The sequence below is a fragment of the Acinetobacter sp. B-6 genome, assembly GCF_056930735.1.
In genome coordinates this window covers 1-57,671 of record NZ_JBXPBY010000011.1, presented here as the reverse complement: position 1 = coordinate 57,671, position 57,671 = coordinate 1, and the positions used below count along the sequence as shown (strand labels likewise).

Genomic DNA, 57,671 nt, shown 5'->3' with positions numbered 1-57,671 from the left:
ACCATGTTTTAAGTAATACAGTACAGACGATACTGATGAAAAAGAGCAATATAAAACTTAAAAAATACAGTCGACTATTCGGCGCATAATTAAAATCAATGTCTGCAAATAAAACATCGGGCGTATTGAGACAGAGTGCACCATAAGAATTACGTGTGATCACCACATCATCGTGTTGTTGAATAATTTCTTCACGAATGGGCAAACCTTCACTGCCATTATAAGGAATTTTATGGTCAAGTTTGCGAATGTTCTGTCCTGATCTAAGTTGCTCAAGTGCTTCTCTAACACGTGTTTCTGCATGTGTTTGTGCATCTTGCATACTCAAATCTGACCAACCAAATCGTTTGATGGTGACTTGGCGTTTTTCGTACTGTGTTGTTATTTTTGCTTCCGCCCAATATCTTGGAATGATCATATGATGTGTCCTTATTCTTTATTCAGTTTTATTTTGAACAGTTTAATCTCGGGTATCTTTTGGGATCTGAAAGAAAATTAAAGCAGTGATGATATTGATTGCACCTAAGCAGATCAGCGTATAGTGAAAAGCTTGAGTAATATGTGTCTCTGTAAAATAGACGGTAAAAGTATTCAATAATGTGCCTGCTAAGGCAATACCAATACTCATTGAAAGCATCATAATCATCGACAAGAAACTGTTACCACTACTGGCATCTTGTTGAGTTAAATCTTTCAGCGTCAACGTATTCATGGTCACAAACTGTAATGAATTGAGTACACCAAAAATAAAGAAGTGTAGAGTGCGCAGCCAAAGTGGCGTATCGACGGTATGCAAGGCAAAGCTGGCAATACATGCACCAATCAACAAGGTATTGACCAATAAAAATGGACGATAGCCTGTGCGTTGTAAAATAGGGCGGATGATGGGTTTGGAAAATAATGAGCCTAATACAATTGGCGTCATCATGATCCCTGTCATCAAAGGCTCCATTTTAAAAGCCACTTGTAACATGAGCGGTAAAATGAAAGGTACTGCGTTGCCACCAAAACGAGCAAAGAAATTTCCCAATACACCGATGGCATAAATTTTATTTTTAAATAAACGGCTACGAAATAGTGCATTCTGATGCGTATGGGCATGATAAGCGTAAATACATGCTGAAATGATGCCGATAGAAAGTAAGCCGATACTGAAGTTTCGAGAGATCTCTTTACTGGCAATATTTTCAATACCGAGAGCCATACCCACCATCGCGATGGCTAAAAGAACAAAACCGCTGAAATCGAAAGATTTCACTGAAGCTTCTTTGACATTGGGCATGGCTTTAAAGGTGACAAATGTCCCTAAGATTCCGATCGGTAAATTGATCAAAAAAATCCAATGCCACGAGGCATATTCAACCAGCCACCCTCCTAAAACAGGACCCATCAATGGTCCGAGTAGCCCTGCCAAACTCATCAGACTCATTGCTGAAAGAAATTGTTCACGAGGAATAATTTTTAACATAGCTAAACGACCTACTGGAACCAGTAGTGCACCACCTATGCCTTGAATGACTCGGAATGCGATCAGCAAATTGAAATTGTTGGATAGCGCACAACCCAAAGAGGCACTGGTAAAAATCACAATCGCGATAAAAAAAGTATTACGTACTCCAAAGCGATCAGCCAACCAGCCACTCAAAGGAATACAGGCGGCAACAGCCAATACATAGCTGATGACAATACCATGCATTTTTAATGGATTTTCTTGCAAACTTTCCGCCATTGCAGGCAAGGCAGTATTGATAATGGTGGTATCCAAGCCTTGCATGAAAAAGCCGATCGAAACTAAAAAAACCAATAAATAAAATTTAGGCTGTAATTTGCTGTGCGATGGCGTTGCAGTCATAGAACTGAAATAAGTCAATTTTGTGAATAGTTTAAAACAATGCTCAGCTTAAATCTGTATGAAATCGTTGTTGAACCAGCGAGATAAATGAGCTTTGGTACATGAGTCAAAAAATGAGGCATTGTACAGTTGATCTGAATGCACTGATTTCTGTGCAAAGTTAAAATTTGATCACTGATCAAGCTTACCCACATTTAAAATGCTTTTGCCAAAGATACTGTGTCAAAGGTCAAGAAACTGCAATAAAAGTGTAATGTGTTGGTCATGAAATTTACACCCCTAATTCTTATAGTGGTGAAAATTTAAACTACAACGGATTGGCGCATGAACTTAAAGATTTCTGCATTGTGTTTGGCAATGCTTTCTGTGGGACTGGTGGCATGTAATGATGACAATGATCAATCAACACCACCAGTGGTTGAGGAAGCAACACCTGAAAGTATTAGCCTAAGTCTATTAGGTCGTTATGAAACAGGTATTTTTGCTGAAAGTGCAGCAGAAATTCCTGCTTATGATGCAAGCACCAAACGAGTATTTGTGGTCAACGCCAAAAAAGGTTTGGTCGATGTACTTGATGTGTCTAAGCCAGATGCACCTGTGCATATTGGCGAGCTCTCTGCACGTGAAGCCCTGGCAGAGTCAGAAGTAAATTCTGTGGCGATCAAAAATGGTATTGTTGCGCTAGCCGTTCAAGCCAAGCAAAAAACTGACAAAGGCATGGTGGCGTTTTTTGATGCTAAGGATTTAAAACTCATCAGTAAAGTTGAAGTGGGTGCTTTACCAGATATGCTGACTTTTACCTCAGATGGTAAAACAGTTTTGGTTGCCAATGAGGCTGAGCCTAATGATGATTATAGTATTGATCCTGAAGGCTCAATCAGCATTATTGATATCACGAATATTCGTCAGCCAACCGCAACTGTTGCAGACTTCAAAGCATTTAATGATAAAAAAGCAGAGTTGATTAAATCAGGTGTACGAATTTTTGGTCCAAAAGCGACAGTCGCCCAAGACTTAGAACCTGAATACATTGCAGTTAGCCAAGATGGAAAAACTGCTTGGGCAAGCTTACAAGAAAATAATGCCATTGCAAAGATTGATATTGTCGCAAAAAAAGTGACTGATATTTTACCATTGGGCTATAAAGATCATGGTCTGGCAAATAATGCTTTGGATGTCAGTGATAAAGATAAGAATATTAATATTCAAGCTTGGCCTGGTTTGATGGGCATGTATCAACCTGATTCAATTGCCCACTATCAAGCCAATGGTACCAGTTACTTAGTGACCGCAAATGAAGGTGACTCACGTGAATGGTTAAATGACACAACTGCATATTATGCTGGAGACCAAAGTAAAGGTTTTGCTGAAGCAATTCGAATGAAGCATTTATTCAATGTCAAAGGTTTTAATAATAAAGGGGATTATCCTGCGCATTTGACTCATCTTGTTGCTGGGGTAAAAGGAGCCAAATTGGATGCTACAGTCTTTGCATATTGTGGAGCAACAGCAACTGGTCCAGGTTTATGCCGTGAGGACGACCAATTGGGGCGTTTAAATATTGCATGGAATATGGGGTATGAAACCAATACCGATGGTTCTCCAAAACTAGATGCCAACGGATTATTGACCTATAACAAACTGTATAGCTATGGCGCACGCTCATTTAGTATCTGGGACACACAAGGTAAATTGGTTTGGGACTCAGGCAGTGAGTTTGAACGTAAAGTTGCTGAGTTATTTCCAAATTACTTTAACAGTGATCATGAAGCGGCTGCTTTTGATGACCGTAGTGATAATAAAGGACCTGAACCCGAAGGTTTGGCTTTAGGGACGATTGGTAAGAAAACCTTTGCCTTTATTGGCTTAGAGCGTCAAAGTGGGATTATGGTTTATGATATTAGTAATCCTCAAAAACCTGCTTTTGTGCAGTATTTTAACAACCGTACTTTTAAACAAGATCAGGTTTATAAAGATGCAAATGGTCAGCCAATTTTAGACAAAGAAGGTAAACAGATTCTCATTGAGAAAAGTGACTTAGGACCTGAAGGACTGACGTTTGTTTCTGCGAAAGATTCACCGAACGCTAAACCAATGTTGATTGTGGGTAACGAGGTGAGCGGTAGTACAGCAATTTATCAGATTAATTTAAAGTAGAATTTTAAATTAATCTCTTCGTTTTAAAGAGTGCTTTGGCACTCTTTTTTATTACATTTTCAACGCCCACTGTCCCAAAACTTAATATGTATAAGGGAGAGTGGGAAGCATTATATCTATAAATTACTGATCTAAGCCTAACCATTGTCTTTGATGATAAGCACCATCCCAAAATAACCATTCTAACTCAGCACCTTTGGTATAGGCTTTATGCATTTTCTCAAGTGTTGCGGCATCACAATGTTCAGCAATACGGTCAATAGTTGCCAAAACATTTTTAACCGCTTCATTAAACTCTTCACCAGAATAGGTATCGATCCATGCTTGATAAGGATTATTGGCGACAGATTTGTTGACAATATCTTTACCCACTTCAGCATAAATCCAGAAACAAGGCAGTAATGATGCCAATACCACTGGATAGCTTTCTGACCACGCTGTCGCTGTTAAGAAAGAGGTATAGTGATGGCAAGCAAGCGTCAGTGGTGTGTTTTCAAAATCAGCTTTGCTGATGCCGAAGTTTTGCATAAATCCATCATGCAAACTGCGTTCAACCACAATGGCTTCTTTCGCGCCTTGCGTAAATTGAATGATATCGTCAGCATCAAAGGCTTTTGCACCACAAATAGCCAACGCACGTCCATACGCCACTAAATAATGGGCATCTTGGATCACATAATGACAAAAAACGTCTTTGCTTAATGTGCCAGTAGCAAGTTCTTGATTAAATGGTAAAGCTAATGTTTTGTTATATAAGGCAAGATTACGTTGCCAAAGCTGTTGAGAAAAACTCATGTTATTTTCCTATGCGATCATTCAAGCAATTAAAGTCATTTTGAACTGGCAAGACTATAACAACTCTAGGTTGGTTTAGGTATTTGAATGCAGAAAATTCAACTGAGTTTGCATAAAAATATGACAAAGAACTTTTGGAGAAACCTAAAAAAGTCGTCATAATGTGCGCATTAAAAACCCAATTTTTATTTCAGTGTTCTGATTAAAAAACTATTCTCCGTAGGTCGTATTCTCATGATGAAACATTTTGGTTTCTCAATTTTTTTTACGGTTGTGTGTTTGGCTATATCTGCATATTGGGGCTTTACCCATGGTCCCAATGCAGGTGTCCAAGCCATGCTGTCTGCACTGACGATTACAGCGATTTTGGCTGTGATGGAAGTGTCTTTGTCTTTTGACAATGCTGTGGTCAATGCCTCTGTATTACGCAATTGGGATCATTTTTGGAAAATGATCTTTTTAACGGTTGGGATCTTGATTGCCGTATTTGGTATGCGACTGGTTTTCCCTGTTGTGATCGTTGCAGTGACCGCAGATATGGGCATGATTGAAGTTGTAAAAATGGCTTTAAATGATCCAATCCAATATTCAGCAAAATTATTAGCGCATCATGCAGAAATTGCTGCTTTTGGTGGAGCATTCTTATTGTTGGTTTTCTTAAACTTCTTCTTGGATGAAGGTAAAGACACTCACTGGTTTAAGTGGGTTGAAAAGCGTTTAGCAAATTTAGCCAATGTGCCTGCGATGTCGGTTTTCCTCGCACTCATTGCTTTGTTGGTGATGGCAGCCAATGTTGAAGAGGCAAAACGTCTTGTAGTGACCATGGCAGGTATTTGGGGTATTGTCATTTATATTGGTGTACAAGTGCTGAGTCATTTATTGGGTGGTGAACCTGAAGTTGATGAAGAGGGCAATGCCGTAGGACACGATGCCAATGGTGCTCCAACAGGCGTCATCAAAGCAGGTATCGGTGGTTTTATTTATTTAGAAGTCCTTGATGCCTCCTTCAGTTTTGATGGTGTGATTGGTGCTTTTGCAATTACCTCTGATGTGGTCATCATCATGTTGGGCTTGGCCATCGGTGCAATGTTCGTTCGATCAATGACGATTTATCTTGTTGATAAAGGTACACTTGATGCTTATGTCTACCTTGAGCATGGCGCACATTATGCGATTGGTGCTTTAGCTTTTATTATGATTGCAAGCGGTACTGGACTCCATGTACCTGAAGTGGTGACAGGATTGATCGGTGTTGCCTTTATTGTCTGGGCTGTGATCGCATCAATCCAATATAACAAGCGAATTGAACAACAAGATTAATCCTTTTTTAATAAAAAAGATTACAATGGGAGAGCACTTTGAAAGTGCTCTTTTTTATGCGCAATGTTTCCACAAAGTTGCCACAATATGCGATGATGTGTTTGAAAATTAGCTCGCCAGTTTTGATAAGCCAGTAGATATGATGAATCCTTTAGAACGCCGCTCGACCTTTGCATTAAGTAGTATTTTTGCTTTACGCATGTTGGGGCTGTTCATGATTATCCCTGTGTTTTCGGTGGTGGGGCAGTCTTATCAATATGCGACACCAGCCTTGATTGGTTTGGCGGTGGGTGTCTACGGTTTAAGTCAGGCAATTCTGCAAATCCCTTTCAGTTTATGGGCAGACCGTTTTAGTCGAAAGCCATTGATTGTATTTGGTTTACTGCTATTTGCTTTAGGTGGTGCAATTGCAGCCATGTCTGAAAGCATTTATGGTGTGATTCTTGGACGGGCGATTGCAGGGGCTGGCGCTGTATCAGCGGTTGTTATGGCATTGCTTGCAGATGTGACTCGCGAAGAAAATCGCACCAAAGCCATGGCTGTGATGGGTATGAGTATCGGCTTATCTTTTGTAGTCGCATTTAGCCTCGGACCTTGGCTAACCAGTTTAGTCGGTATTTCAGGACTTTTTTGGGTCACGACTGTGATGGGGTTGTTGGCAATTTCAATGTTGTTTTTGGTGCCAAAAACTACTCGTCATCATAAGAACTTTAAACAAGGCTATCTCAATCAGCTCAAACAAGTGTTAAAAATGGGTGATCTGAATCGTTTGCATGTTTCAGTCTTCGCGTTGCATTTATTGCTCACAGCCATGTTTATTTATGTGCCTTCACAGTTGATTAACTTTGCAGGTATTCCTTTAGCCAAACATGGCATTGTGTATTTACCACTGTTGGTGATTAGCTTATTTTTTGCTTTTCCAAGCATTATTCTTGCTGAAAAATACCGCAAGATGCGCAGTATTTTTCTCACAGCGATTGCAGGCATTATTGCTGGTCTGGTTATTCTTATATTTGGTTATGAATCCAAATATATTTTATTGCTCGGTCTGGGCTTATTCTTTATTGCTTTTAATGTGATGGAAGCCTTATTACCTTCATGGTTGTCCAAAGCTGCACCGATTCAGTCCAAAGCAACAGCAATGGGTGTCAACGCAAGTGCTCAATTTTTAGGTGCTTTTTTTGGTGGTACACTCGGTGGGCAATTAATTTTGCTCAATAATACAACAATGGGTTGGAGTGTTTTAGCAGCTATTGCTATACTTTGGTTGCTCATTAGTTTTGGGCTGGCTCAACCACGATATTTGACATCAATCGTTTTGCGATTACCTGAGGATAAACAAACCGATAATTGGACTTCTCAGTTATTGTCAATTCGTGGTATTGAAGAGGTCGTGGTGATGTCTGACCAGCAAGTGGCGTATATAAAGGTTGATAAACAGCAGATTGATGATGCTGCGCGACAACATTTAACGCAGTTGTTTGGGAAAGAGGTAGCCATTTAAACATAACTCTTATAAAGTAAAACATAGAATCGAATAGGAAGATAACATCTAATGCGTGGTGTAAATAAAGTTATTTTAGTTGGTACTTTGGGTCGTGATCCTGAGACGAAAACATTCCCAAATGGGGGGTCTCTCACTCAATTTTCAATAGCGACCAGTGAATCTTGGACAGATAAAAATTCCGGAGAAAGAAAAGAACAAACGGAATGGCATCGTATTGTGTTGCATAACCGCTTAGGTGAAATTGCACAGCAATATTTACGTAAAGGCTCGAAAGTTTATATTGAGGGTTCTTTACGTACACGTCAGTGGACAGATCAAAATGGTCAAGAACGCTACACAACGGAAATCCGTGGTGAGCAAATGCAGATGTTGGATAACAACCGTCAGCAAGGTGAAGCAGGTGAAAACGGGGGCTATAACCAACCACGTTTCAATAACAATCAACAAGGTGGTTTTAATAACAACCAAGGTGGTGGTTATAATCAAGGCAACCAAGGTGGCTATGGTAATGCAGCTCCACAAGGTGGTTATGGCAATGGTGGAAACAATGTTAATCAGGGTTTCCAGTCGCCTAAACCACAACAAGCGCCTGCAACTGCTCCAGCAGATTTAGATGATGATCTGCCGTTCTAGATCAAATATCTCAATTATTTATTTGAAGTTGATTTAATTTAAATTTCTTTAAACTCAAATATTTAATGTATTAAATAGCCTCTTTTATTTTGTAAATAAGAGAGGCTATTTTTATTTCATGCAGAGCGTAAGCTATCGTTTTTTCACTTAGCTTCGGTTGAGCATGCGAGGGAGTCTAAAATTTGGTAATTTAATAAAGAAAATTGCATTACCAGATAAAATTAAAATTACCCCGATCACAGCATTGATATGCCATTGATACCCTTCCCAAAAGGTCGAAATCAGCAAAGCGACCAATGGAAATAACAAGGTACTATACGCCGCTTTAGCTGCACCAATCCGCCCAACTAAATAGAAATAAGCAGTAAAGCCAATCACTGAGCCAAAAATAGCCAAATATAGTAAAGCACTCACTGCACTGAATTGCATATTTGGGAAAAACTCATCTTGCTTGATCACCGCGATCAGTGCCATTAAGATTGAACCGTACAACATGCCATAAGCATTGGTGGTAAAAATATCCAACCCCTTTTTTTGATGGCGTGCACTGATCATATTTCCCAGAGAAAAGCCGTAGGTTCCCAATATACACAGACCTATTCCTATCAGCGTATATTGATTTAAGCTGTTTCCCACGACATCATGCCAAAACAAGGCAATAATACCTAATCCACCGAGCAAAGCCGCAGGATAAAAATATGTAGAAACCTGCTGTTTAAAGAAAATTTTGGCATTCAGTGTGTTAAAAATCACTGCCATTGAAAAAATGACAGCTTCCAAACCACTACTGATATATTGAACTGCATAATAAAAGCAAACAAAGTTAAAACCAAAAATACAGCAAGCTTGCAGCATACAAAATAAATGGTCGTTTAAAGCTAACTTTTGCTTTTTTCGGCACAACATAATCACTGCAAATAAGAACATTGCTGAAATAAAGAAGCGCCAGAACACCGCCACATTGACCGATATACCACTTTGTTGTTGCAGAGTAATTGCAATCCAAGTCGTTCCCCAAATCACCACGACCAATACATATAGGAGTGCATTCATATTCTTTCAACCAAACTAAACGATCAGCACTATTGTGCTTGATTTAAGCCACCTATTTCTTGCACCTGCTTGCGGTGGCTATCATGAGCTTGTGGTTTTTTTCTACTCACATTTTTATATCAATGATAAAATAAACTTAAAGTCTTACACTCAATATTCAAATTTGGTACTGCGTATAGAAGATGAAATATCAGATTTTCGATCAATTGCAACAGCACAAAGCTCAACTGCTGGATTCGGTCGAGTTGGGTTCTGGTATGCAATTAGCCATGTGGCAAAATAACCAAGATCGTGTAAGTGTATGCAGTAACCACCATACCCTGAGTATGTATGTTCAAGGTGGGTATCACAGTTATCAAAAGACGGCACAAGGTTGGCACAATGGTGGTGGACCTGACCATATGTGCTTAATGCCTCAAGATTTTGAGTCAACTTGGGATCTACGAGATCCGCTCACTTTTGCGCATCTTTACTATACCAAGCAACACTTACAACGTGTAGCAGAACAAGTGTGGGATCGTGAGCCGAGTCAAATTATATTAGATCCGCAAATTTTTGTTGCTGATCCACAGATTGCCATGATCTATCGTCATTTTTTATTAAATACGGCTTGGCAGGACAGTGAAAACCACTTGCAAATGAGTACAGCCACGACACTGTTGCTCAATCATCTGATTAAAAATTATAGTGCTGCTCAGTGGCAGGCGCCAGAGATCAAAGGGGGCTTGTCGCCTTATACACTCAAACACGTATTGGAATGGATTGATCAGCATATTCAGCAAAGCTTGACCCTATCTGATTTGGCTCAACAAGCTCAACTGAGCGAATATCATTTTGCACATATGTTTAAGCAATCCATGCAGATCCCACCACATCAATATGTGATGCAACGTCGTCTGGAATTGGCTCATCAAGCTTTACAACAAACCAAAGCGAGTATGATGGACATTTCAGAACAATACGGATTCAGCTCAAGTAGCCATTTTAGCAATCGTTTTAAAAAGCAATTTGGGTATTCTCCATCTCAAATGAGAAAAGCTGAAAAAAGTCGTTATTAATATGATCGAGGCTTTGAAATAGAAGCTTTGGGTAATTTACTTATTTTGTAGTTTTCAATCATCACGGGTTTTCTATTCTGAGGCGTTACGGATATTACAACAAGGTCGAATGATCAACCTTGTTGTATGGGATGACACTAAAACTAAAAGGCAGTATTTTGAAAGGGGCTTAGAAAATACGTGAGCTGTGCATATAGTGATTGCTCACTTGATTATAGCTTTGCATGATCTGTTGGCTATTATTACTGCGCAGTGCTGAATTAAATTGATGCATATAATCGAGTAGTTGTGATTTTGCTTTGGTTGCAAACTCAGCAGTGATGGCTTGATCTTCATAGAGTAAAACATAGTTTTTGGCAAAGCCATAAATGATAAACAATGCTGTTTTCTCAAAGTCTGATTCGCAATCAAGAATTTGATCTTCACAGTTTATTTTCAGTTGTTTAAAGGCATCTGTACCAAAAGGAAGGTTTTGGAATTGCTCCAAAATAGCTGAGAACGTCATTTTTTAAAGTCCACGCAAAAAGAAAATTTACAGATTAATTCTTGCGAGGTCAAGCCACTTTGCAAGAACAACATGAAAAGCCTTTTTAATTTATAAAACCGATTTATTTTATTAAAAACTACAGTTTTACCGATTTAAATATTTTTCGTATAGTGGCTTCACAGATAAGCAATCCCTGAAACAAATTGAAGGAAGATCACATGAGTTTAATCAATACTGAAATTAAAGCATTCAACGCAACAGCATATAAAAACGGTGAATTTATTGAAGTGTCTGAAAAAGATTTCTTTGGTAAATGGTCAGTTGTATTTTTCTATCCTGCGGATTTCACCTTTGTTTGTCCGACAGAGTTAGGTGATCTCGCCGATAATTATGCAGAATTCCAGAAAATGGGTGTCGAAATTTATTCAGTCTCTACAGATACTCACTTTACCCATAAAGCTTGGCATGACAATTCAGACGAAATCAAAAAGATTCAATATCCAATGATTGGTGATCCAACTTGGGCATTGGCAAAAAACTTTGAAGTGCTGATTGAAGCTGAAGGTCTTGCAGACCGTGGTACATTTGTCATTGATCCTGAAGGTAAGATTCAAATCGTAGAAATCAATGCCGGCGGTATTGGTCGTGATGCACAAGAGCTATTGCGTAAGGTCAAAGCTGCACAATATGTCCATACTCACCCAGGTGAAGTTTGCCCAGCAAAATGGAAAGAAGGTGATGCGACACTTGCGCCATCAATTGACCTGATTGGTAAAATCTAATTGTTCAATGATTTTGAGTCTCAAAAAACCAGAAGTGCTACTTCTGGTTTTTTATTTTTAAATTGGCTTTAGAGAACATAACCCTCTTGTTGAGGGGCATAAGCACGGATGCCTTCAACAAGATCCTCAATGAGTTTTTCCATCACTAAGCGTTGTCCTTTTCTGGATGCATAAACCAGTTGTACAGTCCCGATATTGGAACACCATTCAGGTAAAATATGAATCAAACGACCCGAAACAATATCTTGTTCTACGGTTAAATAAGGCAGATCGGCAATGCCTAAACCATCCAAAACTGCATAATAGGCACCCATCAAGTCATTGCTCTTGATACGCGGTTGCAGAGGAATATCGATTTCCTCTTGTTGCTCGTTATGATGTAAATGCCAATGATAATGCTGTTTGTCTGTACCTAAAACAATGCTTGGAAACTCACATAACTCGGTGACATGCTGAATTTCACGGTCGCCTAAAAGTTCAGGACTAATCACTAAACAATGCGTGGTTTTAATAATGTCACGAACAATGATACTAGAGTCTTCATTCATGGTGAAATTGGTACGAATCGCCAAATCAATATCATCATGCAAAACATCGATACGTCGACTGGTCAATGCTAATTCAACATTGACCTTGGGATATTTTTTTAAAAACTGATTTAAAATAGGACGAACTTGGTGTTCTAACATCACGGGAGGGCAACTAATTTTAATCAGTCCCTGCAATTCAACTTTTTGCTTTAACAGTACATTCTGTGCAGTATCAGCTTGATCAATAATCTTGGAGCATTCTTCAAAAAATTCTTGCCCTAAAGGTGTGACTTTAAAATGCCGTGTCGAACGTTGAATTAAAGTGACATTGAATTTTGCTTCCAAATCCAAAATACGTCGGCTAAGTTTTGACTTGGTAATGTTACTGGCTTCACTTGCAGCACTAAATCCGCCATGCTTTACAACCAAATAAAAATAATAGTAGTCGTCAAAAGAATGCACAGCTATATCTCTGAATTGGGTTGTTTAGATCATATCACTGATAGGAAAATACACTCAATCATATCCACTCAAAATAGAAATGTAAGCGCTTACATTTCTATTTGAGAGCAGATTGTCTTATTTTTGAGAAGTATTCTGATTGTAACTGTTGATCAGGTTACGGTAGTCAGGTATATGGTTGCCAAATAATGTACCTAAACCTTCGATGTCATTGCGCCAGTCACGATGTAATTCACAGGCAGCACCAAACCAAGTCATTAACTGTGCGCCTGCACTGCTCATACGATCCCAAGCTGAATCACGAGTGAGTGGATTGAAAGTGCCAGAAGCATCGGTAATCACAAACACATCAAAGTCTTCTTCAAGGGCTGAAAGGGCAGGAAAAGCCACACAAACTTCAGTCACAACCCCTGCAATAATCAATTGCTTTTTGCCAGTTGCTTTTACAGCTTTCACAAAGTCTTCATTGTCCCAAGCATTGATTTGACCAGGGCGAGCGATATAAGGTGCATCTGGAAAGAGTTGTTTTAACTCTGGTACAAGCGGACCATTTGGACCATCTTCAAAACTGGTGGTTAAAATGGTTGGAAGGTTAAAATATTTAGCTGCTGCTGCGAGTGCCAATACATTATTCTTAAATTTATCTGGATCAATATCACGTACTAAAGACAACAATCCTGTTTGATGATCGACTAATAATACGGCTGCATCTTCTTTATTTAAACGAACGTAAGGTTTGCCCATTTTTTATATCCTGAATTTAAAAAAGTTTAAATTGTGCTTAAAAACAAAACAAATTGCTTTGTATGGACTTTATCTTAGGGGGTTTATATTGAACAAATAAGTCTAAAAAGTGAGATAAATAATCCCATATATAAGATTATTATCAGGCAAGTAAGAGGGAGTATTGGGCTTTAATGTCCTATATTTGAGATACAGTGTATTGATGGGTTGCTGTATTCAGCACTTTAAAAAACATAAAATACAATCATATTAAAGCCTAGAGATAGGAGTATTGAGATGAAAAGAATTATCGGTGTATACCGCAATCAAAATATGCATTGGGTGGGTGATGGCTTCCCAGTGAAAAGCTTGTTTTCTTATGATCGTTTAGGTCAGGCAATCAGCCCGTTTTTACTTTTAGACTATGCCGCACCTTATACATTTGCACCGAGTCATGAACAGCATGGTGTGGGTTCGCATCCTCATCGTGGTTTTGAAACAGTAACTATTGCATATCAAGGTGAAGTGACGCATAAGGATTCACATGGCGGTGGTGGAACGATTAAAACTGGTGATGTGCAATGGATGACTGCGGGCGCTGGTTTAGTTCATGAAGAATTCCATTCACATGAGTTTACCGAAAAAGGCGGTCTGTTTGAAATGGTTCAGCTTTGGGTAAACTTACCTGCGGCAGATAAAATGACTCAACCGAAGTACCAAGCCATTTCTGCACAAGATATTCCTGTGATTCATTTTGATGATGATGCAGGGCATTTGCGTGTGATTGCTGGAAAATATGCTGAACAACAAGGCGCTGCTTCAACATTTAGCCCTGTGAATGTATGGGATGGTCAATTAAAAGCAGACCACACGCAAATTGTTCATGTTCCTGTTGACCACAATGCGTTGGTGGTTGTCCTTGAAGGTGAAATGCTACTCAACGGTACGCAAAAAGTACTCGACAGTTCGATCGTCATGTTTGATCAAGATGGCGATGTAGCAATTCAACTTGAAGCGGTGCAAGATGCTAAGTTTTTGGTATTGACTGGTAAACCGTTGAATGAACCTATTCAGGGTTATGGTCCATTTGTGATGAATACCAAGGAAGAGATCGTGCAAGCTTTTAACGATTTCAATCAAGGTAAATTCGGCGAAATTGCAGCAGAAGCTTAAACAAAGGCGGATTGTAAAATCCGCTTTTTTATACTCGAAATTGTATGAAGTTCGGGTCTGAAAAAGAAAAAAGAGCTTTGATCTCATCAATCAAAAGCTCTTTACGCTGTAGTTTTCTTGTATTCGAAATTGCTATTCTTATACGATGGTTTTAATGTATTTCATGCATCATAATAAATGAAAAATGTGAAGTAAAGCACATATTGGGTTGTTTGTCTAAATTCTGAGCATAATGATAAAAATTGATCAAGGCTTATTATGCAAACAACAGCAAAAATTTTCATCTTATAGGTAAATTTCAAAGTGAAAAAAAAGGATCTCTATTCCACACTATAGAGATCCTTTTTGTGCTGTAGTTTCTTTTATTGTCGATATAGTCATAATTATTTGTTTTTGTTATAAATGTGATTTGCTTATCATTTTTATGCTGTAAATTTTAAATAAGAAAATACGGTTTGTAAACGATTTTTTAATAAATAGTTAAATTATCTTTATGTTTTTAACAGAATTTTTCAATATATGAAAATAAAAATGAAATATAAATCATGTAGATCGCATACATTCGCAGTGTTTAGGATTCCGATGAATGGTAAGCTTAAAATGGGCATTTTTTTCTAAAAAAATTCCAACAAAAAAAGTTAAATGTGGAACTTTTTAATACCGTGATTTAATCCGCTATAGCTCATAATAAAAAAAATGGTTACGCACGGATAATAACTTTGGATATTGCAGTGATTGGTAGTGGTATGGCTGGCCTAGCTACCGCAAGAATTCTTAAAGATGCAGGTCATCACATTACCATCTTTGAAGCATTACCTGGTCGTGGGATGGATAGTCACAGTATTGAGTTTGAAGGTGGCTTAATTGATGCGCCATTACGTGTGATGAATCCACATTTATGGAAAAACACGCTTAGCCTAGCGACACATTTGGGTATAAAAACATTTCCTGTACGTACTTTTATGGCGTGCAGTTGGTTATTTGAAGATAAAACAGAAACATGGTTGACCACCTCTCGTACTCGGATTGGTAATTTTCCGATTATCAATAACCGCAAAGGCATTAAGCAGTACGGATGGCGTTTGGTGAAAGGGATGTTGCAACTTAAAACAGCAATTTCTCAGTTTTTTAAATCTAAAAATCAAGAGATTACCCTCGCAGATTTTATCAATCAGAATGAAATCGAAGAAGTATTTTGGCATGGTGCGGTAATGCCAGTGCTCTATACAATTTGTACCTGTGACCCTAAAACGATTGGTGAATGGCCAGCAAAGCCGTTGTTAATCTTTTTAAAGCAATTAACTGATGGCGATGCATTGCTTCGTTTACATGGCGGTACACCTGCTTTTGTCGATAAATTAATCGAAGGCATTGATATACATAGCAGTTCTGAAATTACGCTGGTTGAAGAACAGGGCGAAGGTGTTTTGGTTAAAAATGCTCAAGGCGAGCAATTCCAGTTTGATCGTGTTGTGGTTGCCACCCCGACCAACAAATTGGACAGTTTTTTAAATGTTGAACAGTTTGCTGATGATATTGAACTTTTGAAAAAGTTTAAATTTGAGCAGGGTGAATTGGTCATGCACACTGATCCAACGGTGATGCCTCCAAACCGTAAAGACTGGTCAGTGTTGAGCTATATGATGGACCGTAAATTTACCAAGCAACAGTTCACGGTTTGGCTCAACTCGATTGAACCGAGTCTGGTGGGCAAGTCTCCAGTCTTCCAAACTTGGCGTCCTGTCACGACAATTGATCCTAAGAAAATCATTTCAACAGTGACCTTAACGCGAGCTGTGGTAGACTCTGAAACTGTTGCGCTGAATAAAGAGTTGCAAGCGCGCCATAAAGTGGCAAATCGCAAAGTCTTTTATTGTGGTTCATGGTCTTGTGATGGCTTACCTATCCTTGAGTCAGCGGTCACTTCGGCAATGCATATTGCAGAGATATTTAATGCACCATTGCCATTTAAAGGTTTAAAGCCTAATGTTGAGGTCGCACCACAACTCGGTTATTAATGCTAAATCAGATGGGTGGTGTGTCAGCATCACTTTCAGATTGAGCATTTAAACATGAAATGGATTCAAGCAATTCAGCAACAACTTCCCAAACATAAATATGCAATCAATGCAAAGATGTTGGGCGATACCGCTGAATGTGCTTGGACCAATCTCGGCTTGTGGACAGTAACAACGTCTTCCTACCCCCAAGCCTGCCAACAGCTTGCACAAGGACTTGCAGACGCCGTGCAACTTCAATCGCATGATCGTGTGCTAGATTTGGGTTGTGGGCAAGGTGCGAGTTTAAAATATTGGTTAACGCATTATCAGATTCAGCATCTTGAAGCAGTAGAGCTACAACCACACTGCGTCAAGAAAATTCAAAAGCTACTTCCCCGTGTTAAAGCAGTTCATTGCCAATCATTTTTGAATTTAAATAAAAACCTTTTCTCTCAAGCTTTTGATGTGGCGATGTGTATTGATGCAGCCTATCATAGTGATTTAAATTCATTTCTGACTTCAGTTGCACCACTTTTAAATTCAAAAGGACGTTTAGCTTTTCATTATTTGATGCTGTCAGATGTCCATTTAAATTCAAAACAAAAACTCAAATATCAATACTTACTCAAAGCAGCAGATGTTCGATTCAAAACTTTAAAGACAGAACAGCAAATTCATCAAGGACTAGCACAACATCATTTTAACCAGATTGAGATTCAAGATATTTCTACAGCGGTATTTGCTGGGTTTAGTCAATATATTGCTGCTAGAAAAGACATGGGGCGAGGGCTGGATCAATTCAAAATACAGATGACAGCCAAGCTCTGCGAAACACTATTTAACGAGGGCGTCGTGCGCTATATACAGATCAGTGCGATAAAAGCATAAACATAAGATTTTTTAATTGAAGAAATCGGAAAAAGAAGACCGATATGACGATGCAAAAAGCATGATTCAGAAACAACAAAGCCTCACTAAAAAAGCGAGGCTAAGTAAAAAATGGTGCCGGCACACGGATTCGAACTGTGGACCTACTGATTACAAGTCAGTTGCTCTACCAACTGAGCTATGCCGGCAACGTGGCGAGAATTCTACAGAAAAATGATAAGAATGCAAGCCAAAAAATAAGCACTTGAGTGAGTTAAAGTTTTTTTATTTAAAATCAAAGATTTTTAAAATGTTTGGGAAAGCTGTAATATTGAAAGAGAGGTTAAAAGAATTAAACTAGTAAATGCCGGTTTGTACAATATAGATTGGTTTTTTAAGCAATCTGTCATCTAATTTTAGAATTGTGCTGATTTTAGATACTTAGCCAAAAATTGTCATTGAAAAAACCACACTATTGGCAAGCAATAAAATTGCAAATAAAACGATTTGGAAGTTTTTCATAGTATTTATTTTTTAGTGTGAAATAATATGCATTATTTTTATCAAAGTTGAATTGATATGTAAATAGTGAAGTATTTATTATTTCAAAAAAACATATTATTTTTTTAGTATTTTTAAATCCAAACCATATTTTTCTGATCTTGAATGATTTGATTTTCCTTGGAATTGTTGGTTGTGTATCAAATATCTTCTAGGATGGTCTCGTTGGATCAATCACTCAGCCAAAATGAGTTAAAGTGGATGGATGCGATAGAGATGAAATGGTTGTGTACTGGCAAAAAGGCTTACTGAAATGTAAGCCTTATGGTTTTTAGTGAATTTGAATAAATCTTTATCCGATTTAAAAATATAGACTTATTTTCTCCTCAAAATATGATCTAAATCTTGTGCGCATTCTTCTAGAGTGATTGCCATATCAAATTGCATTTGGGGTTTCAATTCGTTTGCGAGTTTTCTCCATTGCTCAATCAACTGGATAGCTTTCTGAATTTTATGTTTATTTACATCCTTGGCAATAGTTGGGGTGTATCCACCACGTTTAGCATTTTTGACTTGTCTTACATAATTGGCGCTGTTATTCATTGTTGCTCCCGAATAGCAGTTTTATGTCATAAACTTGTTTGAATCGCTAATAGGTACTGCATCATCATTATCTAAAGAGAATATTACATCTATATGATTTTTATTTTGTATTTCACCTCCTTTGCATATATCGAGAAGTTCTTTTCACTTGATACTAATTCAAGAAAGTATGAATTGAAATAGGGAATTGTCTGATTCATTCAGTGGATATGTATCTATTTGCTTCAAAAAACAGTTTAAATATCGTATAACTCAATGAAGTCAAAAACAGAACAATTGAGAATGAAAAGATTCAGTATTTTATTATTTTGGGTTTCGGTTGCACATGCTGAAGTTCCGAATGAATGTCAGTTGGTTGAAGAAACCTCCGCAATGTTAATGCAGTTACGTCAAAGTGGTTTGTCGCTGGATGATGTGGACTTTAATCCTGAAGCCTTGTCTGCAAAAGAGCAGGTATTGTTAAAAGGTATGATTGACGATGCAAAGGATGTTCCGATTTATCAAATTCCTTTAACCCGTCAAAAAGCCATTGATGATTTCAAAGTCAAGTGGCAAGAGGTGTGTCAGTCAGCAGATGTAGTGACGCCGACTGAAACGAGATAAGCTCTTATTTTTCGATCAAGCTAAGAAGTCTGTTGAGGTCAGACAATTTCAGATTATCCCATTCGATCAGATTGAAATAAAACCGATGTGTCTAAAACAGATCGGTTTCAGTAAAAATTACAGGTTACTTGTGCTTGATGTTTTAAGCAGATCAATCACAGTTAAGTGAACCGATAAACCTGACCTTCTATTTTAAGGTCTACAGATTTGATTTGTTTCATCGGGCAGTGATCTAAAATAATACTTAAGCCTTCATCAGTTAAATTTTCACCATCCGCTCCCCACGTAACCACTTGACATGATTTGTTATCTTGGGTCGAAATTTTTAATTCGTCGATCCGCAGGTCTTTGAATTGATTGGCTTTCATAAATTCAATACTGATCATCTGATCAACATTGGGTCTAGGGTCAGCACTATACATAAACCAAATCAGTGGATATGCAGTGTTAGAACAATCAACACTGTATTCATTTGCTCCACAATGCTGCATTTTAATCACTGAATTTGATGACTTTTTAACGCTTTGTATTGGTTGAGTTGATGAAGTAAGACTATCGGAAGGCTGTGCAGATACCTTATCTATTGCGACTTCTGACGCCGACTTTTGTGTTGGTTCAGACTGGATGATTGTCTCATGATCATTTTCTTGTGGGTTTGACTTGGATTGATTGAATAAAATATAAATAATCGCGATCAGTGCGACGATCATAATTAGATTGATGATGATTTGTGGCTGAAGTTTCATGTCATTCTCCTTTTTAGTTTTTTATCAATAGCTGATCAACGCTAAAGTTTATTTAGGCTTGAGCAGTAATCCGCCCACAATCAAAAGAATCAGTACACCACCAATAAATTTACCCACAGAAGGGAACATCACCGCAGGCCAAATCACGCCTTGCCCTAAATGGTAGGCAAATGATTTGTAGCTTTGTGATCCCCAATAGTTTTGGTAGAGGGCAAATAGTAAGCCAATGATGAAGTAACCACGAATGAGCCAAGATGTAATGGATGTATTCATTTATTTTCCCCCAAGTGCAAATTTAAGAAGTAGGTAAAACAGTCCAAACATGATCATCAAGCCGATAAAGGGGAGCCCTAGAAAACAGATAATCACGATCACACAAACGATTGCTGCTATCGTTCTCATGACTTACTCCCTCAAGCATTGCAGACCGCTTTGCATCAAGTCGTATTGAAATGATTCGGTCTGAGTCAGTGTGTAGAGGTTGTTCTTTAAACTGTCTTCTCCGTATTTACTTTCGAGTTTTTTATAGGCGCATTTGCATGCGCTACGGTCCATACCCGTAGACTGACAGCCACTGATAAACTCACGTTCTGATTTACTGGCGCAACCGAGTGTCAGGAGTGAACAGGTGATGATTAAAATTGAAGTGTGAATGTTCATCATTCTCTCTCTTTTATTGTTGTGGTTATTTTTTAAATTTAGATTCAGCGATTTGATCAAATTCAAGGCGTAGCTTGCCTGTCCAAAGAGCAGTTATGCCTTTAGATCAATCTAAGCTGAAATAAAATCTATTAATTTTGCCAAAGGCAGGGGATGTGCCTAAAACGTTTTTGAGAAAGAAATAAAAATAAGAAATGTTTAGTCATGGTTGACTCCTTAGGTTAAAGAAGTCCTGCCGAATCACTGTCAATTGATTATGGTGGCAGAACGAAAAGGGGTTGACAGACTGAACCTAAGAATCAGCACACCCGAAGGTGTCCCCCTCCCGTTCTACCGCAGAGGGAGCACGAGAACTCACACCAAAAGATGAACTCTTTTAGTGCTCTTAGGAAACGGTCTGTCAAAACCGACTGACAATGTAGGTCAGCAGTTGAATGATAAGTTTTGGGGTGGGTTTAGTCAATTGGGTGGGGGATGTGGAAATTATTTTGTCTAGGATCAATTTTTAGTAGTTTTAGAAATAGTAAGAACATGTAGAGAGTAGTAATATTTCTTTTGAACTGACAAAATAAAATTCAGACGATGTAATGTTATATTTAATTTGTGAATCTTAAAAAATAATATTTTTCAATTGGTTATTTTTGATTTATTAGTGACAGTATTTGTCGTTTTAAATTTCTTTAGTCTTGAATCTTACAAGTAGAAAGGATAAAGTTACTGGAGAAAACTCTCCAGTGAAATATTTAAATGAACTTTATTAACTTTACTTTACACTTCTCAGGACATGAAACATTTGCTTTACGTTATGGTTGGTTGAATAAGGCATATAAGATTCTGAATTTAAATGAAAAAGATGCGGAGAAGCAGGTTGTTGAATTAGGTGTTGGTAAAAATATGGTTAATAGCATCAAGTATTGGGCCGATGTTTCAGGTTTAGTACCTTTGCGAAACCAAGAGAATAATAAAATAAATTATAAAACTAAATTGGATGAAATTTTTAAAGAATATGATCCTTTTCTAGAATTAAATGAGTCTACTTGGTTATTACATTATTTTATCCAAAAACGATTTAATGACTTAACATTTTCTCGTTGGTACTTTAATTTTTCAAATAAACAAGTTTTTGAAAAAAGTGAGTTAGTGAGTGATTTGGTTAATTGGCTTGAGGCTATGGGGCAGAAAATACCCTCTCTTGCTACATTACAAAAAGATTTTGACTGTTTCATTTTGTGCTATTCAAAAAGGATTAGTCGGAAAAAACTGAATGAGGATGCTTTTGTTTCACCATTAAATGAATTAAATCTAATCTATCAAATTGAATCTCATAAATTCAAAGCTGATTTACTTGAACAAAAGAGTTTACCTGTAGAAGTATTTTTGTATTGTTTAGTCGATTTTTGGCAAGAAAACTTTATTCAATCTCCATCGCTCAGTATCGATAGTATAGTTACCAATCCTGGAAGTCCTGGGAGGCTATTTCGTTTGAATAATACAGCAGTTGATTATTTTTTGAATCAATGTGCATTAATCGATGAACGCTTTAAATGGACGGATACTTTAGGTATGAGAAGTCTGGCTTGTAGCACCATAGGCAAAGTAAATCTAGATGACTTATTAGCACATGTATATCGTGGAAAAATGAAAAATGACTAAAGTAGAAAATTTGAATCATTACTATCAAATTCATGTAAATCATCTTTTATCTACGAGATTGGATACAGATATTTCAAAAGAATTTTTTGATAAAATAGTGTTCCATGGAACAGCTTATAATTCATTACAGACAATTATCGATTCATTTGACAGTTCTGGACAGTCGACTTTTACCTTAACTGGGAGTTATGGGACAGGAAAATCAACTTTAGCAGCCATTTTGACAGGTTTATTAAACCAAGACGAGCTTATAAGAAATGCTGCTCGTGCGCTTATTAATGATAAAAAGCTTCTCAAGAAATTTGATAAGTCTTTCCCCTTTGAGAAAAATAAGCCATGGTTAATTATTAAGGCTGTGGGGGGAGTAGCATCGCCAAAAGAATTATTTTTTAAGTCAATTTTAAAAGCGTTAGAAGATGCTGACTTGCTAGGACTTTTTCAGAACGATTTATTTTTCTTACCTGAAGAAATTCAAAATGATAGTGAATTGATAGATTGGATTGATGAAGTATTCCGTGCGCTTGATGGAAAAATTTCAGGTAGTGTTTTTGTTTTAGATGAAATGGGTAAATTACTGGATCATATTGCTAGAAATAGTGGTGATTTACATCTTTTTCAGGAGTTGTCAGAAAAAATTAATAGGCTTTCAACTAAAGAAAGCCCATTTATATTTGTCGGAATTTTACATCAAGCTTTTTCTGACTATGCCAAAGGTTTAAGCCACCAAATTTCACTGGAGTGGGCTAAAATTCAAGGTCGTTACATTGATATAGCTTATCGTATTTCTTTAGATGAATCAGTTGCATTAATTTCAAAAACTATAAAGAGAACTAAGAATAAAATTCCTAACCCTGTAGTATGTTTGAATGAGCGATTGATAGAGGATGTAGTAAATTCAATTAGTTCGAGATTGACTGATAGCAGCCCTAAAATTAAACAATATTTTATAGGCGCCTTACCATTACACCCACTAACAACTATTCTTTTAGGGGCCGTAGCTAAGAGTAGTTTTAGTCAAAATGAACGAAGTATTTTTAGTTTTCTCTTATCTGTTGAGCCATTAAGCTTTAGGCGTTTTTTAGAAAGTGATGTTCAGGGCCACAAGACTTATACGATAGTTGATTTGTGGGATTATTTAAGTCATAACTTACAACATCAAATTTTAGGCTCTAAAGAAGGGCATGCTTGGAGTGTAGTTGAGGAAACTCTGACTTTATTAAGTAAGCAACTTAACAAGCTAGAATTAAATAAAAATATTCAACTTTATGACTTTTATTCCAATATTGTTAAATCAGTTGCAATGATGAATTTATTTGGAAAATCTTTAGGTGTTTATCCAACAAAATCATTAATCGCTAGTTCTTTATCTGCTTCTGTAGCGAACTTAGAATTTTTGGATGAGTGCTTAAGTAATTTAAAGGATTGGGGACTAATAGTTTATTGGAATAGAACTGATTCATACGAAGTGGTTGAAACATCAGAGTTGAATATTCAGGAGCTATTACAGGAAAAGTTACAAACATTAAGTAATCAACAGAATTACTTTGAGCATATTGATTACAAAGGAAATTCTATTTTAGCTAAAAGGCATTATCAACAAAAAGGAATAATGCGTTGGATGGATCAATACTTAGTTACTGATCTAGGAGAGTTAAAAAGATTGGCGCATGGCGGTGAATTGGAAAACACTAAAGCATTTGCCCATTTTATTTTAATCGCTGATCCGACTTTAAGTAGTAAAAGGCTTATTGAAATTTCTATTGAGTACACGGGATTGGTAATTGCTCAATTAAATAAATTAAATGAAATTTTGAGTTGGTCGAAAGAAATTTTTGCATTACAGGAAATTAGTAAAGATCAATCTAAATTAATGATAGATCCTGTGTCTAGAAAGGAATACGAACAACGTTTAAATTATGCATATCAGCAAATAGATTTATTATTTCAACAATCTTTTGAAAATGTTAACTGGCATTTTGCTGGTGAAAAGTTTTTATCTAAATCGTTATCAATGATTGCTTCAGAAATTGCTGATAGAATTTTTTTTGCTTGCCCAACTGTTTCGAATGAAATGGTTGTACGGCATGATGTTTCTGCCGCTGCTGCTGCTGGTCGAAGAAAGTTACTGGAAAAGATGCTCGAAAGTAATGAGTTTGAAAATTTGAACATAGAGAAATTTCCACCTGAAAAAGCAATTTATCTTTCTTGTTTAAAACAGCTAGGTTTACATCAGTATCAAGAAGATCAGCATAAATGGGCTTTTGTTATCCCTGAATTTGATATTGAGAATAACCATGAGCTTGGAGATAATTTAAAACTTGTTTCTGAAATGGCTGAAGTTGGATATGCCTTATTTAAATCGCATAAAGGATTAGTTAATTTATCTGATTTATACAATATTTGGTCCAAACCACCATTTGGTATTCCTCAAGGACTATTACCAATTTTTGGTTTAGCTTTATTATTAGCTAAAGAAAAAGCATTAGCATTTTACGATCAGGATATTACTCAAGAATTTCGCTTTATCAGCTCAATGGATGAAGAGTTTTTAAATAAATTGGTTAAGCGCCCTAACGAGGTTGCTGTTAAATTTGTTAAGGAGCCTGAAGAAAAGGATCGCTTTATCCAATTATTAGCTCAAAGTATAAGCTCAAATTTTTCAAAAGATATTGATGAGACACCGTTGTTAGTTGCACGCTTTATTGTTTCGTATGTTGTCAAACAATCAAATTGGGTCAAGTTTTCTAAAGATGTAGAGTTTTTTGAAGAGAAAGTACAACAACTTCGAGCTTTTATTGTGAAAGCTGATGATCCTTACAAACTCTTATTTGAAGATATGTATGATTTGTTAGCTGTGAATAAGCGAAATGATGCTCAAATTCTTTCTGATCTTTCAGATTTTTTCATTAGTATTCAGCATTCTAAGCTCAATTTATTCAAGAAGTTTGAACAAAACCTTTTTAAAGAGTTGGGTGAAATTACAATTGATATCCTTGAGCAAGCAAAATCTATAAGTACTTCTGCCGCAGATTGGAAAATGAAAAAATTTGCGGAACATTTATCGAATAGCTCAAATGACTCTTCGCAATGGATAAGTAATATGATTACATTACTTGGTCAGATTCCAGAGAGGGACTGGAGTGATGATAGTTTGAAAAAAGCTTTTGAAGCTCTACCAGGTTATGTGCAACGTTTTAAGCAGTTAAGTTTTTTTACTAAAAAAACTAAGATTGCTTCTGATGAAGATCATAAGTCTTTAGCTATTATCGTAAATACTATTAACGGCTTAGAAGAATACAATAGAAATGTGATTATTGAACCTGAACTTCAGAGGAAATTGAGTAGTGTCGAGATTGAGCTAAGTAAACAGGTTGAGGCAATTAAATTGAGTGATGATGCTAAAGCCATTGTTCTATATCAACTCTTAAAGAACTACTTGTATCCAATAGGTAAGGAGGGAAGGCATGAAGGTTGAGAAACCAATTAAGCATGTTTTGGGATTATCAGGTGGAAAAGATAGTGCCGCATTAGCTGTGTATATGCGAGATAATTACCCAGATTTAGAGATTGAATATTTTTTTACTGATACAGGTAAAGAACTTCCTGAAGTTATGGATTATTTAAATAAGTTAGAAGCTTATCTGGGTAAACCAATTTTGCGTTTAGGATCTGATAAAGACTTCGATTATTGGTTGAAAGAATACAATCATTTTTTACCATCAGGACACCAACGTTGGTGTACTGTTCAAATGAAATTAGTTCCATTTGAAAAATGGGTGAAACCATTCTTAGATGAAGGTTATGAAATCATAAGTTATGTTGGTATTCGTGCGGATGAGCCATGGCGTGAAGGTTATGTACCGACACAAAAGTTTTTAACGACAAAAATGCCGTTTGCTGAAGATGGTTTAGTTAAAGAAGATATTATAAATATTTTAGAAGGAACGGGTTTAGGGCTACCAAAGTATTATGAGTGGCGTTCTAGAAGTGGATGTACTTTTTGCTTTTATCAAAGAAAAATTGAATGGGTTCGTTTAAAAGAGCGTCATCCAGATAAATTTGAAGAAGCTAAGGCTTATGAAAAACAGCTATCTGATGAAAAGTCTACAAATGGTGAAACATACTATTGGATGGGAAAAAATACTCCTCTAAGCACCCTTGAAGATCCTGAACGTGTGGCTCAAATTAAAGCTGATCATGAGCAGAAATTAGTTAAGTTTAAAAAAAAGCGTCGTCGTAATGCTCTGCATGATGATCAACTAATTGAAATGATTGATCTAGATGCTGTTTATGATGATATGGAAGGTGGGGGGGCTTGTGTGACTTGTTATAAATAGGATTAAGGCTATGTTCTTGTATTTTAATCTCTTACTAGTATTATGGTATAAAACTTTATATTAATTAATTTAGTGAGAGAAAAATGCAACTGAGTGGTGCAATCTTAAGAAATTTTTGGGGTATTGGGGCTCCTGTTACACAAGAAAATATAACAGATTATTTTTCTCTAAAAGTACCTCATTATCAAAGGCCCTATAAATGGGGTTCTACTCAGATTGAGACTTTAATTAAAGATTGGAAAGAAAATTTTGTAGCTAGCAATGATGAAAATGATAAAAAGTATTTTGCTGGTTCTGTAGTTGCTGTAGCTGTGCCGGGAGAAACGTACCATTCCTTAATTGATGGTCAACAGCGAGTAACTACACTTTTTTTGACCAATTTTATTCATTTTGTATTATTACGAAAATTAATACTCTCAGAAGTTGAACGTAAAAGATGTGGAAAGTTGCAAAAATTAAATGAAAAGCTTAATAATGCTGCACAATTTCTATTTAAAGATGAAGATTTATTATTAGAAATTAAGCAGGGTATTATTGAGCTAAACCGAATTTCTGATGAAGATGAAATGGATGAACTTCATAAACAGGAAAATTTTTTAGAGACAATACAAGAAATTTTATGGATTCCAAAATTTGATACTGATGAAAATTATAAGTCTAAATTTAGAGAACTAATGGAATTAAAAATTAAGGCTGAGTCTTTAAATCTTCATTATGATCGATCATCATTTAATAAGAGTTTGAGCAAAGTTTTAACACAGTTTTATATGAATTTTGGTGAAACTCAAGAACTTACATATGAGAATCTTGAATATGACAATCTTACTGAAAATGAAAAAGTATATGCCGATGCTCTTCAAACGATTTTGAAAACTTTTTCAAATGAATTTGCTAATTCCGGAGCAGATATATATAAATATATATACTCTCTTCATGAGCAAATACATAATTTTTTAAATGAAGTTAACGTCTGTGTTATTCAGACAATGAATACTGATGATGCTTACACATTATTTGAAGTGATGAATGATCGAGCATTAGCACTTGATGATCTGGATTTAATAAAAAATCAATTTTTTAAAGTCTTTGTTAATAGTAATGAATCTATTGATAATGCTGAAGTAGATGAAATAATTCAAAAATTAGATGATCAATGGGGCGATAAGATTTTTAACCATAAAAGTATGAATCAAACTTATAAAAAATTAGTCACATACTTAGCAACTGTTTTTATTACTAATGCTGTTGAACTTAGAAATGAAAGTAGTGAAAAATATCGTTTAAATTTAGGTGAGTATCTTAAGACAAAACAAAATTATTCCAAAGAAGAAATACAGAGAGATTTTAATATTTTTGAAAGTTGTTTTCAAATATTAAGCCAAGTTAAACTTCCAGTGCAAAAAAAGGAAAGCCATTCTATAGTCACACAATATAAAAAAGAATCGGATTTTAAAAAAAGTTTGTTTTTCTTTAATGCTTTAAAGCAAGATGGTGTTATATCTGGACTAATTTGTTTTACATTGTCTACAATTGAGAAAATTGATAATAATTTTAATCCTGAAAAAGTTAATAAAATTGTAACTCTTCTTTTAGACACAGACCTAGATTTATCTAAAATCAGGACAGACCTTAGTGTCTCAGGAATTGAATCTGAAAGAATTTTAGGTTTATTAAATAAAATTCATGAACAAGCGAAGATCTTATGGAGATCTTCATTGATGGCAAACTCAGCTGATCTTCCTAGAGAGATTTCAAAGAGAATTATTGAAGATAACCATCTTTCATCGACAAGAGATCATAATTTAGTAATTAAGGATCTAAATTTAGCTCAGCATCAATCAGAGTTCGATAGCTGGTTAAATAACTGGCAATATAAATCTAACTCCTTATTTAAAGTCAAAACTTTATTTGCCTCTATTATTCATTATAGTATGAAAGATGATGGGGAGCTAATTATTAGACCAATTAATTTAACAGTAAATCCAGATATTAATGCAATTATGGAATTAGATCACATGGTACCTCAGAATTCTTCGGAACCAAGTGTTTTTAATTTTGAGCATTCTGAAAGAGAACTTTTTGTTAATGGTTTAGGTAACATGATGCCATTACCAAAACCTGATAACATTCAGAAATCTAACGTAGCTTTAGAAGCTGCTTTTCAATTTTATAAAGATGCTGGGTTAGGCGATCATTTCCTCATTAACGAAGCTAAACATTCTGTTATGCAGGTTCTTAAAAATGAGAAAAACCCTGATTTATTCTTTACAGAACGTAAATCTAAGCTTATAGGTTATTTTAAGCAGATTATTTAATTGTAAAAAATAATATTAATCCGAAGTCATTTAATAATATCCAATATGTTAGAATCATATCGATTTAACGAAACTCGAATAGAGGATTGCGCTTGTTCAAAGTTCAATCCTATTTCTTTAAGTACGTAAGAGATTTCAATATTCATTGATGAACATGCTGAGCCTTGAGAACATAAAAAATCTGAGTTAACTACAAAATGTGCAGCATCGAAGTTAGGAAGTCTTATATTTAAAATATGAGGAATATAGTTGATAACGGGGGAATTGATAGCTCCTCCAATCTCAACAATTTTAGTTCGTAGTAAGGAATTGAGATTATTTACTTCTGTATAAGTATTTTCAATTGTTTGATCCTCTATAGCAGCACCAAAACCTAAAATTAATGGAGTAGGAAGTGTACCACCTCTTAATCCATATTCTTGTCCAGCCCCATGAATCACTGGCTGAATTCTAGTTTCTCTTAAGTCTCTAATATATAGCGCTCCAATACCTTTAGGACCATAGATTTTATGGGCTGACATTGAAAGCAAGTCAATATTCAATTCATCTACATCAATAGCAATTTTTTTGTAAGATTGAGCTGCATCTACATGAAACTTAATATTTCTTTCGAAACATGCTTTACCAATTACTTCAATTGGTTGAATAGAACCGAGTTCATTATTGACATGCATAATACTAACAAGAACTGTGTCATCTCGCATGGCTTGAATGACATCCTGAGAATCAATGATTCCATTTTCCTGTGGGGAGATATAAGTAATTTCATAGCCATGTTCTTTCTCGAGAAAATGGCAAATTGCTAGAATACATTTATGCTCAATTGATGATGTGATGATGTGCTTACCTTTTTTTTGGTTTGCTAAAACATATCCTTTAATTGCTAGGTTGTTGGCTTCAGATGCACCACTCGTAAAAATAATTTCACTTTTATATGCTCCTATTGAATTAGCTATTATTTTTCTAACATTTTCGATCTTTTCTGCTGAAGTGCGTCCTAGTTTATGGGCAGAAGATGGATTCGAATATTCTTCCTCAAATGCTCTAAATAATTCTTTTTTAACAGATGATAGGAGGGGGGTTGATGCCGCAAAATCTAGATAAATCATATTTAGTGCATAAAAAAAAGAGATGCCATAAGCATCTCTTTTTTTTTACTTTTAATCAATCATTCTAGCCAATTAATCAACTCATCCCATGCTAGTTCATATAGTCGTTTAGAGCGAGTAATAATAAAGTCACTTGTCCAAGGCTTTGTCATACCTCCTAGTGCTATAAGGTTTGGCATATATTTTTGAGCTTGAAGTAACTCTTGTGTTAACCCAGCAAAGCGAATGTTATTCCGTTCAGCTGCTTCAAGAAGAATTTGATTGGCACTATTTTGGTCTTGAGCACCGACTACTTTGTAGAAGATCCTTTTTTCTGCCCAAACTCGATTACCTAAAGAGGAGTTTAGTTCATGAGAGACAAGTATTAGATTACCAAGTGTATCAATTAAATCCCCATGCTCATAAATTGCTTGTTCCCAAGAGCCGTTATTTGATTGCGGTGCAATATGTTCTAAAGATAGGTTTCTATCATCAATATATGATTCTAGATTTAAGCAAGGATTAGATAAATTTTTGCCCTTGATTAATAAACCTTCATATGCAGTATCCGCTACAGCATCATGATGTGCCGCAAGTAATATAAATTTAGCTAATTTAGAGCTTTTATAAATTGGTTGATAAGTTGCTAAATTAATAAAATTTTCTTTGTTTAGAACTTTTCCTTTGCGTTCGGTATCAAGTAATCTTGATTTTAGCTCTGCTTTGAAGAGATCAATATTTATAATTTTCTCTTGCATATAGAATTTTGCTAGACGTGGCAGCCCTGAAGGCATTTCTGATTTACTTAGTATTTCTCGGTATTCATTATCGATCCCTCCAGTTCCTCTTCTGGTTGCTCTCCAAAGAGTGCTGAAGGCAAGCATAGATTTTAAAGCCTCCTCAAAGTCTTTAAAACGTTGCTCTTTTTCATTTGAATCCTGAGCATCAACTACTTGGCTAAAAAATAAAGTTAAAATTGGAATGACTATAGTGTGATTGATATCTTTAAAAAACTTTAATCCAAGTTTTGATGTTGTAGATAATTGGTGGTGATTAAAAAATTTCTGTATTTCGGTATAACTGTCAGACTCCCAAAAGTATTTTCTGAAATTAGCACAATAACTAAGCATTTTAATAAAAGCTAATGGGTTGTGAGTTTCTTCAAATGAAACTTTTAGAGCGCTACGTTGTTCTGCTAAACGGCCAGAAATTTTTAAACCTGAATATGAACTAAAGAAGTGAATTAATAGTTCTTTAGTCGCTTTCTGTAATTCAGGACCTACTGAGAAAATACATAGATATTCAGAAACTTGATCTAATAAAGCTTTTTCAATTGAATCTTCATAATCAGCAAGGCCTACAGTATTTACTACTCTAGGCTTAAATGTTTCAAAGGCAGTTAAAGGTTCACCGGTCGTATTTAACGATTCAAAGATAGTAAACGCATAATCTTCGTTTTTACCTTTTACGACAGTTAAAACTACTCTATGCAGGACGTAACGAGCATAAAATACAAGAAGACTTAATTTGTCAAAAATTTCTTTTTCTGATTCTTGTAAATTGAGAATGTCTTGAACAGGTGCTACATGATTAAGTAAGCCTTCTTGGAAAGAATCAGAAGCATAAATATCTTCAATACTAGGCACTTCTTCCATTTCATCGGCTACATTGTTACGGTTATTTATAATACTTTTAAGAATCTTCATTAGTTGATTAAAACGGTCAACAAGAGCTTCTTCACCTTCTATGCTTGAATTTCTTTTGATAGGTTTGTATTCGACTACGTCATATTCCGCTTTATCAATTTCAGTGATGTAATTAAAAGTTAGATTCGCTATAGGAGAATCATATTTTTTATTCGCAGTGCTTTTAGACCATTGATCATCAATTGATCTAATCATTCTAGGGTAGAGAGGTGATTTTCCAAATGAATATTTTTCATAAAATGTATCAGCTAAAGCTGATAAAGCTTCTTTAGTCTGGCCATCAAGCCATTCTAAAGCTGTGATATGGCTTTCGAGTTGGGGAGAAACCTCTGCACTTTCATTTGTTAGTTTTTCATATTCATTAAATAAAGATTTTGTTTTTTTTGTGAATTGCTTGTGAGTTAGATTAAGGGTGTTATGCAAAGCAATACATACAAGTAATAAGGTGGTCATACGTTGTTGACCATCAATAACTGTTAGGACTTTGCTTGGTACGTCGGCTCGTACAATTGGTTGAACTGTAGAATTGTTTACATCATGAATAGTGATCACGGTTCCAAGAAAAGTAAAGCTATCGTCTGATTTGACTAAGGTTTTTATACCATGGCTAATGTCTTCAATTAGGCGACTTACTTTATCTTTATCCCAACTATAGGGGCGTTGATAGGAGGGAATATAAAGACCTAGACCCCGATCCGCTAGTAATTCCATAGGTGATTTAGAAATAGCTTCAAATATAGTTTTTGGATCTACAGCCATTAAATTCTCAATATATTTTAAGATTAATGGTTCAAATAATACTTTGAAAGATAAGAAAATCAAATTTAAATACTAAAGTTTCTCTCAAACCTAAATTAATCTCTGTAGCACTTCGTCTGAGAATCTAATATTTAAAAAATATTTCACTAGTTTGAGCTAGTGAAATAATCATCAAGTTTAGTGCTTGATTTGTAGTGTTTAAGCAAATGGCGTAAGAAGAATACGTGGGCTGAATTAATGAGCTTAGTAGACCTAATTTATTGCGTAATTTTCCAAAAGAATTATCTCAATCTATTGATAGAAATAGGTTCGATTGAGCGTACGATGCCTGATAAGCCAAGAAGCCTCAAGGAAAGACATAAAGTAAAATAGTTAAAATTTTCAAGCACGACATCCCTCCAATTTATGCTCTCTTATGCTTAAGAAAAGGTACCGTTTAGTCTCTCAACCCATCGATAAAATCCGACCATTCCTTCATCATCTTAACTCGATAATCTAAATGCTGCGCATGGTTATACGCCTGAGATATGGCATTAACTTTGCTCATGCAAGGTTATAGAAGCGAGTCCTCTGAATCTATGTCCATTCATTTTGCTGTTATAAACCATTGTTCGAATTACACAGAGTAAGGCGTTGCTACTCATGGGCTTAGCAGTGCTGTGACTATAAAAAACGTGATACTTATTGTCAGTGAGAGGTCATAATTTTTGTTTTAAATTGAGCTTAAACTATTCTGTTGTTTAAATAAAAGTTAGCAGTATCATTTGATTTATAGACTTGATGATATGATAGAGTCAGAAAAAAAAGCCTAAACTACGACAGTTTAGGCTTTTCAGCTTCCAATGGATGAGGTTGGAATAAATTTGGCGGTGAAAGAGGGATTCGAACCCTCGATACGCTATAAACGTATACACACTTTCCAGGCGTGCTCCTTCAGCCACTCGGACACTTCACCAAGGCGAGGGATGATAACCAAAAAAAAGAATTCTGCCAAGCAACAATTGAGTTAGAGCAAAAAAAAATTCACAGTGATATGATTGCGCAAAAATAGTGTCTAATTTTTGAAGACGAATCTATGCAAAGTACTGCAAAAAAAGCCGCGTTACCTGCGATCACACTCGCAGCATTAGGGGTGGTATTTGGAGACATCGGAACCAGTCCCTTGTATGCCCTACGCCAATGTTTTCTCACCGCACACATCGCCATCACTGAAGCAACAGTACTGGGTATCTTATCGCTGATCTTCTGGTGCATGATGCTCACCATCAGCTTTAAATACGTCACCGTCATCATGCGGGCAGACAACAATGGTGAAGGCGGGATCATGTCTTTGCTGGCGCTCAACTTGCGTTCCAACCGAATCCCAGATAACCGAAAAATCTTTCTGATTGCTTTAGGCTTTATCGGGGCATCGCTGTTTTTTGGCGACGGTATCATTACCCCAGCGATTTCAGTGCTTTCCGCGATTGAAGGGCTAAGTATTGCTACACCGATGTTTAACAAATGGTTAATGCCATTGGCGATTGGAATCCTTACCGCACTGTTCCTTGTGCAACGACATGGTACAGGGACCATGGGTAAATTCTTTGGTCCAATCACCCTGACGTGGTTTGCATCCATCGGTTTAATTGGTATTCACAGTATTAGCCAAACACCGTATGTACTCACCATGCTGAGTCCACATTGGGCTTTAAACTTTATTTTTCATCAGCCATTCGTTGCTTTCTTAACCATGGGAGCGGTGATTCTAACCGTAACAGGGGGTGAAGCACTCTATGCCGATATGGGACATTTTGGGCGACTGCCGATTCGTTTAGGTTGGTTTATTATCGTATTGCCGTGCCTCTTACTCAACTATGCAGGGCAAGGGGCGCTGTTGCTACGTGATCCAAGTGCGATCGAAAACCCATTCTACCTACTCGTGCCTGAGTGGGGTTTATATCCGATGATTGCCTTGGCAACAGCAGCGGCAGTGATTGCCTCGCAAGCGGTGATTACAGGCGTATTTTCCATGGCAAACCAAGCCATTCAACTGCGCTATTTACCACGCTTAACCGTACATCACACCTCTGATGTTGAGCAGGGACAAATTTACTTGCCGTTTATTAACTGGATTCTATTTGTTTCGATCCTATTGCTTATCGTGATTTTCCAAAACAGTGCCAACCTTGCCAATGCTTATGGTGTGGCGGTCACAATGACTATGCTGTGTGACACGATTTTAATCGCATTTTTAGCTTATGGTTTCTGGCGTTGGCCAAAGTGGAAAGTGGCATTATTTGCGGTGCCATTTTTAGTGATAGACAGTGTTTTTATTGGCTCAACCTCATTAAAAATCATCTCTGGGGGATGGGTGCCGATCCTAATCGGTGCAATCGTGTTTACCATTCTGATGACATGGAAAACTGGGCGGGAAATTGTCTTTAACCGTTTGGAAAAAGATGCCCTGCCATTGGACTTGTTTATAAAAAGCGTCAGCTTGAGTGATGAAACTCAGTTTGTACCCGGACAAGCAGTATTCTTAACAGGTAATCCAAATATTGTACCGCATGCGATGTTGCATAATATTAAACATAATAAAGTGCTACATGAACGCAATATCATGGTGACGGTGATTACCCGTGATGTGCCTTATGTACCTGAGCAAGAGCGGATTCGTGTTGAAGTCTTAGATGATCGCTTCCAACGTGTCTTTGTTTATTATGGTTTTAAAGATCAGCCGGATATTCCGAATGCACTTGAGTTGGCATATGAGCAACTTGAAGTTGAGTTCGATATGATGCATATCAGCTTCTTTATTTCACGTGATCGTTTGATTCATACTGTGGGTGAGGGTATGGCACCATGGCGTGAAAAACTGTTTATTTCAATGCAACGTAATACCAGCCCTGTGAGTGACTTCTATCAAATCCCACCGAACCGTGTAGTTGAAATGGGTAGTCAAATCGAGATTTAAAAAGTCTCACAATATGAAAAGCTAGAAATCATTCTGGCTTTTTTTATTTCAATCATTGGCTTGCGTTGATGTTGGTGCGGACGATGGACGTTGCGAGAGGTCTTGATGTTGAGGAGGTGGGGCAATATCGATAATTCGGCGTGGTTCAGTTGAGTTCGGATCTTTCGGGATGGTTTCCAATATGCGTGGAGCAGGTTTAATTGGGGGCACTGTGGTTTTTAAGTGCTGGTGGTGTTGGCTTTTATTCTGTAAATGAGGTTTTATTGTCAGTTTGGACTGATTTTCAATACTTTGCTTAGCGGTTGGTGAAGCAGCAAAAGCAGCGCAATTGAGCAAAGCACAGAGCAGTATCATTCCATATTTTGCTTGAAGTTTGAATCGTCGGAATATTTGCACTGTCTGTTATTCCATAAACATGATGGATGAATATAAACCCTGCGACAAATTGTGTCGTAAAGCTGTCGAAGATCTGACTTTAACATGCCATAATTTCGATGACAGCAGCAAGTCATACCATGGAAGTAATTTAATTTCTTAATTTTTTTGCAAGCAATCAATACTTGAGAAATTTAAAAAATTGTTTGAATAGGTAAAAATTGTAGAAGCTTTATTCAGTTGAATATTCACATAATATCTTTCGTTGCCTTAGCTTGTTAAGCTGTTTTATTGAATTCAAAACCAAGTATGGATTGGTTCTGAATATCTTGTCTGTTATGTGGCTTAGGATGATTTTTGTTGAAAAATTCAGTAGTTAAATTGGTGTTGGGTCTTGTGGCTACTGGAAGCTTTGCGATTGCATTTGGTCAAGAAAAAATTTTGCAGTTATTGCCTTTTACTCAAGGCAGTTCTCTTAATTCTGAATGCTTAAATCAGTTCTATCGAGATCAACCGCCGATCTTGATGAAAGACAGTTTAAAAAAGAACAGTTATCCTTTGTGTTTCAATAGCTTTAATGTGATGTATTCGGGCGTTTCCAAAACACCACTATGGACAGCGGAGTATTTATCACCACAACGGTTAAGCCAAAAGATTAAACGTGAAGACAGCTTCCATGAAGAGGAGCGAATCAGCAGTCAGCATCGAGCATTATTGTCTGATTATCGTGGTTCTGGTTATGACCGTGGACATATGTCGCCCAATGCCGATATGTCGACCAAAGCCTCTCAGTTTGATAGCTTTTCTTTGGCAAATATGGTGCCCCAAGCGCCAAAAAATAATCAGCAAGTCTGGCGAGAGTTAGAAGAAGCAACACGTGCGATTGTGACCAAACAAAAGAAAGATGTTTATGTGGTTACGGGACCATTATTTAGCGGCAAAAAACTTAAAACCATTGGTCGTGGTGTGATTGTTCCAACCGCTGTCTTTAAAGCGATCTATTTGCCTAAACATGGCATTATTGGTGCTTATTACGCACCTAATAATAATTCATTGCAGGTCAAAGTGGTCAGTGTGTGTTATTTGGAAGAACAGCTAGGGATAAACTTATTTCCACAGCTCACCGAGGAACAAAAGCGTAATACCTATAAATTGCCTTTAAATGCCAATCAAGTAAAAGCCAATAAGGAAATTGAATATTCTCATTGGGATGCAGAAAGTCAGTGTGCTGAAGCTGTGCCACAGGATCAGATTACCACGGTACAAAAACAATTCCAGCCTGCCAGTCGTTCTACATCGACCAGCAATATTGAGTTGCCTAAAGTAGATGAAGAAACCAAAGATGCTTTGGTAAAACAATTGGCTGAAGCTTTGTTGCATTATATTTTACAAATTTTGAAATAATTAAAGCCGTATTAGAGGAGAATCTATCTATACTAGAGTTGTTTAATCCAGCAAAAAATGATGATCAAAGCTAAATCATATGGATATTGAAAGTGGCTACTCGCTTTGCAAGAGGCTGGGTATGATGGTGCTTAAAAGAGTATATACAAGCAGGTTTTTTGTTTATAACGTTAAAAATAGAGAAAATTAAAATGTTTAAAGCTTTTGAAAATGATACGGAATCGCATGCAATTCATGATTTGACCTTAGAAAATCAACTGGATTGTATCAATGTCTATGGCAACTTGCAGATTACTAAGGATCAAGCAGGCTTAAAAGCTGCTAAAGTTTTACAAAGTTATTTGAATGACATTGTGGCAACTTTGGAGAAGCAAAGTGATCTGCCCGCGCAGATTGTTCGTCAAAATGAAGGTGAAATAGAAAATCCGTTTCTTTAAGCGCTATTGATTTAATTTCTATTTAAAGATTGAGATAAAAAACCTGCTTCAGCAGGTTTTTTAAAATTTAACAGACTGAATTAAAGATCAATGTGTGTGGTTTAAACCGCAGCATTTAATTGCGTGCTTCATTTCCAACGACTTTATAAATAATTGCACCAATTACAGCGCCCACGATCGGCGCAACCCAGAATAACCACAGTTGGCTCAATGCAGCGGTTTCTGCAAATAAAGCGACCGCGGTACTGCGTGCTGGATTGACGGAAGTGTTGGTTACAGGAATACTGATTAAATGGATTAGGGTTAGCGCCAAACCAATCGCAATCGGTGCAAAGCCTGCTGGTGCGTGTTTATCCGTTGCACCTAAAATTACGATTAAGAATACTGCGGTTAAAACAATTTCAATGATCAATGCTGAAACCAAAGAATATTTTCCAGGAGACAAATCTCCATAACCGTTGGTTGCAAAGCCACCTGTTCCAGCGAACCCAGCCTGTCCTTGAACAATTAAATATAAGATAAAAGCCGCGAGAATACCGCCGACGACTTGAGCAATGATATATGGAACGAGGTCTTTGGCATCAAAACGACCACCCACCCATAAACCAACACTGACTGCTGGATTGAAGTGTCCACCTGAAATATGACCGAGTGCATAAGCACCAGTAAGTACTGTAAGACCGAATGCCAGTGCTACACCAGCAAAACCTATGCCTAATTCTGGGAAAGCAGCAGCAAGTACCGCGCTACCACATCCTCCAAAGACCAGCCAAAAAGTTCCGATAAATTCTGCAAGATATTTATTCATATTGATTCCTATTTATTTTTTTGAACGGAATGGGTTATGTCGCTATTTTTTAAATAGTTGATAATCTTTCGATGAGGTACAACTTTATATTTTCAGCATCATTATCATAGTTTAAAAATATGAAAATTGAATCACAAATATAATTTATTGATAATACTATCACTTAATGTTCTGATTTAATTGTGGAAAAAACCGCAAAGATTTGCCAAAAATATGATCTAAATAAAGCATTAATAGAGGAAATTTAATAAATATTTATCATTTAAATCAGGCACGATGATGTTTAAGTATTTCGATTTTGAAGTCGCCATTGTTGCGGTGTGAGCCCAGTCCATTGTTTAAAAGCACGTTGAAAGGCACTTTGTTCGGAGTAGCTCAAAAGCAAAGCAATTTCATGTAGTCCTAAATAGCGATCCTGCAAATATTGAAAGGCGAGTAGTTGCCGAACATCTTGGACACGTTGTTGATAGGTGGTATTTTGACTTTGTAAATGACGTTGTAATTGGCGTGTAGACATATTGAGCTGCTTGGCAACTTCCTTAATTTGATAATTATTTTTTTGTAGCCCCAATAAAATACTTTGTTGTAAGCGCTCATCTAATTGGGTGGTATTCGGCAAGCTGTCCAGTAGAGCTTGTGCTTGTTGCATCAGCAACTTTTGTAAGGTTTGGTCACTTTGTTTAACCGGAATGGTTAAAGCAGAAATAGGGAAGATCATCTCAACTTTTGGTTGTTGGAACTTTACTGGACAATTGAAAAAGCTTTCATATGCCATGCTATTTTTGGGTACTTGGTGAATAAAATTGACTTGAGAAAGTTGAATATTGTCAGAAACAAATAAACGTAAAAATTGAATCATCACAGCAATCGCGATTTCATCCGTGATTTGAGTGGTGAAGTGAGCCGGTAGATTTGCCCAACCCACCGAAATATGTTGTTCATCATAATATTCGACTTTAAGTGGGCTACCATCATAAATTAAACGATGAAAATCATGATAGCGGCTGAGGGCTTCTCCTAAACTGTCACAGGACTGTGCAATATAGGCAATAATCCCTATATGCTTCGGTTGTACATAAGGTGCGATTTCTAGCCCTAAAGCAGGGCTTTGTACTTGTGACTGTATCTCATCCAAAATTTCACGCCAAACGGTATAGTCAAAGCGTTCAAGATTTTGAACCTGTTGTAACTTGGGTGAAATGTTTAAGCCTCTAGCTTCGCTAAAGGTATAGAGTAATTGCCCAAGCCCTCCATAAACGGAGCCTGCATAATCCTTTAATAGCATCATTGACACATCTTGTTGTTGTGCGATTTACATCATGTAAGATCAAACTTGGTGCTATTTTAAGCGAGTTTAAATCCAGCAAACAAGTCGCATTTTATGGGGTTGGTGATAGATTTTCTATAGTGTTCATGTCGTGATTTGTCAATGAAAATACTTTTCCATGTCAATATCTTTTTTCAGCACAGTTTTATATTAAAAAATAAGCAGAGGAGAAAAAACATGTTAAAAGGCTTTTTAGTTGGATTGGTCTTTGCGAACGGCTTTGAGTGGATTGCACATAATTATATTTTGCATGGTCAGCACCGTCCTGGAAAGCCACGTTTTAGCCCTGTTCCAAGAAGTATGAAATCGCATTGGGAACATCACCGCGAAGTCCGTAAGCAGGATTTTCATGATGATGGTTATGTGCAAGGTATATCGAATTGGCGCACCAAAAATGAAATTGTTTCATTGGCAGTGGTTGCAGGTGCTGCAAGTTTAATTTTTTATCCGATTTCAAAAGGCATGGTGGCTGCGTCTTTATATAGTGCATGTAATTATTATTATATTCACCGCCGTGCACATTTAGAGCCAACATGGGCGATGAAGAAAATTCCTTGGCACTATGACCATCATATGAATGCAAATCAAGATGCAAACTGGTGTGTGACCAAGCCGTGGTTTGACTATCTGATGGGAACGCGGGTGATCTCATCCGCAGATTTACAAGAGCAAAATCCGTTGGGAATCACGCTACCTCAGCCCATTGCACACTGGGTTTCAACAACCGTTGAAAAGTATTTTCCTGCAAAATGGGTTGAGAAAAAGCCACAAGTGATTGAAGAACATTCGGCGAACCGTGTAGATTCAGTCGCCTGATCTTGTGTTTTGTTAAAGTTTAGCTTTGACTCATCTGATTGGTTTGGAGCGCTATTCTTGTCTCCATTGATCTGAAAGCGCGAATTATCAGTTCGATTGTCGTGATTTGTCACAAAATATGTATGTTTGGTCAATGTATAACATGTTTTCATGATTATACTGGCTAGCATCAAGATATGTTTCAGAATGCAAATAGCTGTCGTTTCTGAAGTTTATAGGAGTCTCCAAGACTCCTTTTTTTATGTCTGCAAAAACAAAAATCGCACTTCTCACATGGCACGATCAGCGTAGGTAATGGGGTTTGATGAGTATCAAATCAGAGCTAAGCTAGAACAGCTTAATCTATGGCATCCATGCTGCAAAATGCGATAGCGATGCTGGTCAAATTGGTAGATGTTGGTCAAATTGCTATAGGGAAAAACAGAATCTTTCTACAACCTAAGCGCTATATAAAATATTTGAACGAATAGCGTTAAGTTGAACGTATATTAATTTAACCTTATTTCGAGAAATGCGATTAGATTCTGGCAATGTTTTAAGTGCTTTGTTCTTTTGAGCATCAATAGACTATAAAAAAATCCCCATCAGGGGATTTCTTTATGAAGCACAATACACAGTTTGCTTTCAAATGACCAATGTATAGATCTTTGAATACTACTCTGGTTTAAGCCCTTCAGCTTTTTCCAACGATTCATCATTATTGAAGAATTTTTCACGTTGTTCTTCTAAAAACTTCTTAGCATCCGCTTCAAATACATTTAAACGTTTTTCATTAATCAATGTGGTTTGATGCTTTAACCATTCTTGCCAAGCTTGTTTAGACACAGTATCAAATAATTCCTGTCCTTTGGCGCCTGGGAAAGGTGCAAAGTCTAAACCTTCTAACTCTTTTTGATATTTACGGCAAAATACTTGTCGAGTCATATCAAAACTCCTTATGCATAAAGTTTTTCTAAACGTGTATGAGCGCGTTCAATCGCCGCTGCCACTTGAGCAGGTGCAGTCCCACCAATATGGTTACGGGCATTCACTGAAGCTTCTAATGTCAATGCTTTTTCAAATACATCTGCCTGAATTAAATCAGAGAACTGCTGTAATTGTTCAAGCGTTAATTCGGAAAGGTCTTTAGATTCCTGAACACCCAATGCAACTGCCTTACCTACGATTTCATGGGCATCACGGAAAGCGACTCCATTTTTAACCAGATAATCTGCCAAATCTGTTGCGGTAGAGAAGCCACGAAGTGCTGCTTCACGCATTACATCAACATTCGGTACCAGTGCAGGAATCATGTCTGCGAAAGCCATCAATGAACCACGGATGGTATCAATCGCATCAAATAATGGTTCTTTGTCTTCTTGATTGTCTTTGTTATATGCCAAAGGTTGACCTTTCATCAAGGTTAACAGGCTCATAAGATCGCCATAGACACGACCAGTTTTACCACGAACCAATTCTGGAACATCTGGGTTTTTCTTCTGTGGCATGATCGAAGAACCAGTACAGAAACGGTCTGGAATATTCACAAATTTAAATTGTGCAGACGTCCAAAGAATCAATTCTTCTGACATACGTGATAAATGCATCATGATTAGTGAAGCAGCTGCGTTGAATTCAATGGCAAAGTCACGGTCTGATACCGCATCTAGCGAGTTTTCAGCAACTGCTTCAAAACCTAATAATTCCGCAGTGAACGCACGATCGATCGGATAGGTCGTACCCGCCAATGCCGCTGAACCCAAAGGCATACGGTTAACACGTTTACGACAGTCAATCAGACGCTCAGAGTCACGTACCAACATTTCAAACCAAGCCATTAAATGATGACCAAAAGTCACAGGCTGTGCAGTTTGTAAATGAGTAAACCCAGGCATGATGGTTTGGGTATTGTTGCTGGCTAAGCGAAGAATACCTTTTTGTAGTTTTTCCAGTAATTTTAAAACTGCGTCAATTTCATCGCGAACATAGAGACGAATATCTGTCGCAACTTGGTCATTACGGCTACGCCCGGTGTGTAGCTTTTTGCCTGTGATACCAATACGCTGAGTCAAGCGAGATTCGATATTCATATGCACATCTTCAAGATCGATGCGCCATTCGAATTGACCTGCTTCAATTTCAGTTTTAATTGTATTCAAACCATTGATAATGTCATCACGTTCTTGTTCTGTAAGCACCCCAACTTTTGCTAACATAGTTGCATGTGCAATAGAGCCAGCAATATCTTGTTTATAAAAGCGTTGGTCAAACTGGACAGAAGCAGTAAATTCAGCAACAAAGGCATCAGTAGCTTCAGAGAAACGACCGCCCCACATGCCTGAAGTTTGGGCTTGTGACGGATTAGAGGAATTAGAAGATGTGGTCATATCGGCTCAGTAGGAAAAAAAGCAGTAGAACTAAACGCAGTATAACAAATTCAGCCTCACTTGCCGAAGTAAAGCACAATCATTCATCAAGAAAATCTACTTCGCATTTTCAGCCTTCGTATTTTTTTAGCAAAATGGGGCATCGTCAGTATTTATTGGAATTATTTATTTCCAGTAATGTATTGGCTTTTTTATTGGCACTGGCAGAAGCACAGTCGTGGAGTAATTTAAATGTTTGGCATGTTTTAGAATATATTTTATATATTAACTGGATATTATTGGCATTTGCTGCCTTTCAAGATCTATTTGCCAAAAGGTTAGCGCAATATACTTATTTGTCGGTGATGATTTTCAGCTTTATACTTTTACAGGTCATCGTCATGTGCACAACTTTGGTGCTGAATATTGTGCATTATTGGGCTGTTCATTTTTCTTTACAAAATATTTCGACAAGCGATATCAGTCATAATCTTATTTTGCATTTAAGTTATGGGATATTACTCGGTGCATTTTGTTTGCGTTATATGTATATTCGTGAGCAAGCCGTTTTACAACAACACAGTGAATTAAATGCACGGGTTCAAGCCATGCAGGCGCGAATTCATCCTCATTTTCTATTTAATAGTTTAAACAGTGTGGTGAGTTTAATTGCAATTGATCCAGATAAAGCAGAACAAATGCTGATTGACTTGTCAAAATTGTTTAGAGCAAGCTTTCAAGAATTAAAATTGGTGACCTTAAAAGAAGAAATACAATTATCGAAACAATATATTGCCATTGAACAAATCCGTTTGGGCGAGCGTTTAAATGTCGAGTGGAATATTCCACAGCCAGGATTATTGGAATATGTGCAAATTCCATTATTAACCCTGCAACCCTTAATTGAAAACAGTATTTTTTATGGGGTCGAAAACCAAATGAAAGATGCCAAGATTGGGATACTGGTTGAAATATTGCAAAATCAAGTCAATATAGTCATTACCAACCCATTTTTACAAGATAGAATAAAAGTGAGACAAGGGCATGGAATTGCTTTAGAAAATGTAAAACAGCGTTTAAAAGCACATTTTGGCGATTCTGTTTATTTTCGGAATTATGCAGGGAATGGATTATTTACAATGGTCATTCAATATCAGTATAAAAATAGATGATTGGGACATGTATTAAAAATAAATAATGTAGGTATTTGGGTAAGGAGGAGCAATGGACATCCTGATTTGTGATGATGAACCGCTTGCAGTGGAACGCTTATCACGGTTGGTGTCGCAACTTGGGCATCAGGTTATTGCCACAGCACAACATGGAAAGCAAGCATTGGAGATGGTTCAACAGTTTGAGCCTGACGTCGTGTTGCTGGATATTCAGATGCCAGAAATGGATGGCTTAAGTTGTGCGCAACATTTGGCGCATTTTAACCCGATGCCTGCAATCGTATTTTGTACAGCGTTTGATGAGCACGCTTTACAGGCGATTCAATCTCAAGCAAAAGGATATTTGTTAAAGCCAATTGCCAAGGATGAATTGGAAACAGTTTTAGGGAATGTGACTAAACTGACGCAAGCTCAATTAACTCAGATAGAAAAAAAAGAACTCATGGAAGAAAAAGTGCAAAGGCAGCAAATTGCTGCAAAAACCTATCGAGGTTTGGAACTGATCCCTGTTGAAAATATTTATTATTTTTTAGCAGATCAAAAATATGTCACCGTTCGCCATAAAAATGGGAGCGTTTTGATTGATGAAACCTTAAAGGATTTGGAAACTGAATTTTCAGATCGTTTTATACGAATACACCGTAATGCACTCATTTCTTTGGATTATTTGGATGGTCTGGAAATGGTTGCTTCAGGACAGTATCAAGCGCGATGCCGTGAGCTTGAGGAGCGTCTGGCGGTGAGTCGTCGACATTTACCATTGCTTAGGGAACGCATGCAGAATTTATAGTTTTGTGTGAAAGATAAATCATTTTGATAATTTACTTGCATTTTTAAGATTGCAGGGTAAGTTTAGAGTGTTTAAAAGTTTGGCAAAACTGAAATGATGAAAACCTTGAAAATCGCAACTCGACAAAGCCCGCTTGCATTGTGGCAGGCAGAACATATTCGTGATCGTTTAGAACAATTGCATCCGCATATCAAAGTAGAGTTGGTGACTTTTGTCACTCAAGGTGACAAAATTTTAGACACGCCCTTGGCTAAGATTGGTGGAAAGGGTTTATTTGTCAAAGAACTTGAAGCAGCATTGATGGATGGACGTGCAGATTTAGCTGTACATTCTATGAAAGATGTCCCTATGCAATTGCCTGAAGGTTTAGAGCTGGCGGTGATCTGTGAGCGTGAAGATCCATTTGACGCCTTTGTTTCAAATCATTATGCAAAGTTTGAAGATTTACCTCAAGGTGCCAAACTTGGTACTTCCAGTCTACGCCGTAAATGTCAAATTCTGAAACAGCGTCCTGATTTGGATGTGATTGATTTACGAGGCAATGTGGGTACACGCTTGTCTAAGCTTGATGCAGGTCAGTATGATGCGATTATTCTCGCCAGTGCTGGGTTAAAGCGTTTAGGGCTTGCACAACGTATCCGTCATAGTCTCGCACCAGAACTCAGCTTGCCTGCTGTGGGACAAGGTGCATTAGGTTTAGAGTGTCGTTCTAATGACCCTGAAACTTTAAATCTGATTCTGCCTTTGATGCACAATGAAACCAATGCGTGTGTGCGTGCTGAACGCGCCTTCAATGCTTATCTTGAGGGTGGATGTCAGGTACCAATTGCAGGCTTTGCAACACTGGACAATCAAGTATTGTCTTTAGAAGGTCGTGTTGGAAGTACTGACGGTCAGACATTGCTGTGTAGCAAGGTCAGTGGTACTGCCGAACAAGCAGAGCAGTTGGGTGTAAAACTCGCACAAGATTTATTGCAACTTGGTGCTGGGGATTTACTTAAAGCACTGTATCAAACACAGTAATTGGATTGCGATGCTGTTTATCAATACACGTCCGATTGACCGAGCTGAGCCTTTAACAGCATGCTTGCGTCAATCAGGTTTTACTGTGGTTGATTTGCCTTTATTAGCGTTAAAGCCCCGTCCATATGACAGTACTTTAGCTACACTGTATTCAAAACTTTTAACAACACAGTGTATCGTCGTAGTCAGCCCGATGGCTGTGCAGATTGGGATGCAATATCTACAACAGTCAGGACTCTCACTTGCACAAATTCAACATATTCAATGGATTGCTGTTGGAAAAAAAACGGCTCAATGCTTGGCTGAGTTTGGGATAGCAAGTCATGTACCCGAAGTGGAAAGCTCCGAAGGTATGCTGAGTTTACCGATATTTAACAGCATAGAGAATATTCAGAAAATTGCATTTTGGCGCGGTAAAGGTGGTCGCCAATTTATGATGCAACAGTGCCAAGAACGTCATATTGATGTTTTAAACTTTGTTTTATACGAGCGTTTATGCCCACCAGAAACCCAAATACAGTTTTCTGCTTTGCTCAATCAAATAAATCAATTTGAGCCGCCTTACTGGACTTGTATCAGTAGTGAAGCAAGCTGGCGAAATTGGTTGGCGTTGACAGAAAAGCATCCTCATTTGGTTGATGCCTGTCATTATTTAGTTTTGGGTGAGCGTTTGTATCAATTATTAATGCATGATAAAAATACGACTCAAAAATGTTTTAATATCACTCAAATTTTAACGCTAGAACCAAAAGCAATTCTACATAGCATTGTGCAGTTGCAAAGGAAATTATGAAGAAGTTTATTTATATCTTATTGTTGATCGCTCTAGGATGGCTCATTAAGTTGAGTTATGACTTCTATCATGTTTCACAACAGTTGGATGAGATTCAACAAACACTTCATAAAAGTGAACAAAAAAATGCCAGTTTGAACGATCAATTGGTGGCAGTAAAAAGACAAGCGGATGAACCGAGTCAAGAAACAAGCAAGCAACCTCCTGTACTCAAAGAACCCAGTACGGGAATCAACCCAAGTGTGTTGATTAAACAGCAACTCGAGTTGGTTCAGTTTGCGATACAACAACAGCAATTTGTCTACGCGCTGGAGCATTTAACCCAAATTAACCAATCTTTAGATCAATACGCATTGGCAGAGGCAGTCAAGCAAAGTCTGCATCAAAGCATTGCTCAAGATATGCAGAATATCCAACAGTTTGTGATTGAAAGAAATGCACAGCAAGATCAGTTGGATAGCTTAATCAAACAAGTTGATCAAAGTTTGACTGCAGAACTGAAAAATAATCAACTCAAATTAAATACCAGTCAGAGTGCCCACTTTTGGGAGAAATGGTTCAAGGTCGATGTACTTAGTGCGGATACACCAGAATTGAGCAATCGCCGCTTTATTTTAAAAGAAACTCAATTGAGACTCTTGCTCGCTCAACAACTTCTAGTTAAAGGTCAAAATGTTGAATATAAAGCCATGCTGAATCAGGCGATTCAACAGCTTGAACTGTTGCCTGATGCTGCGAGTCAGAACATCAAACAACAATTATTAAAAATTAAACAGAGCTCACAATCTCCTGTTCCTAAGCTGAATAGCTTGGCAGTGTTGGGGTTGTGAGATGAAACATATTTTCTTGATCTATGCCTTTATTAGCCTGATTATTTTTGCGATTTTAAGTGTACTCAGTTATACCGCAGGGGCAGGTTATGTTTATGTGCTTTGGCATAATATTCAAATCCAGACGAACTTATGGGTGTTGTTATTTTTAGGCGTTATCATCAGCTTTCTTATGCATGTGATGTGGTATGCCTTAAACCGTTACTTACGCCGAGAAAAAAGAAAATTAGAACAGGTTTTAAACTTTAGTGATTTGCATCCCTTTGAGCAATTGGGCGTGTTATGGTTATTAGATGGTGAAGATGAGCAAGAACAGGTTATTCAAAATATTTTTGATCAATCGGGTTTATTAAAAGCGATTATTCAATCCCGAATATTGTTCAAGCAAGGTGATTATGCAGCAGCTTTGCAAGCTTTGGAAAATAGCCCACCCTCAGCATTTGAATTGGCCGAAATTCTCCGTATCGAAATTTATTTAGCGCAGCATGACAGTCAGCAAGCTTTAACTCATTTAGAGTTTTTAAATGGTCATGAGTTGTCGCCATGGCTCAGTCAACTTTCAGAAAGTTATAAATTATCAGTACAAAAATTATGGGGACAGTTTGCAATCCAGTCACCTTGGCACTATTTACATTCAAGCCAATTTGGACAGTTGGAAGTCGCGACCAAACAACAATGGTTGATTCAGCTTTTAGGTTGCTATGATCAAGCGCAATTTGAGGACTTGGAGTTATTACAGCACAAGTTTTTTGAAATCGCACCTTTACTTGATCAAATGCCCTATGACACCAAAGTATTATGGTTGAAGTTAATTACTCGTCTACCTGAGCTGGCACAGCAACAGCAACAACTTGCCATTCAATTGCTGGATGAGAAATTCGATCAGGATGTTTTCTACTTATGGTTTCAACAACAGTTGCTTCGGCAAAATCCAGATTATGAATATCTGGAACAACAGATTATTCATCTGGAAAGTAAGTATATAAATATTCCTGTATTTAGTTTTGCAAAGTGGCATATATATACGGCGACACAACGTGAAACAGAAGCGGATCAGCTCTTAGCATTATATCCAAATGATATTTTGATGAATTATTTACGGATTAAAGCCACTCTAAATGGCAATGATGAATTAATTCAGCAATTGAATTCAATTTTTGAAAAAGACAGCAACTACATTCAGTTTAAAATTTGAGAATACATTATGAATCTATTGGCACAATTCCCTATCGTTTATGAACAAAAGGTCGCTTGGGGAGATATGGATGCTTTTGGTCATGTGAATAATGTGCAGTATTATCGTTATATAGAAAGTGCGCGTATTGCATATTTTGATCGTTTAAATGTATTTGAACAAGATGTTTTAACTGTGGTTGCTTCAAGTCAATGTAAATATTTAAAACCAGTATTTTATCCAGATGTGCTACATATTGGTGCAGGTATAGCGGAAATGCGCAATAGTGCAATACGCATGCATTATGTATTATTCAGTGAACAGCAACAGGAGATTGTTGCCGATGGTGAAGCGGTCATCGTATTTGTAGATAAAGATTCTATGAAAAAAGCATTAATACCTGAAAATTTAAGAAAAGTTATAATTGATCTCGAAGCAACAGTTCAAAACAATTTGCTGAATTTATAAAAACGCTACAGTTATCATCATTATATTTAAAACGTGTATCAAAAATTACTTTTTGTTGTATGTTTATTTTGACTGGGATAAATAAACATTTTTGGCGTGTTATAATCATTTTTTGTTGTTTTATGTATTTATTGGGGAATATATGTATTGCCAATTGGTATAAATAAAAATACTATTGCTGTGAATTTATTTTAAATATATTTGCGAAGTTTAATGTGGAGTGTTAATGATGCCTGATATTAGTAATTTATCTGTTGAAGAGTTAAGAAAGTTAACAGCTGAAGCTGAAGCTTTAATTGAAAGTAAAAAAGATCAAGCGATCGAAGATGCTTATAATAAGATTGTTGAAATTGCAGAATCTGCGGGTTTAAGCCTAGAGCAGTTTATTGAGTATGGTGCTCAAAAACGTAAAAAGACAACACGTAAAGCTGTTGAGCCACGCTACCGCAATAAGAAAAACACGGCTGAAACTTGGACGGGTCGTGGTAAGCAACCTCGCTGGTTGGTTGCTGAAATTGAAAAAGGCGCTAAATTAGAAGATTTCTTGATCTAATCTTCATCTAAGTGTCATTCAATGACGATAAAATAAAAGAACCAAGCAAAACTGCTTGGTTTTTTTATACGAGTGAATTGGCGATATGAAAAAATTATGCATAATGTATAAACAAGAGGGCATCATCTTGCATGGAAGAATAAATCAATGATGGTAAAGCTGGATGAATAAAAAATCAAAACAGATGACCTGGTGGATTACTGGAGTTGTCGCTTTTTTAATTTTTGTACTTTTACAAGTTCCTGCAACATGGTTAATTGCTAAATTTTATAAAAATAATCAAACCTTACACAATATCAGTGGCAATATTTGGCAAGGGCAAGCGGATTGGCATAAAGGTAATTTACGTGGGTCAGTTTCATGGCGTACGCGTCCTTGGGATTTAATCTTATTGCGTGTTGGGGCAAATGTTGAAGTTCATAGTGGACAAACGCAACTTAATGGGGTTGTGGGCTATGGCTTGGGTAAAAAAATTATTGTTAATCAAATGCAAGGTCAGATTGCTCCTGAAACATTGAAAAATATCGCCAACTGGCAATGGCCTGCAAATGCCATACAGATTTCGGACATGAGCCTTCGTTTTAAAAAAGATGCTGGATTTAGTGATGTTGATGGTCAGCTGCATTGGGCTGGTGGTGAACTTCGCTATACTTTTGGTCAACGGCAAGATCAAATGAATATCCCTTCTTTAAATGCACAGCTAAAAGATGAAGCGGGTAAACTGATTTTTGATATTCAAGATCAACGCAGTCAAAAAATGGCGAATATTAGTTTAGATCCAAGTATGATGTTGGATGTACAATTGACCCAAAGAATGTTACTCAATGTTCCATCTTATGATGGAAAAGCTGGACTGGATACATTTGTGATCAGTTCAAGACAACCACTGATTCAAGGTGGTTTCTAATGAATATAAAAGAACAGTTTGAAAACATTTCTTGGAAAAAAGCAGAACATCTCGCACCTGTTGCCTTATTTATATTGATTTTGGCATTGTGTTGGAAATTAGCCTCTATTTTTTGGTGGGTGGTCGCACCACCTCAAGTGATGCAACCTGAACAAGTGAGTCTAGGCTCGCAACAAGCACAAGTTCCTAATATTTCAAGTTTTTCCTTGTTTAATGAAGTGGGTTCAAGCGCAACAGCAGATGACAGCATTCCAATGGTATTGCAGGGTGTTGTGGTGAGTTATCCTGCACGCTTTTCATCGGCTGTGATTAAAGTAAAGGAAACGGCAGATCGTTATGTGGTTGGTGAAACCATAGAAGGCACCAGTTATCAGTTGTCAGAAGTATATTGGGATCATATCGTTTTAAGCCAAGGTGGCAATAATAGTAAAGAGTTACGTTTTACCGGTTTGGATAATTTATATCAGCCGTTACCTGGGCAGCCTGCAGATTCGAATATGGCAACACCAACCAGTAATCCAGATCAAGCTGTACCGCCACCACAAAATACCAGTCAGAATGCGTTGGGGCAGGCAATTGATCGAATGAATGAAAATCGAGAACAATATCTAAAGAACATGGGGGTGAACACCAATAGCGGACAAGGCTATGAGGTGACAGAACAAACCCCCGCAGCACTTCGAAATAAATTAGGACTTCGGTCTGGGGATCGCATTCTTTCACTCAATGGGCAGTCAGTCGGTCAAGGACAGAGTGATGTTCAACTGCTAGAACAAGCAAAGCGTGAAGGAAAAGTAAAAATTGAAATTAAGCGTGGTGATCAGGTGATGACCATTCAGCAAAGTTTGTAAGTGGCTAGGACTACAAATAAAATTAGGATAGATAATAAGTTATGGCTTTTTTGACTCACAATCGACCACTCTGGGCTATCGTTGCAGCAGCACCCATGATGGTTGCAGTTAGTACAGCAACATATGCTCAGACGTGGAAGATTAACTTACGCGATGCTGATCTCACGGCTTTTATCAATGAAGTTGCAGATATTACGGGTAAAAACTTTGCTGTTGATCCGCGCGTACGTGGCAATGTAACTGTTATTTCAAACAAACCCCTCAATAAAAACGAAGTTTATGACCTATTTTTAGGTGTGCTCAATGTCAATGGTGTAGTGGCGATTCCATCAGGCAATACCATACGTTTAGTGCCTGACAGTAATGTTAAAAACTCTGGTGTTCCTTATGATCCACGCAACAATGCACGCGGTGATCAGGTGGTCACACGGGTAATTTGGTTAGAAAATACTAATCCAAATGATTTAATTCCTGCACTTAGACCGTTAATGCCTCAATTTGCTCATTTGGCAGCCATACAAGGCACCAATGCGTTAATTGTTTCAGATCGAGCGGCAAATATTTATCAACTTGAAACCATCATTCGTAATTTGGATGGTACAGGACAAAATGATATTGAAGCTGTACCTTTGCAGCAAAGTCAGGCTGAAGAAATCATTAAACAATTGGATGCAATGAGTGCGACTGGCGCATCAAAAGATTTCGCAGGGGCACGGGTACGTATTATTGCAGATGTACGTACCAACCGTATTTTAATTAAAGGCGATACAGGTACACGCAAACGTATTCGTAATATGATTGAAATGCTTGATGTGCCATCAGCAGATCGTTTAGGTGGACTAAAAGTATTTAAACTCAAATACGCCAGTGCAAAAAATCTCTCTGAAATTTTACAAGGCTTAGTCACTGGGCAAGCAGTCAATTCAAATTCAAATAATTCTTCGACCAATAATAATTCTAGTAATAGCAGTAATTTAAACAATAACAGTAATAACTCTTCTTCAAATTCCAGTTCAGGCAGTAGCAGTATTTCAACGCCGGGGATTAATTTAAATAGCAATTCCAATAACAATAATCAAAACAATGTCACCAGCTTTAATGCCAATGGTGTCAGTATCATTGCAGATGGGGCGCAAAATGCCTTAGTGGTCAAAGCCGAACCACAATTGATGCGAGAAATAGAAGCCGCCATCCAGCAATTGGATGTACGCCGTCAACAAGTGTTGATTGAAGCAACCATTATAGAAATTCAGGGCAATGATGCAGATCAATTGGGTGTGCAATGGGCAATGGGTGATATCAGCAGTGGTGTGGGGCTGATTAATTTTGATAATATCGGCAGTAGTTTGGCGGCACTAGCTGCGGGTTATTTATCTGGTGGTGCAGCAGGTTTGGGTAATGCAGTTAAACCCGGAACTTCACTTATTTTAGGCGATTATAAAGAAGGTGCTGATGGTTCTCGTAAGCTCTATGGTGCAGTGATTCAGGCTTTAAAAGAGCGAACGAAATCAAATCTGCTCTCTACACCGTCTATTCTGACCATGGACAATGAAGAAGCCTATATCGTTGTGGGTGAAAATGTACCTTTTGTAACAGGGTCTGTATCTACAGGTACCGGCGGAACAGTAAATCCCTATACTTCGATCGAACGTAAAGATGTTGGGGTGACTTTAAAAGTTGTTCCGCATATTGGGGAAGGGGGGACAATTCGTTTGGAGGTAGAGCAAGAGGTTTCAGGTGTTAAATCTAGTAAAGGACAAGCTCAGGACTTAGTCACCAGTAAACGCTCTATCAAAACAACAGTAACAGCTGATCATGGACAAACAGTCGTATTGGGTGGGCTGATTTCTGATGATACGGTTCTTGGTCGTCAATCTGTGCCATTCTTAGGAGATATTCCTGGTTTGGGACGTTTATTTAGATCAGATGCAAAGTCAAATGTTAAACGTAATCTTTTAGTGTTTATTCATCCAACAATTGTGGGTGGCGATACAGAAATACGTCGTTTATCCCAACAGCGTTATGACCAGCTATACAGCTTGCAATTGGCGATGGATAAAGATGGGAATTTTGCCAAACTGCCTGCCAATGTTGATGATGTATTCCAACAGCGTTTGCCTATTACCTCGTCACCAAATACTCAGCCTAAACTGATTCAACCACAGCCGACGGCACAGCCATCCAGTCAATATCAGAAAGTACCCGCAGGTGGTGTAGCAACAAATCCAAACAAAAGCAATGCGGTTACAACCCCTGTAGCAGAGGAACCAAATGATATCCGTAAGCAGTAGCGGATATTTTGAGTGTTAAAATTAAATCAGCTGTTTGATTGAATGTTTAAGATTTACAGTTAATTTGTTGCAATGGCTTGTTTGATTCATGAGCTAAAGTATGGTTTTAAGTTGATTTAGAACTCTAGATATGTCGTGTTAAGATAAATGTAAATTGGAATGAGAGAATGACGATGACTTGGAAATTACAAGCAATTTCGGGTGAGCTAGAAGGGCAGGAAGTGACGATTGATCGTGACATGTTGGTGGGTCGCCATCAAGATGCGGATCTTTTATTGCAGTCTGCGGAAATCTCACGTCGCCATGCCGCATTTTTATTGAAAGACGATGCATTATGGGTAAAGGACTTAAAGTCATCAAACGGAACTTTTGTGAACGATATACGCATCGATCAAGATAAAATGTTGATGGATGGCGATATTGTTCAATTTGCCAGCATTAAATTCAATGTACTTGCACCTGTAAAAGCAGTTGAAGTGGCTGATCAATCGATCGTAGAGCCTACCTCTATCATTGCAGATGCTGAACCAGAGATTGCACAAGTTGAGCCATCAGTTTCACAACCTGCTGAGGCTATTGCAACCGCAGAACTTGATACAGCTGTATCAGTTGAACCGAGTGCGGCAGAAAAAATGAGTGAACAGGGCATGCCAGAGCTTTCGGCACGAGATAGCAATGTACAAATCACTCGTGAAGGAATGCCATCAGGCGTAGCTGTACCTAAGCCAGCTCCAATTCCTGATGGTGTTGACATTCATACGCCAATAAAACCTGACATTGAACAAGTTAAAGCGCCAGAAGCACGCGTTGAAAAAGAGATAGAAACTCAGAAAAATGCCAAAGTTGGCTTGATGACGGTGGTTGTCTTAATCATTTTGGCAATTATTGCATGGCTGTTGTTTAAATAATCTGTGAATGCGATACACTCAAGGCATGCAATCGCATGCCTTTGTTTTATGTAAAGTCTATACAAAGACTAAAGTTGGATTTTATTTTTAGTGCGATAAGTTTTAAAAAATTATTTTAGGTGTACAGCATGAATGTGGCAAAGCTAGACCAACGTGAACTTATTTTATTTGATTTGGATGGAACATTGGTTGATTCAGCATTTGATTTATATCGTGCTATGAATCTGAGTTTGGCACGTTTAAATCTTCCTTTAGTCACTGAGCAACAAGTCCGCGTTTGGATTGGCAAAGGCACATCATTATTTTGTGAAAGTACTTTAAAATATTTAAAAGGCGAGGTTGATCCCGTATTGCATCAGCAGTTGCTTGATACATTTTTGGAAATTTACAATGCCGAACCATGTGTAGATACTCAGCCATTCTCTGGGATTTTAGCGTTTTTAGATTGGGGAATGCAAAATAACAAGAAGCTGATTTGTGTGACCAATAAACCTGAACAGCCTGCCAGAAAAATTTTAGAAGAATTAAAAATGGATCACTATTTTATTGATGTGATTGGTGGAGATCGTTTTGAAGTACGAAAACCACACCCAAAACCATTGTTGTATTGTGTGGAAACATACCAATCTTCAGTCGATAAAACATTGATGATTGGTGACTCAAGTAATGATGTAGAAGCTGCACGCCGTGCAGAGGTTGATTGTATTGTGGTCAGCTATGGCTATAATCACGGTGAAGATATTCATCTTTGTCAACCGCAACAGGTGGTCGACAATTTAACAGAGCTTTTGGCTTAACCCCTATATTTGAAATTGTTGTGAGAAAAGGAAAGAGGAATGAATGGAAAAGGTACTTTTCGATGGCGTCACTAAGTGAGCTGTATGCAAACCAATACTTAGTAATATCGAAAATAGAGAGAATTCCTCATGACAACTTTAGCGCAATTTGAACAATTAAAATCGGCGGGATATAACCTGATTCCTGTTTATCGCCAACGTTTAGCAGATACGGATACGCCATTGTCAGTATTTGCACGGTTACAACAGCACCAACAGGCATATTTATTTGAATCTGTCGAGGGGGGCGAAAACTGGGCACGTTACTCGATTATTGGTCTGGGTGAGTCAACTGTATTTTCCTGCAATGCTGGACAACTTACAGTTAAATTTCCAGATGGGCGAGTTGAGACACAGACATGTACTGATCCATTTCAATATATTCGTGACTTTCAGGCACAGTTTAAAGTGCCTACGCAACAAGATTTACCTGCGTTGCCAAATTTTACAGGCGGCTTGGTTGGGTATTTTGGTTATGATGCAGTACGTTATATTGAACCACGCTTAAGCAATGTGCCTGAAGCTGACCCTGTTGGGTTACCTGATTTATGGATGATGCTGTCAAAGACAGTGGTGGTGTTTGATAACTTAAAAGACACTTTGTTTTTGATCGTACATGCAGATGTTAATGATCTACAAGCTTATAACAAGGCACAACAACAACTCGATGCTTTGGAAGCCATATTGGCAACGCCGATCAGTTTGGTTGCAAAAAAACATACAGCACCACATTTTGAATCTTTAACTGGGCATGACCGTTTTCTAGAGTCGATTGAAAAAGTCAAAGCGTATATTCGTGCTGGAGATGTGATGCAGGTTGTACCTGGGCATCGAATGGTCTCGGATTTCGATGGTGATCCATTACAGGTTTATCGTGCCTTACGTCATTTGAATCCTTCTCCTTATTTATTCCTAGTACAAGGACAGACCATTGCTGACCAAAAACCATTTCATATTGTAGGTTCGTCACCAGAGATTCTTTCCCGCCTTGAAAATGGTATTGCGACTGTACGACCACTTGCGGGAACACGCCCTCGTGGAAAAACCAAAGAAGAAGATTTGGCACTGGAAAAAGATTTGCTTTCTGATGAAAAAGAAATTGCAGAACATCTAATGCTGATTGATTTGGGGCGTAACGATATTGGACGTGTTTCAAAAATCGGTAAAGTGCAAGTGACTGATCAAATGGTGATCGAGCGTTACTCACATGTCATGCATATTGTTTCCAATGTGCAGGGTGAAGTGTTGGATGATGTTGACGCTTTGGATGTTTTTAAAGCAACTTTCCCAGCCGGGACACTTTCTGGTGCGCCAAAAATTCGCGCGATGGAAATTATTGACGAAGTTGAACCAGTAAAGCGTGGTATTTTTGGTGGCGCTGTTGGTTATTTAGGCTGGCATGGTGAAATGGACATGTCGATTGCGATTAGAACCTGTGTAATTCGTGAAAATAAAGTCTATGTACAGGCTGGAGCGGGGCTTGTTGTGGACTCAAATCCTGAATCAGAGTGGAATGAAACCCAAATAAAAGCTCGCGCAGTGATCAAAGCGGTTGAATTATCATCAAACGGATTGATTTTATGAGTTTTTGAGGTTTTTTTTAAAAAAAACACTTGCAAGGATTCTGAGTTTTGCTAAACTGCACACCGTTCCGATACGAAACGTACGAAACACTAAGAAACGCCGGCATAGCTCAGTTGGTAGAGCAACTGACTTGTAATCAGTAGGTCCACAGTTCGAATCCGTGTGCCGGCACCATCTTAAAGTTTTGTGTTATAATGTAGAGGAACGGCACTGAAAGTAAGTGTAAATGGTGAGATTCCCGAGCGGTCAAAGGGAGCAGACTGTAACTCTGCCACGAAAGTTTCGAAGGTTCGAATCCTTCTCTCACCACCATTAACTTCGATAAGTGGTTAATTACCAACATTAAGCGGGAGTAGCTCAGTTGGTAGAGCGGTAGCCTTCCAAGCTACATGTCGCGAGTTCGACCCTCGTCTCCCGCTCCATCGAAGATGATTGCTCTTATAGCTCAGTGGTAGAGCACTCCCTTGGTAAGGGAGAGGTCTCGAGTTCAAATCTCGATAAGAGCTCCAGATACAATTTAGTAGATTATTCTACACCAGTTTTTAAAAAGCAGGCTTATTAGTCTGCTTTTCAAGTATTAGGTGTCTAGTTTTTTAGACGATTGTCGATGCTGAGTTGTTTAACTCGTGTTCGACATAAACGAGGAAGAGCAA

50 protein-coding genes, 6 tRNA genes and 2 pseudogenes (1 of these 58 running past the window's edge) are annotated in these 57,671 nt (G+C 37.5%); 37 read left to right on the top strand and 21 right to left on the bottom strand.

What is annotated here, in order from left to right; translation table 11 throughout:
• Both AC1Z3T_RS14250 and mdtD read right to left on the bottom strand, forming a co-directional pair.
• Window positions 1–418: the 5' portion of a hypothetical protein gene (locus tag AC1Z3T_RS14250; protein WP_100886149.1), read on the bottom strand. It extends 551 nt beyond the left edge of the window; 418 of the gene's 969 nt are visible here — the first part of the coding sequence; it begins with the start codon at window positions 416–418; the stop codon falls past the left edge of the window.
• A 42-nt stretch (window positions 419–460) separates the two neighbouring features.
• Entirely contained in the window at window positions 461–1,852 is a 1,392-nt protein-coding gene (mdtD, locus tag AC1Z3T_RS14245) for a multidrug transporter subunit MdtD (RefSeq protein ID WP_004826126.1), read from the bottom strand.
• Window positions 1,853–2,176: 324 nt separating this feature from the next.
• Between mdtD and AC1Z3T_RS14240 the strand changes: the two genes are divergently transcribed.
• Window positions 2,177–4,009: a choice-of-anchor I family protein gene (locus AC1Z3T_RS14240; RefSeq protein ID WP_100886148.1), complete on the top strand. Its 1,833-nt coding sequence runs from the start codon at window positions 2,177–2,179 to the stop codon at window positions 4,007–4,009.
• A gap of 123 nt (window positions 4,010–4,132) precedes the next feature.
• On the opposite strand, the gene tenA is transcribed toward AC1Z3T_RS14240, so the two are convergent.
• Window positions 4,133–4,804 carry a thiaminase II gene (gene tenA, locus AC1Z3T_RS14235; protein WP_005035207.1) on the bottom strand — a complete coding sequence of 224 codons (672 nt, stop codon included), beginning with the start codon at window positions 4,802–4,804 and terminating at the stop codon, window positions 4,133–4,135.
• A 237-nt stretch (window positions 4,805–5,041) separates the two neighbouring features.
• On the opposite strand from tenA, the gene AC1Z3T_RS14230 reads away from it, so the two are divergent.
• The 3 genes from AC1Z3T_RS14230 to ssb all read left to right on the top strand — a co-directional run bounded on the left by AC1Z3T_RS14230 (window position 5,042) and on the right by ssb (window position 8,264).
• Complete coding sequence (locus tag AC1Z3T_RS14230) at window positions 5,042–6,124, top strand: DUF475 domain-containing protein (RefSeq protein ID WP_171249373.1); 1,083 nt, start codon at window positions 5,042–5,044, stop codon at window positions 6,122–6,124.
• A gap of 139 nt (window positions 6,125–6,263) precedes the next feature.
• Entirely contained in the window at window positions 6,264–7,628 is a 1,365-nt protein-coding gene (locus tag AC1Z3T_RS14225) for an MFS transporter (protein WP_009585507.1), read from the top strand.
• Window positions 7,629–7,679: 51 nt separating this feature from the next.
• Window positions 7,680–8,264, top strand: a complete 585-nt coding sequence (gene ssb / locus AC1Z3T_RS14220; protein WP_004826134.1) for a single-stranded DNA-binding protein — start codon at window positions 7,680–7,682, stop codon at window positions 8,262–8,264.
• A 147-nt stretch (window positions 8,265–8,411) separates the two neighbouring features.
• Here ssb and AC1Z3T_RS14215 read toward each other — a convergent pair whose 3' ends face one another.
• Window positions 8,412–9,317, bottom strand: coding sequence for a DMT family transporter (locus tag AC1Z3T_RS14215; RefSeq protein WP_009585506.1), 906 nt, complete (start codon window positions 9,315–9,317; stop codon window positions 8,412–8,414).
• A gap of 182 nt (window positions 9,318–9,499) precedes the next feature.
• On the opposite strand from AC1Z3T_RS14215, the gene AC1Z3T_RS14210 reads away from it, so the two are divergent.
• Complete coding sequence (locus tag AC1Z3T_RS14210; RefSeq protein WP_058967350.1) at window positions 9,500–10,375, top strand: AraC family transcriptional regulator; 876 nt, start codon at window positions 9,500–9,502, stop codon at window positions 10,373–10,375.
• 169 nt (window positions 10,376–10,544) lie between these two features.
• Here AC1Z3T_RS14210 and AC1Z3T_RS14205 read toward each other — a convergent pair whose 3' ends face one another.
• Window positions 10,545–10,880: a hypothetical protein gene (locus AC1Z3T_RS14205; protein ID WP_042087865.1), complete on the bottom strand. Its 336-nt coding sequence runs from the start codon at window positions 10,878–10,880 to the stop codon at window positions 10,545–10,547.
• Between the two features lie 200 nt (window positions 10,881–11,080).
• On the opposite strand from AC1Z3T_RS14205, the gene ahpC reads away from it, so the two are divergent.
• Complete coding sequence (gene ahpC, locus AC1Z3T_RS14200) at window positions 11,081–11,644, top strand: alkyl hydroperoxide reductase subunit C (RefSeq protein WP_009585469.1); 564 nt, start codon at window positions 11,081–11,083, stop codon at window positions 11,642–11,644.
• 68 nt (window positions 11,645–11,712) lie between these two features.
• On the opposite strand, the gene AC1Z3T_RS14195 is transcribed toward ahpC, so the two are convergent.
• A complete protein-coding gene (locus tag AC1Z3T_RS14195; RefSeq protein WP_005035221.1) occupies window positions 11,713–12,636 on the bottom strand; it encodes a LysR substrate-binding domain-containing protein in 924 nt (307 codons plus the stop codon).
• 117 nt (window positions 12,637–12,753) lie between these two features.
• Complete coding sequence (gene ycaC / locus AC1Z3T_RS14190; RefSeq protein WP_004826162.1) at window positions 12,754–13,380, bottom strand: isochorismate family cysteine hydrolase YcaC; 627 nt, start codon at window positions 13,378–13,380, stop codon at window positions 12,754–12,756.
• 276 nt (window positions 13,381–13,656) lie between these two features.
• On the opposite strand from ycaC, the gene AC1Z3T_RS14185 reads away from it, so the two are divergent.
• The 3 genes from AC1Z3T_RS14185 (at window position 13,657) to AC1Z3T_RS14175 (ending at window position 17,420) form a co-directional block, all read left to right on the top strand.
• Window positions 13,657–14,532 carry a pirin family protein gene (locus AC1Z3T_RS14185; protein WP_042087867.1) on the top strand — a complete coding sequence of 292 codons (876 nt, stop codon included), beginning with the start codon at window positions 13,657–13,659 and terminating at the stop codon, window positions 14,530–14,532.
• A 719-nt stretch (window positions 14,533–15,251) separates the two neighbouring features.
• Window positions 15,252–16,550: an FAD-dependent oxidoreductase gene (locus AC1Z3T_RS14180; RefSeq protein ID WP_009585502.1), complete on the top strand. Its 1,299-nt coding sequence runs from the start codon at window positions 15,252–15,254 to the stop codon at window positions 16,548–16,550.
• Between the two features lie 54 nt (window positions 16,551–16,604).
• Entirely contained in the window at window positions 16,605–17,420 is an 816-nt protein-coding gene (locus AC1Z3T_RS14175) for an SAM-dependent methyltransferase (protein ID WP_483396709.1), read from the top strand.
• A 112-nt stretch (window positions 17,421–17,532) separates the two neighbouring features.
• Here AC1Z3T_RS14175 and AC1Z3T_RS14170 read toward each other — a convergent pair.
• Window positions 17,533–17,608 (bottom strand) — tRNA-Thr (locus AC1Z3T_RS14170).
• Between the two features lie 667 nt (window positions 17,609–18,275).
• On the bottom strand, window positions 18,276–18,503 hold the full coding sequence (locus AC1Z3T_RS14165) for a hypothetical protein (protein ID WP_004826172.1): 228 nt from the start codon (window positions 18,501–18,503) through the stop codon (window positions 18,276–18,278).
• A gap of 255 nt (window positions 18,504–18,758) precedes the next feature.
• On the opposite strand from AC1Z3T_RS14165, the gene AC1Z3T_RS14160 reads away from it, so the two are divergent.
• Window positions 18,759–19,106, top strand: coding sequence for a hypothetical protein (locus tag AC1Z3T_RS14160; RefSeq protein WP_483396708.1), 348 nt, complete (start codon window positions 18,759–18,761; stop codon window positions 19,104–19,106).
• A gap of 161 nt (window positions 19,107–19,267) precedes the next feature.
• Here AC1Z3T_RS14160 and AC1Z3T_RS14155 read toward each other — a convergent pair whose 3' ends face one another.
• The 3 genes from AC1Z3T_RS14155 to AC1Z3T_RS14145 all read right to left on the bottom strand — a co-directional run bounded on the left by AC1Z3T_RS14155 (window position 19,268) and on the right by AC1Z3T_RS14145 (window position 20,512).
• Window positions 19,268–19,852 (bottom strand): hypothetical protein, encoded by a 585-nt coding sequence (locus tag AC1Z3T_RS14155; RefSeq protein ID WP_483396707.1) that lies wholly within the window; start codon window positions 19,850–19,852, stop codon window positions 19,268–19,270.
• Between the two features lie 48 nt (window positions 19,853–19,900).
• Entirely contained in the window at window positions 19,901–20,125 is a 225-nt protein-coding gene (locus AC1Z3T_RS14150) for a hypothetical protein (RefSeq protein ID WP_005035236.1), read from the bottom strand.
• 132 nt (window positions 20,126–20,257) lie between these two features.
• Window positions 20,258–20,512: a hypothetical protein gene (locus AC1Z3T_RS14145; protein WP_004826180.1), complete on the bottom strand. Its 255-nt coding sequence runs from the start codon at window positions 20,510–20,512 to the stop codon at window positions 20,258–20,260.
• 747 nt (window positions 20,513–21,259) lie between these two features.
• On the opposite strand from AC1Z3T_RS14145, the gene AC1Z3T_RS14140 reads away from it, so the two are divergent.
• The 4 genes from AC1Z3T_RS14140 to AC1Z3T_RS14125 all read left to right on the top strand — a co-directional run bounded on the left by AC1Z3T_RS14140 (window position 21,260) and on the right by AC1Z3T_RS14125 (window position 28,817).
• Window positions 21,260–22,165: a DUF4007 family protein gene (locus tag AC1Z3T_RS14140; RefSeq protein WP_483396705.1), complete on the top strand. Its 906-nt coding sequence runs from the start codon at window positions 21,260–21,262 to the stop codon at window positions 22,163–22,165.
• A complete protein-coding gene (locus AC1Z3T_RS14135) occupies window positions 22,158–25,640 on the top strand; it encodes a P-loop NTPase fold protein (protein ID WP_483396704.1) in 3,483 nt (1,160 codons plus the stop codon). Before AC1Z3T_RS14140 ends, AC1Z3T_RS14135 begins: the two co-directional genes overlap by 8 nt.
• Complete coding sequence (locus tag AC1Z3T_RS14130) at window positions 25,630–26,502, top strand: phosphoadenosine phosphosulfate reductase domain-containing protein (RefSeq protein ID WP_483396703.1); 873 nt, start codon at window positions 25,630–25,632, stop codon at window positions 26,500–26,502. The genes AC1Z3T_RS14135 and AC1Z3T_RS14130 overlap by 11 nt, the downstream gene beginning before the upstream one ends.
• An 83-nt stretch (window positions 26,503–26,585) precedes the next feature.
• Entirely contained in the window at window positions 26,586–28,817 is a 2,232-nt protein-coding gene (locus tag AC1Z3T_RS14125; protein ID WP_483396702.1) for a DUF262 domain-containing protein, read from the top strand.
• A gap of 26 nt (window positions 28,818–28,843) precedes the next feature.
• Here AC1Z3T_RS14125 and AC1Z3T_RS14120 read toward each other — a convergent pair whose 3' ends face one another.
• Both AC1Z3T_RS14120 and AC1Z3T_RS14115 read right to left on the bottom strand, forming a co-directional pair.
• Entirely contained in the window at window positions 28,844–29,926 is a 1,083-nt protein-coding gene (locus tag AC1Z3T_RS14120; RefSeq protein ID WP_483396701.1) for a cysteine desulfurase family protein, read from the bottom strand.
• Window positions 29,927–29,985: 59 nt separating this feature from the next.
• Window positions 29,986–32,370, bottom strand: a complete 2,385-nt coding sequence (locus AC1Z3T_RS14115) for a DUF262 domain-containing protein (protein ID WP_483396700.1) — start codon at window positions 32,368–32,370, stop codon at window positions 29,986–29,988.
• Window positions 32,371–32,598: 228 nt separating this feature from the next.
• On the opposite strand from AC1Z3T_RS14115, the pseudogene AC1Z3T_RS14110 reads away from it, so the two are divergent.
• Window positions 32,599–32,742 (top strand): annotated as a pseudogene (locus tag AC1Z3T_RS14110) (Fic family protein); the annotation flags it as partial.
• Between the two features lie 64 nt (window positions 32,743–32,806).
• Here the strand turns inward: AC1Z3T_RS14110 and AC1Z3T_RS14105 are convergent.
• Together AC1Z3T_RS14105 and AC1Z3T_RS14100 are read right to left on the bottom strand one after the other, a co-directional pair.
• Window positions 32,807–33,068, bottom strand: a pseudogene (locus AC1Z3T_RS14105) (tyrosine-type recombinase/integrase); the annotation flags it as partial.
• A 166-nt stretch (window positions 33,069–33,234) separates the two neighbouring features.
• Window positions 33,235–33,325, bottom strand: a tRNA-Ser gene (locus tag AC1Z3T_RS14100).
• Window positions 33,326–33,445: 120 nt separating this feature from the next.
• Here AC1Z3T_RS14100 and AC1Z3T_RS14095 point away from each other — a divergent pair.
• Window positions 33,446–35,326, top strand: a complete 1,881-nt coding sequence (locus AC1Z3T_RS14095) for a potassium transporter Kup (RefSeq protein ID WP_373350662.1) — start codon at window positions 33,446–33,448, stop codon at window positions 35,324–35,326.
• A 48-nt stretch (window positions 35,327–35,374) separates the two neighbouring features.
• On the opposite strand, the gene AC1Z3T_RS14090 is transcribed toward AC1Z3T_RS14095, so the two are convergent.
• Window positions 35,375–35,722, bottom strand: coding sequence for a hypothetical protein (locus AC1Z3T_RS14090; protein WP_373350663.1), 348 nt, complete (start codon window positions 35,720–35,722; stop codon window positions 35,375–35,377).
• A gap of 336 nt (window positions 35,723–36,058) precedes the next feature.
• Here AC1Z3T_RS14090 and AC1Z3T_RS14085 point away from each other — a divergent pair, with 336 nt between their 5' ends.
• Both AC1Z3T_RS14085 and AC1Z3T_RS14080 read left to right on the top strand, forming a co-directional pair.
• Window positions 36,059–37,105: a DNA/RNA non-specific endonuclease gene (locus AC1Z3T_RS14085; protein WP_483396699.1), complete on the top strand. Its 1,047-nt coding sequence runs from the start codon at window positions 36,059–36,061 to the stop codon at window positions 37,103–37,105.
• A 191-nt stretch (window positions 37,106–37,296) separates the two neighbouring features.
• Entirely contained in the window at window positions 37,297–37,542 is a 246-nt protein-coding gene (locus AC1Z3T_RS14080) for a hypothetical protein (protein ID WP_005035250.1), read from the top strand.
• Window positions 37,543–37,657: 115 nt separating this feature from the next.
• Here AC1Z3T_RS14080 and aqpZ read toward each other — a convergent pair whose 3' ends face one another.
• Together aqpZ and AC1Z3T_RS14070 are read right to left on the bottom strand one after the other, a co-directional pair.
• Window positions 37,658–38,350 carry an aquaporin Z gene (aqpZ, locus tag AC1Z3T_RS14075; protein WP_483396698.1) on the bottom strand — a complete coding sequence of 231 codons (693 nt, stop codon included), beginning with the start codon at window positions 38,348–38,350 and terminating at the stop codon, window positions 37,658–37,660.
• A gap of 283 nt (window positions 38,351–38,633) precedes the next feature.
• Window positions 38,634–39,638, bottom strand: a complete 1,005-nt coding sequence (locus AC1Z3T_RS14070; protein ID WP_419345613.1) for an AraC family transcriptional regulator — start codon at window positions 39,636–39,638, stop codon at window positions 38,634–38,636.
• Window positions 39,639–39,854: 216 nt separating this feature from the next.
• Between AC1Z3T_RS14070 and AC1Z3T_RS14065 the strand changes: the two genes are divergently transcribed.
• A complete protein-coding gene (locus AC1Z3T_RS14065) occupies window positions 39,855–40,493 on the top strand; it encodes a sterol desaturase family protein (RefSeq protein ID WP_151962105.1) in 639 nt (212 codons plus the stop codon).
• A 654-nt stretch (window positions 40,494–41,147) separates the two neighbouring features.
• Here AC1Z3T_RS14065 and AC1Z3T_RS14060 read toward each other — a convergent pair.
• Both AC1Z3T_RS14060 and argH read right to left on the bottom strand, forming a co-directional pair.
• Window positions 41,148–41,417 carry an oxidative damage protection protein gene (locus AC1Z3T_RS14060; RefSeq protein WP_004826212.1) on the bottom strand — a complete coding sequence of 90 codons (270 nt, stop codon included), beginning with the start codon at window positions 41,415–41,417 and terminating at the stop codon, window positions 41,148–41,150.
• A gap of 11 nt (window positions 41,418–41,428) precedes the next feature.
• A complete protein-coding gene (gene argH / locus AC1Z3T_RS14055) occupies window positions 41,429–42,859 on the bottom strand; it encodes an argininosuccinate lyase (protein ID WP_171496256.1) in 1,431 nt (476 codons plus the stop codon).
• Here argH and AC1Z3T_RS14050 point away from each other — a divergent pair.
• From AC1Z3T_RS14050 to AC1Z3T_RS13965, 18 genes are all read left to right on the top strand, one after another.
• The gene (locus AC1Z3T_RS14050) at window positions 42,850–44,010 is read left to right on the top strand and encodes a sensor histidine kinase (protein WP_026040288.1); all 1,161 of its coding nucleotides are present in this window, start codon (window positions 42,850–42,852) and stop codon (window positions 44,008–44,010) included. The two genes, argH and AC1Z3T_RS14050, sit on opposite strands and share 10 nt — an antisense overlap.
• A gap of 52 nt (window positions 44,011–44,062) precedes the next feature.
• Window positions 44,063–44,800: a LytR/AlgR family response regulator transcription factor gene (locus tag AC1Z3T_RS14045; protein WP_004826215.1), complete on the top strand. Its 738-nt coding sequence runs from the start codon at window positions 44,063–44,065 to the stop codon at window positions 44,798–44,800.
• Window positions 44,801–44,896: 96 nt separating this feature from the next.
• Window positions 44,897–45,823 (top strand): hydroxymethylbilane synthase, encoded by a 927-nt coding sequence (hemC, locus tag AC1Z3T_RS14040; RefSeq protein WP_026040287.1) that lies wholly within the window; start codon window positions 44,897–44,899, stop codon window positions 45,821–45,823.
• A gap of 10 nt (window positions 45,824–45,833) precedes the next feature.
• The gene (locus tag AC1Z3T_RS14035) at window positions 45,834–46,616 is read left to right on the top strand and encodes a uroporphyrinogen-III synthase (RefSeq protein ID WP_005035260.1); all 783 of its coding nucleotides are present in this window, start codon (window positions 45,834–45,836) and stop codon (window positions 46,614–46,616) included.
• The gene (locus tag AC1Z3T_RS14030; protein WP_005035263.1) at window positions 46,613–47,446 is read left to right on the top strand and encodes a hypothetical protein; all 834 of its coding nucleotides are present in this window, start codon (window positions 46,613–46,615) and stop codon (window positions 47,444–47,446) included. The genes AC1Z3T_RS14035 and AC1Z3T_RS14030 overlap by 4 nt, the downstream gene beginning before the upstream one ends.
• A 1-nt stretch (window position 47,447) precedes the next feature.
• On the top strand, window positions 47,448–48,641 hold the full coding sequence (locus tag AC1Z3T_RS14025; RefSeq protein WP_151797506.1) for a YfgM family protein: 1,194 nt from the start codon (window positions 47,448–47,450) through the stop codon (window positions 48,639–48,641).
• Between the two features lie 9 nt (window positions 48,642–48,650).
• Complete coding sequence (locus AC1Z3T_RS14020) at window positions 48,651–49,088, top strand: acyl-CoA thioesterase (protein WP_004826221.1); 438 nt, start codon at window positions 48,651–48,653, stop codon at window positions 49,086–49,088.
• 226 nt (window positions 49,089–49,314) lie between these two features.
• Entirely contained in the window at window positions 49,315–49,641 is a 327-nt protein-coding gene (locus AC1Z3T_RS14015; protein ID WP_004826222.1) for an H-NS histone family protein, read from the top strand.
• Between the two features lie 163 nt (window positions 49,642–49,804).
• Window positions 49,805–50,548 (top strand): type II secretion system protein N, encoded by a 744-nt coding sequence (gspN, locus tag AC1Z3T_RS14010; protein ID WP_151751164.1) that lies wholly within the window; start codon window positions 49,805–49,807, stop codon window positions 50,546–50,548.
• Window positions 50,548–51,399: a type II secretion system protein N gene (locus AC1Z3T_RS14005; protein ID WP_004826224.1), complete on the top strand. Its 852-nt coding sequence runs from the start codon at window positions 50,548–50,550 to the stop codon at window positions 51,397–51,399. Before gspN ends, AC1Z3T_RS14005 begins: the two co-directional genes overlap by 1 nt.
• A gap of 41 nt (window positions 51,400–51,440) precedes the next feature.
• Complete coding sequence (gene gspD, locus AC1Z3T_RS14000; protein ID WP_009585512.1) at window positions 51,441–53,690, top strand: type II secretion system secretin GspD; 2,250 nt, start codon at window positions 51,441–51,443, stop codon at window positions 53,688–53,690.
• Between the two features lie 173 nt (window positions 53,691–53,863).
• A complete protein-coding gene (locus tag AC1Z3T_RS13995) occupies window positions 53,864–54,598 on the top strand; it encodes an FHA domain-containing protein (RefSeq protein ID WP_199958121.1) in 735 nt (244 codons plus the stop codon).
• A gap of 128 nt (window positions 54,599–54,726) precedes the next feature.
• On the top strand, window positions 54,727–55,395 hold the full coding sequence (locus tag AC1Z3T_RS13990) for an HAD-IA family hydrolase (RefSeq protein ID WP_151825157.1): 669 nt from the start codon (window positions 54,727–54,729) through the stop codon (window positions 55,393–55,395).
• Between the two features lie 129 nt (window positions 55,396–55,524).
• The gene (gene trpE, locus AC1Z3T_RS13985; RefSeq protein ID WP_419320189.1) at window positions 55,525–57,018 is read left to right on the top strand and encodes an anthranilate synthase component I; all 1,494 of its coding nucleotides are present in this window, start codon (window positions 55,525–55,527) and stop codon (window positions 57,016–57,018) included.
• 98 nt (window positions 57,019–57,116) lie between these two features.
• A tRNA-Thr gene (locus tag AC1Z3T_RS13980) sits at window positions 57,117–57,192 on the top strand.
• Window positions 57,193–57,246: 54 nt separating this feature from the next.
• Window positions 57,247–57,330 (top strand) — tRNA-Tyr (locus tag AC1Z3T_RS13975).
• Between the two features lie 34 nt (window positions 57,331–57,364).
• A tRNA-Gly gene (locus tag AC1Z3T_RS13970) sits at window positions 57,365–57,440 on the top strand.
• Window positions 57,441–57,452: 12 nt separating this feature from the next.
• Window positions 57,453–57,527 (top strand) — tRNA-Thr (locus tag AC1Z3T_RS13965).
• Window positions 57,528–57,671: the final 144 nt, after the last annotated feature.

Bases quoted from the DNA above. Each gene is read 5' to 3' on its own strand.
- mdtD (WP_004826126.1), bottom strand. From the start codon at position 1,852: ATGACTGCAACGCCATCGCACAGCAAATTACAGCCTAAATTTTATTTA.
- AC1Z3T_RS14240 (WP_100886148.1), top strand. From the start codon at position 2,177: ATGAACTTAAAGATTTCTGCATTGTGTTTGGCAATGCTTTCTGTGGGA.
- tenA (WP_005035207.1), bottom strand. From the start codon at position 4,804: ATGAGTTTTTCTCAACAGCTTTGGCAACGTAATCTTGCCTTATATAAC.
- AC1Z3T_RS14230 (WP_171249373.1), top strand. From the start codon at position 5,042: ATGAAACATTTTGGTTTCTCAATTTTTTTTACGGTTGTGTGTTTGGCT.
- AC1Z3T_RS14225 (WP_009585507.1), top strand. From the start codon at position 6,264: ATGATGAATCCTTTAGAACGCCGCTCGACCTTTGCATTAAGTAGTATT.
- ssb (WP_004826134.1), top strand. From the start codon at position 7,680: ATGCGTGGTGTAAATAAAGTTATTTTAGTTGGTACTTTGGGTCGTGAT.
- AC1Z3T_RS14215 (WP_009585506.1), bottom strand. From the start codon at position 9,317: ATGAATGCACTCCTATATGTATTGGTCGTGGTGATTTGGGGAACGACT.
- AC1Z3T_RS14210 (WP_058967350.1), top strand. From the start codon at position 9,500: ATGAAATATCAGATTTTCGATCAATTGCAACAGCACAAAGCTCAACTG.
- AC1Z3T_RS14205 (WP_042087865.1), bottom strand. From the start codon at position 10,880: ATGACGTTCTCAGCTATTTTGGAGCAATTCCAAAACCTTCCTTTTGGT.
- ahpC (WP_009585469.1), top strand. From the start codon at position 11,081: ATGAGTTTAATCAATACTGAAATTAAAGCATTCAACGCAACAGCATAT.
- ycaC (WP_004826162.1), bottom strand. From the start codon at position 13,380: ATGGGCAAACCTTACGTTCGTTTAAATAAAGAAGATGCAGCCGTATTA.
- AC1Z3T_RS14185 (WP_042087867.1), top strand. From the start codon at position 13,657: ATGAAAAGAATTATCGGTGTATACCGCAATCAAAATATGCATTGGGTG.
- AC1Z3T_RS14175 (WP_483396709.1), top strand. From the start codon at position 16,605: ATGAAATGGATTCAAGCAATTCAGCAACAACTTCCCAAACATAAATAT.
- AC1Z3T_RS14165 (WP_004826172.1), bottom strand. From the start codon at position 18,503: ATGAATAACAGCGCCAATTATGTAAGACAAGTCAAAAATGCTAAACGT.
- AC1Z3T_RS14160 (WP_483396708.1), top strand. From the start codon at position 18,759: ATGAAGTCAAAAACAGAACAATTGAGAATGAAAAGATTCAGTATTTTA.
- AC1Z3T_RS14155 (WP_483396707.1), bottom strand. From the start codon at position 19,852: ATGAAACTTCAGCCACAAATCATCATCAATCTAATTATGATCGTCGCA.
- AC1Z3T_RS14150 (WP_005035236.1), bottom strand. From the start codon at position 20,125: ATGAATACATCCATTACATCTTGGCTCATTCGTGGTTACTTCATCATT.
- AC1Z3T_RS14145 (WP_004826180.1), bottom strand. From the start codon at position 20,512: ATGAACATTCACACTTCAATTTTAATCATCACCTGTTCACTCCTGACA.
- AC1Z3T_RS14140 (WP_483396705.1), top strand. From the start codon at position 21,260: ATGAACTTTATTAACTTTACTTTACACTTCTCAGGACATGAAACATTT.
- AC1Z3T_RS14135 (WP_483396704.1), top strand. From the start codon at position 22,158: ATGACTAAAGTAGAAAATTTGAATCATTACTATCAAATTCATGTAAAT.
- AC1Z3T_RS14130 (WP_483396703.1), top strand. From the start codon at position 25,630: ATGAAGGTTGAGAAACCAATTAAGCATGTTTTGGGATTATCAGGTGGA.
- AC1Z3T_RS14125 (WP_483396702.1), top strand. From the start codon at position 26,586: ATGCAACTGAGTGGTGCAATCTTAAGAAATTTTTGGGGTATTGGGGCT.
- AC1Z3T_RS14120 (WP_483396701.1), bottom strand. From the start codon at position 29,926: ATGATTTATCTAGATTTTGCGGCATCAACCCCCCTCCTATCATCTGTT.
- AC1Z3T_RS14115 (WP_483396700.1), bottom strand. From the start codon at position 32,370: ATGGCTGTAGATCCAAAAACTATATTTGAAGCTATTTCTAAATCACCT.
- AC1Z3T_RS14095 (WP_373350662.1), top strand. From the start codon at position 33,446: ATGCAAAGTACTGCAAAAAAAGCCGCGTTACCTGCGATCACACTCGCA.
- AC1Z3T_RS14080 (WP_005035250.1), top strand. From the start codon at position 37,297: ATGTTTAAAGCTTTTGAAAATGATACGGAATCGCATGCAATTCATGAT.
- aqpZ (WP_483396698.1), bottom strand. From the start codon at position 38,350: ATGAATAAATATCTTGCAGAATTTATCGGAACTTTTTGGCTGGTCTTT.
- AC1Z3T_RS14070 (WP_419345613.1), bottom strand. From the start codon at position 39,638: ATGATGCTATTAAAGGATTATGCAGGCTCCGTTTATGGAGGGCTTGGG.
- AC1Z3T_RS14065 (WP_151962105.1), top strand. From the start codon at position 39,855: ATGTTAAAAGGCTTTTTAGTTGGATTGGTCTTTGCGAACGGCTTTGAG.
- AC1Z3T_RS14060 (WP_004826212.1), bottom strand. From the start codon at position 41,417: ATGACTCGACAAGTATTTTGCCGTAAATATCAAAAAGAGTTAGAAGGT.
- AC1Z3T_RS14050 (WP_026040288.1), top strand. From the start codon at position 42,850: ATGTGGTCATATCGGCTCAGTAGGAAAAAAAGCAGTAGAACTAAACGC.
- argH (WP_171496256.1), bottom strand. From the start codon at position 42,859: ATGACCACATCTTCTAATTCCTCTAATCCGTCACAAGCCCAAACTTCA.
- AC1Z3T_RS14045 (WP_004826215.1), top strand. From the start codon at position 44,063: ATGGACATCCTGATTTGTGATGATGAACCGCTTGCAGTGGAACGCTTA.
- hemC (WP_026040287.1), top strand. From the start codon at position 44,897: ATGAAAACCTTGAAAATCGCAACTCGACAAAGCCCGCTTGCATTGTGG.
- AC1Z3T_RS14035 (WP_005035260.1), top strand. From the start codon at position 45,834: ATGCTGTTTATCAATACACGTCCGATTGACCGAGCTGAGCCTTTAACA.
- AC1Z3T_RS14030 (WP_005035263.1), top strand. From the start codon at position 46,613: ATGAAGAAGTTTATTTATATCTTATTGTTGATCGCTCTAGGATGGCTC.
- AC1Z3T_RS14025 (WP_151797506.1), top strand. From the start codon at position 47,448: ATGAAACATATTTTCTTGATCTATGCCTTTATTAGCCTGATTATTTTT.
- AC1Z3T_RS14020 (WP_004826221.1), top strand. From the start codon at position 48,651: ATGAATCTATTGGCACAATTCCCTATCGTTTATGAACAAAAGGTCGCT.
- AC1Z3T_RS14015 (WP_004826222.1), top strand. From the start codon at position 49,315: ATGATGCCTGATATTAGTAATTTATCTGTTGAAGAGTTAAGAAAGTTA.
- gspN (WP_151751164.1), top strand. From the start codon at position 49,805: ATGAATAAAAAATCAAAACAGATGACCTGGTGGATTACTGGAGTTGTC.
- AC1Z3T_RS14005 (WP_004826224.1), top strand. From the start codon at position 50,548: ATGAATATAAAAGAACAGTTTGAAAACATTTCTTGGAAAAAAGCAGAA.
- gspD (WP_009585512.1), top strand. From the start codon at position 51,441: ATGGCTTTTTTGACTCACAATCGACCACTCTGGGCTATCGTTGCAGCA.
- AC1Z3T_RS13995 (WP_199958121.1), top strand. From the start codon at position 53,864: ATGACTTGGAAATTACAAGCAATTTCGGGTGAGCTAGAAGGGCAGGAA.
- AC1Z3T_RS13990 (WP_151825157.1), top strand. From the start codon at position 54,727: ATGAATGTGGCAAAGCTAGACCAACGTGAACTTATTTTATTTGATTTG.
- trpE (WP_419320189.1), top strand. From the start codon at position 55,525: ATGACAACTTTAGCGCAATTTGAACAATTAAAATCGGCGGGATATAAC.